At 65.6% G+C, this 57,671-nt stretch carries 41 protein-coding genes (1 of these 41 running past the window's edge); 20 read left to right on the top strand and 21 right to left on the bottom strand.

Translation table 11 applies throughout. The features are described from left to right. The 5 genes in view from ACEN2S_RS20120 to ACEN2S_RS20100 are tightly spaced (at most 5 nt apart) and all read left to right on the top strand, a layout consistent with a single transcriptional unit that may run on beyond the window. Positions 1–790, top strand: partial view of an FAD-dependent oxidoreductase gene (locus tag ACEN2S_RS20120; RefSeq protein ID WP_441869808.1) — the 3' portion only. Its footprint begins 176 nt before the window's first position; 790 of the gene's 966 nt are visible here — the last part of the coding sequence; its start codon lies beyond the left edge, outside the window; it ends in the stop codon at positions 788–790. Beyond that, on the top strand, positions 775–972 hold the full coding sequence (gene thiS, locus ACEN2S_RS20115; RefSeq protein WP_441869805.1) for a sulfur carrier protein ThiS: 198 nt from the start codon (positions 775–777) through the stop codon (positions 970–972). The genes ACEN2S_RS20120 and thiS overlap by 16 nt, the downstream gene beginning before the upstream one ends. Position 973: 1 nt before the next feature. Continuing rightward, positions 974–1,735 carry a thiazole synthase gene (locus ACEN2S_RS20110; protein ID WP_441869803.1) on the top strand — a complete coding sequence of 254 codons (762 nt, stop codon included), beginning with the start codon at positions 974–976 and terminating at the stop codon, positions 1,733–1,735. A 5-nt stretch (positions 1,736–1,740) separates the two neighbouring features. Continuing rightward, entirely contained in the window at positions 1,741–2,331 is a 591-nt protein-coding gene (locus ACEN2S_RS20105; RefSeq protein WP_441869813.1) for a thiamine phosphate synthase, read from the top strand. Beyond that, positions 2,307–3,038, top strand: coding sequence for a hydroxymethylpyrimidine/phosphomethylpyrimidine kinase (locus ACEN2S_RS20100; protein WP_441869800.1), 732 nt, complete (start codon positions 2,307–2,309; stop codon positions 3,036–3,038). Before ACEN2S_RS20105 ends, ACEN2S_RS20100 begins: the two co-directional genes overlap by 25 nt. Here ACEN2S_RS20100 and ACEN2S_RS20095 read toward each other — a convergent pair. Then, a complete protein-coding gene (locus ACEN2S_RS20095) occupies positions 3,027–4,304 on the bottom strand; it encodes a replication initiation protein (RefSeq protein WP_441869798.1) in 1,278 nt (425 codons plus the stop codon). The genes ACEN2S_RS20100 and ACEN2S_RS20095 overlap by 12 nt on opposite strands. A gap of 609 nt (positions 4,305–4,913) precedes the next feature. Between ACEN2S_RS20095 and ACEN2S_RS20090 the strand changes: the two genes are divergently transcribed. Further along, complete coding sequence (locus ACEN2S_RS20090; RefSeq protein ID WP_441869795.1) at positions 4,914–6,302, top strand: AAA family ATPase; 1,389 nt, start codon at positions 4,914–4,916, stop codon at positions 6,300–6,302. A gap of 14 nt (positions 6,303–6,316) precedes the next feature. Then, positions 6,317–7,396 (top strand): ParB/RepB/Spo0J family partition protein, encoded by a 1,080-nt coding sequence (locus tag ACEN2S_RS20085; protein WP_441869793.1) that lies wholly within the window; start codon positions 6,317–6,319, stop codon positions 7,394–7,396. Between the two features lie 83 nt (positions 7,397–7,479). On the opposite strand, the gene ACEN2S_RS20080 is transcribed toward ACEN2S_RS20085, so the two are convergent. Continuing rightward, positions 7,480–8,046 carry a DUF4202 domain-containing protein gene (locus tag ACEN2S_RS20080; protein ID WP_441869791.1) on the bottom strand — a complete coding sequence of 189 codons (567 nt, stop codon included), beginning with the start codon at positions 8,044–8,046 and terminating at the stop codon, positions 7,480–7,482. 115 nt (positions 8,047–8,161) lie between these two features. On the opposite strand from ACEN2S_RS20080, the gene ACEN2S_RS20075 reads away from it, so the two are divergent. Both ACEN2S_RS20075 and ACEN2S_RS20070 read left to right on the top strand, forming a co-directional pair. Then, a complete protein-coding gene (locus ACEN2S_RS20075; RefSeq protein WP_441869788.1) occupies positions 8,162–8,830 on the top strand; it encodes an NnrU family protein in 669 nt (222 codons plus the stop codon). Between the two features lie 91 nt (positions 8,831–8,921). Continuing rightward, complete coding sequence (locus ACEN2S_RS20070) at positions 8,922–11,267, top strand: Tex family protein (RefSeq protein ID WP_441869785.1); 2,346 nt, start codon at positions 8,922–8,924, stop codon at positions 11,265–11,267. Between the two features lie 40 nt (positions 11,268–11,307). Here ACEN2S_RS20070 and ACEN2S_RS20065 read toward each other — a convergent pair whose 3' ends face one another. From ACEN2S_RS20065 to ACEN2S_RS20050, 4 genes are all read right to left on the bottom strand, one after another. Next, the gene (locus tag ACEN2S_RS20065; RefSeq protein ID WP_441869782.1) at positions 11,308–11,718 is read right to left on the bottom strand and encodes a hypothetical protein; all 411 of its coding nucleotides are present in this window, start codon (positions 11,716–11,718) and stop codon (positions 11,308–11,310) included. Between the two features lie 178 nt (positions 11,719–11,896). Next, entirely contained in the window at positions 11,897–14,362 is a 2,466-nt protein-coding gene (locus ACEN2S_RS20060; protein ID WP_441869779.1) for a methyl-accepting chemotaxis protein, read from the bottom strand. A gap of 102 nt (positions 14,363–14,464) precedes the next feature. Then, positions 14,465–16,090, bottom strand: coding sequence for a chemotaxis protein CheW (locus ACEN2S_RS20055; protein ID WP_441869776.1), 1,626 nt, complete (start codon positions 16,088–16,090; stop codon positions 14,465–14,467). A 29-nt stretch (positions 16,091–16,119) separates the two neighbouring features. After that, complete coding sequence (locus ACEN2S_RS20050) at positions 16,120–18,633, bottom strand: methyl-accepting chemotaxis protein (RefSeq protein ID WP_441869773.1); 2,514 nt, start codon at positions 18,631–18,633, stop codon at positions 16,120–16,122. Positions 18,634–18,909: 276 nt separating this feature from the next. Here ACEN2S_RS20050 and ACEN2S_RS20045 point away from each other — a divergent pair, with 276 nt between their 5' ends. Both ACEN2S_RS20045 and gndA read left to right on the top strand, forming a co-directional pair. Continuing rightward, positions 18,910–19,701 carry a 3-methyl-2-oxobutanoate hydroxymethyltransferase gene (locus ACEN2S_RS20045; RefSeq protein WP_441869770.1) on the top strand — a complete coding sequence of 264 codons (792 nt, stop codon included), beginning with the start codon at positions 18,910–18,912 and terminating at the stop codon, positions 19,699–19,701. 89 nt (positions 19,702–19,790) lie between these two features. Further along, entirely contained in the window at positions 19,791–21,206 is a 1,416-nt protein-coding gene (gndA, locus tag ACEN2S_RS20040) for an NADP-dependent phosphogluconate dehydrogenase (RefSeq protein WP_441869768.1), read from the top strand. A gap of 100 nt (positions 21,207–21,306) precedes the next feature. Here the strand turns inward: gndA and tal are convergent, their stop codons facing one another. From tal to ACEN2S_RS20020, 4 genes are all read right to left on the bottom strand, one after another. Further along, entirely contained in the window at positions 21,307–22,251 is a 945-nt protein-coding gene (gene tal, locus ACEN2S_RS20035) for a transaldolase (RefSeq protein ID WP_441869765.1), read from the bottom strand. 160 nt (positions 22,252–22,411) lie between these two features. Further along, complete coding sequence (locus tag ACEN2S_RS20030) at positions 22,412–25,672, bottom strand: efflux RND transporter permease subunit (RefSeq protein ID WP_441869762.1); 3,261 nt, start codon at positions 25,670–25,672, stop codon at positions 22,412–22,414. An 11-nt stretch (positions 25,673–25,683) separates the two neighbouring features. Further along, positions 25,684–26,937: an efflux RND transporter periplasmic adaptor subunit gene (locus tag ACEN2S_RS20025; protein WP_441869759.1), complete on the bottom strand. Its 1,254-nt coding sequence runs from the start codon at positions 26,935–26,937 to the stop codon at positions 25,684–25,686. After that, complete coding sequence (locus ACEN2S_RS20020; RefSeq protein ID WP_441869756.1) at positions 26,915–27,607, bottom strand: TetR/AcrR family transcriptional regulator; 693 nt, start codon at positions 27,605–27,607, stop codon at positions 26,915–26,917. The genes ACEN2S_RS20025 and ACEN2S_RS20020 overlap by 23 nt, the downstream gene beginning before the upstream one ends. A gap of 133 nt (positions 27,608–27,740) precedes the next feature. Between ACEN2S_RS20020 and ACEN2S_RS20015 the strand changes: the two genes are divergently transcribed. After that, the gene (locus tag ACEN2S_RS20015; RefSeq protein ID WP_441869753.1) at positions 27,741–28,979 is read left to right on the top strand and encodes an AGE family epimerase/isomerase; all 1,239 of its coding nucleotides are present in this window, start codon (positions 27,741–27,743) and stop codon (positions 28,977–28,979) included. 37 nt (positions 28,980–29,016) lie between these two features. Here ACEN2S_RS20015 and ACEN2S_RS20010 read toward each other — a convergent pair whose 3' ends face one another. Further along, on the bottom strand, positions 29,017–32,367 hold the full coding sequence (locus ACEN2S_RS20010) for a glycosyltransferase family 2 protein (protein WP_441869750.1): 3,351 nt from the start codon (positions 32,365–32,367) through the stop codon (positions 29,017–29,019). Positions 32,368–32,467: 100 nt separating this feature from the next. Then, positions 32,468–33,469, bottom strand: a complete 1,002-nt coding sequence (locus ACEN2S_RS20005; protein WP_441869747.1) for a hypothetical protein — start codon at positions 33,467–33,469, stop codon at positions 32,468–32,470. Between the two features lie 178 nt (positions 33,470–33,647). Between ACEN2S_RS20005 and ACEN2S_RS20000 the strand changes: the two genes are divergently transcribed. Beyond that, the gene (locus tag ACEN2S_RS20000; protein ID WP_441869744.1) at positions 33,648–34,733 is read left to right on the top strand and encodes a phosphoadenosine phosphosulfate reductase; all 1,086 of its coding nucleotides are present in this window, start codon (positions 33,648–33,650) and stop codon (positions 34,731–34,733) included. Between the two features lie 87 nt (positions 34,734–34,820). Here ACEN2S_RS20000 and ACEN2S_RS19995 read toward each other — a convergent pair whose 3' ends face one another. From ACEN2S_RS19995 to ACEN2S_RS19970, 6 genes are all read right to left on the bottom strand, one after another. Further along, on the bottom strand, positions 34,821–37,598 hold the full coding sequence (locus ACEN2S_RS19995; RefSeq protein ID WP_441869742.1) for a methyl-accepting chemotaxis protein: 2,778 nt from the start codon (positions 37,596–37,598) through the stop codon (positions 34,821–34,823). 74 nt (positions 37,599–37,672) lie between these two features. Further along, positions 37,673–38,848 (bottom strand): ABC transporter substrate-binding protein, encoded by a 1,176-nt coding sequence (locus tag ACEN2S_RS19990; RefSeq protein ID WP_441869739.1) that lies wholly within the window; start codon positions 38,846–38,848, stop codon positions 37,673–37,675. A gap of 170 nt (positions 38,849–39,018) precedes the next feature. Further along, positions 39,019–41,151: a GumC family protein gene (locus ACEN2S_RS19985; RefSeq protein ID WP_441869736.1), complete on the bottom strand. Its 2,133-nt coding sequence runs from the start codon at positions 41,149–41,151 to the stop codon at positions 39,019–39,021. Positions 41,152–41,212: 61 nt separating this feature from the next. Then, positions 41,213–42,091, bottom strand: coding sequence for a metallophosphoesterase (locus tag ACEN2S_RS19980; RefSeq protein WP_441869733.1), 879 nt, complete (start codon positions 42,089–42,091; stop codon positions 41,213–41,215). Continuing rightward, positions 42,088–43,557, bottom strand: a complete 1,470-nt coding sequence (locus tag ACEN2S_RS19975) for an O-antigen ligase family protein (RefSeq protein WP_441869730.1) — start codon at positions 43,555–43,557, stop codon at positions 42,088–42,090. The genes ACEN2S_RS19980 and ACEN2S_RS19975 overlap by 4 nt, the downstream gene beginning before the upstream one ends. Positions 43,558–43,712: 155 nt before the next feature. Continuing rightward, positions 43,713–44,393: a hypothetical protein gene (locus tag ACEN2S_RS19970; protein WP_441869727.1), complete on the bottom strand. Its 681-nt coding sequence runs from the start codon at positions 44,391–44,393 to the stop codon at positions 43,713–43,715. Positions 44,394–45,082: 689 nt separating this feature from the next. Between ACEN2S_RS19970 and ACEN2S_RS19965 the strand changes: the two genes are divergently transcribed. Beyond that, the gene (locus tag ACEN2S_RS19965; protein WP_441869725.1) at positions 45,083–45,502 is read left to right on the top strand and encodes a hypothetical protein; all 420 of its coding nucleotides are present in this window, start codon (positions 45,083–45,085) and stop codon (positions 45,500–45,502) included. A gap of 215 nt (positions 45,503–45,717) precedes the next feature. Here the strand turns inward: ACEN2S_RS19965 and ACEN2S_RS19960 are convergent, their stop codons facing one another. Next, positions 45,718–46,191: a hypothetical protein gene (locus ACEN2S_RS19960; protein WP_441869721.1), complete on the bottom strand. Its 474-nt coding sequence runs from the start codon at positions 46,189–46,191 to the stop codon at positions 45,718–45,720. A 537-nt stretch (positions 46,192–46,728) separates the two neighbouring features. Between ACEN2S_RS19960 and ACEN2S_RS19955 the strand changes: the two genes are divergently transcribed. From ACEN2S_RS19955 to ACEN2S_RS19940, 4 genes are all read left to right on the top strand, one after another. Continuing rightward, complete coding sequence (locus ACEN2S_RS19955; protein WP_441869718.1) at positions 46,729–47,817, top strand: DUF4432 family protein; 1,089 nt, start codon at positions 46,729–46,731, stop codon at positions 47,815–47,817. Between the two features lie 181 nt (positions 47,818–47,998). Further along, positions 47,999–49,096: a branched-chain amino acid aminotransferase gene (locus ACEN2S_RS19950; RefSeq protein WP_441869716.1), complete on the top strand. Its 1,098-nt coding sequence runs from the start codon at positions 47,999–48,001 to the stop codon at positions 49,094–49,096. Positions 49,097–49,299: 203 nt separating this feature from the next. Continuing rightward, entirely contained in the window at positions 49,300–50,667 is a 1,368-nt protein-coding gene (locus ACEN2S_RS19945; protein WP_441869713.1) for a phospholipase D-like domain-containing protein, read from the top strand. Beyond that, positions 50,667–51,395 (top strand): endonuclease/exonuclease/phosphatase family protein, encoded by a 729-nt coding sequence (locus ACEN2S_RS19940; protein ID WP_441869710.1) that lies wholly within the window; start codon positions 50,667–50,669, stop codon positions 51,393–51,395. The genes ACEN2S_RS19945 and ACEN2S_RS19940 overlap by 1 nt, the downstream gene beginning before the upstream one ends. A 54-nt stretch (positions 51,396–51,449) precedes the next feature. On the opposite strand, the gene ACEN2S_RS19935 is transcribed toward ACEN2S_RS19940, so the two are convergent. Continuing rightward, a complete protein-coding gene (locus ACEN2S_RS19935; RefSeq protein ID WP_441869707.1) occupies positions 51,450–53,396 on the bottom strand; it encodes an OmpA family protein in 1,947 nt (648 codons plus the stop codon). A 167-nt stretch (positions 53,397–53,563) separates the two neighbouring features. Between ACEN2S_RS19935 and ACEN2S_RS19930 the strand changes: the two genes are divergently transcribed. Together ACEN2S_RS19930 and ACEN2S_RS19925 are read left to right on the top strand one after the other, a co-directional pair. Next, on the top strand, positions 53,564–54,250 hold the full coding sequence (locus ACEN2S_RS19930) for a flavin reductase family protein (protein WP_441869704.1): 687 nt from the start codon (positions 53,564–53,566) through the stop codon (positions 54,248–54,250). Between the two features lie 228 nt (positions 54,251–54,478). After that, positions 54,479–55,234 (top strand): siderophore-interacting protein, encoded by a 756-nt coding sequence (locus ACEN2S_RS19925; protein WP_441869701.1) that lies wholly within the window; start codon positions 54,479–54,481, stop codon positions 55,232–55,234. A gap of 81 nt (positions 55,235–55,315) precedes the next feature. Here the strand turns inward: ACEN2S_RS19925 and ACEN2S_RS19920 are convergent, their stop codons facing one another. Continuing rightward, positions 55,316–56,959 (bottom strand): BCCT family transporter, encoded by a 1,644-nt coding sequence (locus ACEN2S_RS19920; RefSeq protein ID WP_441869698.1) that lies wholly within the window; start codon positions 56,957–56,959, stop codon positions 55,316–55,318. Between the last annotated feature and the right edge of the window lie 712 nt (positions 56,960–57,671).

Below are 57,671 nucleotides of genomic sequence, written 5' to 3'. Positions count from 1 at the left end.
CATCGCCCGGGCGGCGGGCTGCACCGACTGGTGGGCCGCCCGCGTCCCGGGCGTCGAACGCCGCGGCACCATCGCCCTCGCCGCCCCGCGCGACCGCGCCGAGCTCAGCCGTTTCGCCGCCCGCACCACCGGCCACGAAACCCTCACCGCCCCCGATATCGCCGCGCTTGAGCCCGACCTTGCCGGGCGCTTCACCACCGCGCTCTACTATAGAGACGAGGCGCATCTCTGCCCGCGCACCGCACTCGCCGCCCTCACCACCCGCATCCGCGACATGGGCGGCCGCTTTCGCTTTGGCTGCACCGAAACACCCCAGGGCGCGGTGATCGACTGTCGCGGCATCACCGCACAGGACCGTATCCCCAACCTCCGCGCCGTGCGCGGCGAAATGGCGATCCTGCGCAGCCCCGACCTCGCGATCAGCCGCACCATCCGCCTGCTGCACCCCCGTTTTCCACTATATATAGTGGCACGAGGCAGCGGATTATACATGATAGGCGCTTCGATGGTCGAAAGCAGCGACCCGCGCCCGATCACCGCCCGCACGCTGATGGAGCTTCTCTCCGCCGCCTATACCCTGCACCCGGCCTTTGCCGAGGCCTCGGTGATCGAGACCGGCACCGGCCTGCGCCCCGCCTATGCCGACAACCGCCCCCGCGTCACGCGGGCAGGCGACACGCTGCAGATCAACGGCCTCTACCGTCACGGCTTCCTCCTCGCCCCGGCCCTGGCCGCCGAGGCGCTCGCCCTCTTCACCGAATCGAAAGCCACCCCATGCGCATTGACCTGAACGGCCGCCCGGCCGAGACCACGGCCACCACCCTCGCCGAAGCCCTCATTGAACTCGGCTTCGCAGACCGCCCCGTTGCCACCGCCCTCAATGGTGATTTCATCGCCGCCGGGTTTCGCCGCGAAACCCCCCTGCGCGATGGCGACCGGATCGAGGTTCTGACCCCGATGCAGGGGGGCTGACATGCAGTTCTATGGCACCACCCTCCCCTCGCGCCTGATGCTCGGCACCGCAGGCTATCCCTCGCCCGAGGTGCTCACCCAGGCCATCGCCGCCTCCGGCGCGGGCGTCATCACCGTTTCCCTGCGCCGCGAAGGCCCCGGCGGCGCCGGTCTCTGGCCGATCCTGCAATCCAGCGGCGCGCGGCTTTTGCCCAACACCGCCGGATGTCACACGGTCAAAGAAGCCGTCACCACCGCCCATATGGCGCGTGAACTGCTCGGCACGCCCTGGATCAAACTGGAGGTCATCGGCCATGCCGACACGCTCCAGCCCGATCCTTTCGCCCTGGTCGAGGCCGCCCGCATCCTCTCCGAGGATGGCTTTCAGGTCTTCCCCTACACCACCGAAGATCTGATCGTCGGCGAGCATCTCCTCGCCGCCGGCTGCGAGGTTCTCATGCCCTGGGGTGCGCCCATCGGCTCCGGTCAGGGCCTCCGCCACGCCGAGGCCCTCGCCTCCATGCGCGCGCATTTCCCCGGCGTGCCGCTGGTGATCGACGCGGGCCTCGGCGCCCCCTCGCAGGCCGCCCGCGCGATGGAAATGGGCTATGACGCCGTGCTCCTCAACACCGCCGTCGCCAAGGCGGGTGACCCGGTGGCGATGGCCCGCGCCTTCGCGCAAGCGATCGAGGCCGGGCACACCGCCCATATGGCGGGCCTGATGCCGCCCCGCGACATGGCGCAACCCTCCACCCCGCTCCTCGGCATGGCGGTGCTGGCATGACCCCCCTGCCCCGCTTCTACCCCGTCCTGCCCGATGCCGATTGGATCGCCCGCATCGTGCCGCAAGGCGCCCGCCTCGTGCAGCTCCGCTTCAAAGGTGCGGCACACGAGGTCCCCGCCCAGATCCGCGCCGCGCAAGCCACCTGCCGTGCCCATCACGCCACCCTTGTGGTCAATGACCATTGGCAGGAGGCACTGGAGGCGGGCGCCGATTTCATACACCTCGGTCAGGAGGACCTCGACACCGCCGATCTCCCCGCCCTCACCCGCGCGGGCATCCGCCTCGGCCTCTCCACCCATGACCGCGCCGAACTCACGCGGGCACAGGCGCTGAACCCCGCCTATATCGCCCTCGGCCCCGTCTATGCGACGCTGCTGAAAAAGATGAAATGGCAACCGCAGGGCCTCGAGAAACTCACCCGCTGGAAATCCCGCCTCGGCAGCACCCCCCTCGTCGCCATCGGCGGCCTGACTCCCGAGCGTCTGCCCGGTGTGTTCACCGCCGGAGCCGACAGCGCCGCCGTGGTCACCGACCTGATCACCGCCCCCGATCCGGAGGCCCGCGCGCGTCTATGGGTATCCGTTTGCGGGTTCTGATCGCCGCCGGATTCGACGGCACCGGCGCCGCAGGCCTGCTGCGTGACCTCGCCACCGCCCGTGATCACGGGGTGGAAACCCATGCCGTGATCACCGCCGTCACCGCCCAAAGCGACCGCGAAATGCGGGATATTTACCCGCTCCCTTCCCGCTCGCTGGCACAGCAGATCGCCGGAATCGGGCCGCTGGCGGCGATCAAACTCGGGATGCTGAAAACCGCCGAAACAGTCTCTGTTCTGGCTGAAACGCTGCCAAATGCGCCGCTGGTGCTGGATCCGGTGCTGGCCTCCAGCTCGGGCGCGGCCCTCCTCGACCCCGAGGGCATCAAGACCATGCGCGCGCGGCTGTTTCCGCGCACCAGGCTGCTCACCCCGAACCTGCCCGAGGCCGCGCAGCTGACCGGGCGCCCCCTCGCCCGCAGCCCGGAGGAACGCGCCGAACAGGCCGCAATCCTCCTGCAAACGGGTACCTTAGCGGTGCTGCTGAAAGGCGGGCATGATGAGGGGCCGGGGGTAACAGACTGGCTGTTTCGCCGCGAAACCCCACCGCGCGCCTTCTCGGGGCCCCGCGCGCCGCGCGGACGCCGGGGTACGGGCTGCACGCTGGCCACGGCCATCGCCTGTCAATTGGCACAAGGCAAGGATCTGGAAACGGCCGTCGGCGAAGCTGTCCGCTACACGCGGGCCTGGATCGGCTCAGGCGGCTGAGCTGTCTTCATAAATTCCGGGGATCATCTCTTCCCAAAAGGCGAAAATAGCGCGGGAATTCAAGGCAGAGGTCCAGCCGTGGCGGCGGAACTCTTCACGCTCCAGCTCGCCCTCCAGCCGGGTCATGAACAGCCGTTTGTCGGCATCGCGCTGGGTGGGGTTTCGCCGCGAAACCGCCTGCTCCACCGCCGCGAAACGGGCCTTGCGCTGCAGCCGTTCCGCGTCACGGGCCGCCTCCTCCGAGGCGGCGCGCTTGGCGGCCTCCGCGCGGGCGGCGGCCAAGGCCAGTGCTTCTGCCGACGGTGCCGGTGCTTCCACCGCAGCGGGCGCGTTGAAATCCCCTGCCAAAGCCGCGCGCAAATACCCCACCGGGCTTTTCACCCCGTCCTGCCCGGCAACATAGGCGAGCTTTTCCGCCACCGCCGCCTCGCCATGTTCCGCCATCCATTGCCGCGCCAAACGGTCCGAAACCCCCAAAGCCAGCAACCGCTCATAGACCGGGCTGCCGCGCAGCGCCTCGCCATCATCGATGTCGAACATCGCCAGCTGCTTGTTCTCCCGGATCTTGAAGCGGATCTCGGTCACCGTGCGGCCTTTTTTGGCAAATTCCGGCGTGATTTCAATGTTCGAGGTGCGGTTCACCTCATCCACGGCGGGCTTGATGATCTTGGCATTCAGGTGTTTGAACGTCTCGTAATAGGCGCTGTCATCCACCCCCATCAGCCGCCGGAAAGTCTCCAACGGCCACCAGCCGGTCGAACCGGTGCGCACGAAACGGTAGCAGTTTTCATAGAGCGCCAGCCCGTGGCCCGAGCTGAAACGACGCTGAATATTCAGATTGATCAGCGCGAAGACCTTGGGATCATGCAACTTTTCCGCCAAAGCCGGTGAATAGGCATATTCACAGATGCCGCCCCGCAGCTTGGCATAAGAGAGCAGGGACGAGACGCCCCATTCCTGCCGCCCCTTTTCATCGAGCATGTCCCACTCGGCCACCGTCTCGGCGAGACCGCGCAAGGCGTCGCGCAGGGTGGCGGTATCGTTGGAATTATAGCCGATCATCAGGGCGAGGGTGCGGGCGTCGATCTGATGTTTGGGCTGCGAAATCAGCGCGTCATAGGCATTGAGCAACAACACATTCGACAGCTTGCGCTGCAGCAGCGTCAGCTTGCCGGAGACATGGATCGCCGCCACATTCTTTTTGACCGCGCCGCGCTTCAGCGCACCGGTCAACATCTCCTGCGGGATCGGTTCCGCCTGCCGCATTTTGTCATCCTGCCCGCTGCCGGCCTGACGCCGAGTCTCTCTTGGAGGCTGAGAATGTCACAAAAGGCATCCGGCAACAATCCTGTTTGAGGTTCCTAGTTTTTGCGCCGATTCCGGGTTGCCGCCTCCCGTAGATGGGTACCTGAGGGCCATCTACGGCCATTCCTCGGTCTGCGAACCCGATTAATCCTCGTCCCAGGCGCCGAAACCGCGCAAAATCTTCGCTTTGGAGCCGGAAAACACCGCAAAAGACGCCCCCGGATTCGGGTACCCAGCCCCCCGGATTCGGGAACCTCGGCCCCCGGAGAAGGGTACCTATTCCCCCGCAGATGGGTTCCCCTGCCCCTGTTGATGGGTACCAGATGCGCCTTATCGCTTTGATTTAATTCTGGTTTGTCTTCTCAAAGCTCTTAAAGATCTGAAAAGAAGAAAAACCATTGTTGTGCTTTTCACTCTGGAAGAATTCTTCAGGTACCTGCGTTTCGCGGCGAAACCGTACCTCAGGCGAAATCAGGGGCTTTCATTTAGTGGGTTTGCGAATGCCACTCGATGTGCGATATTTTGGCGGATAACAGGCCAAAGGCCGAACATGAGGCGAAACAGGCGAACATGACACGCAAACCCGAGTCTCCGATTCCCCCGCATCTTGGCATGGATCCCGCCCGCGCGGCAGAGCGTTTGGGCGCCCCGGTGGATACCGCCCGCTTTGCCAAAGCCGCTGCCTTCTGTGGCCGCGGCCGTGACGACCTGGCCCGCCGGGGCTATGCGCCCGACGGCACCAAACGTCTGCGCCGCTTTTCGGTCTGGGAAATCACCCGCTACATGATCCCGGTGGCGCCTGCGCATCTGCGCCGCGTCATCAATCAGAACCCGGATCTGCCGCAGGGCGAGGCGGAGGGGGGCACCCGCTGGTACACGCTGGAGGAAGTGCTGGCGCTGCGCGACCATTTCGCGCGCGAAGGGTCCTCCACCAAACAATACCGCCCCTGGCGGCCCGAGGGGCTGCCCGCGAAAGTGGTGGCGGTGGCGAATTTCAAGGGCGGCTCCGGCAAGACCACCACCTGCGCGCATCTGGCAATGGCCGCCGCGCTGGACGGGTACAAGGTGCTCTGCATTGATCTGGACAGCCAGGGCTCGCTCACCTCGCTGTTTGGCGGCAAGATCGAGGATGAGTGGCAGACGGTTTTTCCGCTGATCGCGCAGGATTACGCGCAGGCGGTGCAGGCGGAGAACCTGGTGCGGGCGGCGCAGGGCGTGGCGGCATTGCCGCTGGATGAGACGCTGACCGAAGCGCTGAACGTTTCGCCGCGAAACCTGATCCAGAAAACCCATTGGCCCAATATTGATCTGATCGGCGCGCAGCTGAACCTCTATTGGGCGGAGTTCCAGATTCCGGTCTGGCGGATGGGGCTGCGGACCTGGCCGCTCTGGGATGCGTTGGGGAATTTCTTCAGCGGCTCGGGTGTGCTGGATGAGTATGACATCATCTTCCTCGATACGCCGCCCGCGCTCGGCTATTTGACGATTAATTCACTGTCGGCAGCGGATATTCTGCTGGTGCCGCTTGGCGCGTCTTTCCTGGAGTTTGACTCGACGGGGCGGTTCTTCGACATGCTCTATTCCACCTTTGCCAGCATCGAGGATGGTGAAAATGCCGGGCGCCGTATTGCGGGCCTGCCGGAGGTGAAGTTTGAATGGGATGTGGTCCGCGCCATCATCACCCGCTTTGACGCCAGCCAGCAGACCGATCTGGCCAATGTGATTCAGGCCTATTTCGGCGATTTCATGAATGCCTACCGGCAGGAATTCACCGCGCTGGTGGGGCAGGCGGGCGAACAGGTGAACGGCATCTACGAGGCCGATCCCCGGGATTTCAACCGCGACACCTATTTGCGCGGCCGCGAGGCCTTTGACCGGACCTATGCCGAGTTCAAGGAACTGCTGCTGGGCGCCTGGTGGCGTGATGCGCAGGAAGCGGCCGCAGAGTCGGCTGAATAACAGGAGGAAAGAGCATGGCCAAACGCAGAAGGCTCGACGCCCCCGATCCGATGGATCTTGAAGCGCTGGAGGCTGGTTTCGCGGCGAAACCGGCGATGGGGGCCGCCTTTGCCGCGCCCATCGCGCAGATCGCGGCCGAGACCGCCCAGGCGCGTGACCCTCTGCCGGTGGCGCAGCGGACGGAAGTGGCACGGGATTTCACCGCCGCCGAAGCCTATCGCTGCGCCCAGGAGGAGGGGCGGCTGATCCTTGATCTGCCGCTGGAGCGGATCCAGACCGACCATATCACCCGTGACCGGATGATCGTTTCCGCCGATGATATGGACGAGCTGAAATCCTCGCTGCGGATGAGCGGTCAGCGGCTGCCGATCGAAGTGGTGGCGCTGCCGGATGGCAAATACGGGCTGATCTCCGGCTGGCGCCGGGTGACGGCTTTGCAGGCGCTGCAGCATGAGAATCCGGCTCGATTCAGCCATGTTAGAGCCTTGGTGCGGGTGGATGCGCTGCCGGGCGGTGCCTATGCGGCGATGGTGGAAGAGAACGAAATCCGCGAGCAGCTGACCCCCTATGAGCGGGGCCGGATCGCGGTGGTGGCGGCGGAACGCGGGGCTTTTGCCAGCGCCGATCAGGCGGTGGATGTGATCTTTGCGACGGCGTCAAAGGCCAAGCGGTCCAAGATCCGTTCCTTTGCGGTGGTGCATGAAGAGCTGGGCGGGACGCTGAATTTCCCGACCGATCTCTCTGAGCGCAACGGGCTGCGGCTGGCGGCGGCGCTGCGGCTGGGCTTTGGGGCCAAGCTTCGGGCGGCGCTGAACGAAGGGCAGGGGGTGGATCCGCTGACCGAGATGCTGGTGATGGAGCCGGTGTTGAGCGAAGCCGAAGCGGTGACGCGCGAGCCCGCGCGGGGCGGCCGTCCGAAGGCGAAAGCGAAGGCGGCACCGGCGCAGGAACGGGTCGCATTGGCGAATGGCATCACCATGGAGCGGGTGGCGCATGAGGATGGTTATTCGATCCGGCTGCGCGGCAAAGTGGTGGATGCGGGCCTGTTGGAAGTGGTGATGGCTGAGATCACCCGCCTGCTGGAGCCGATTTGAGGTTTCGCAGCGAAACCAGCCGCAGGGCATCGAAAAACCCCGGAGATTCCGGGGTTTTCTATATATATCAATTAGATAACCGTTCAGTCGCGGAAGGCGAGGGCGAAAACCTCGGGCAGCGCGAATTCGGCGAGCACCCGGGCACGGCCGGTGGGAGACATCTTGCGGGCGGTCTTTTCCACGATGCGCTGCAACTCTTCCGGCGGATGTTTCGCCGCGAAATCGCGGAAATAGAACCGCAGGAAGACGAAGCAGATCACATCCTCCAGCGACTGCACCAGCGGATCCCGTTTCAGGCCCTCCTTGCGCAGCATGCGGGCGACGGCTTCCTGCTCTTCGGTGGTAAAGCCCGCCTCGGCCATGATGCCCATCACCCGTTCGCCATGCCGGCGGCCCTGATCGCGGCGCCAGGTCAGATAGCCTTCGCGCCCCTCGGGATAGGCGCTGCGGGGCAGCAGCCAGCGTTCGATATGCTGGCCGCGGGCGGCAATTTGCAGGGCGGGCCCGGCTTCGGGGAAGAGATGGGCCAGTTCCGCGCTCATCCGCTCGCCATAGAGCAGGGCGGCGGGGCGGCCGTCTTCCAGCGTCGGGTCGGCGGCATTGGCGCTGTCGATGGCGGCCAAGGCCCGGGTCAGGCGCGGATCGGTCATGGGAGCCTCCTCAGGTTGCGTGCAATGTTCCACATTCGCGCGAAAGGGTGCAAGGGGCGGCGGCCATCGGGGCGCCAAATGGGTCTGAGGGTGAGGCGCGGGCGAGGAGGGGATGATGCACGACTGGGTGGAATTTGGCGGGGCCGCAGTGGCGTTTTTGGCCCTGCATGCGGTGCCGTCTCTGTCGGGACTTAAGGCGGCGTTGCGCCGCATTCTGGGGCGTCGCGGCTATGGCGCGGTTTTTGGGCTGGGGTCGCTGGCGCTGTTCTACTGGCTGCTGATGGCGGCGGGGCGGGCGCCCTTTGTGGAGATATGGGCGCCGCAGCCCTGGATGCGCTGGCTGGTCAATCTGGCGATGCCATTCGTCTCTGTTCTGGCGGTTTCGGGCATTTATGCGCCCAATCCCTTTGCCTTTGAGGGGCGCAGCACGGGCTTTGATCCGGCGCGGCCGGGGATTGTGGCGATCACCCGCCAGCCTTTGCTGGTGGCGCTGGCGATCTGGGGCGCGATGCATCTTTTGGTGAATGCGGATGTCGCGCATGTGGCTCAATTCGGTGGAATAGTGACGTTTTCGTTGCTGGGCATAGGCCCGATGGAGGCGCGGCGGCGGGCGGTGGCACCGGCGGTCTGGGATGCGCAGGTGGCGGGGACGCGGATCCTGCCCTTTGCTGCCGGGCGCTGGCCGCGGGGCTGGCCGCTGTGGCGGATCGGGGCGGGGCTGATGCTCTGGGTGGTGCTGTGGCATCTGCATCCGATCGTCATCGGGGTTTCGCCCGCGCCGTGAGCGGCGGGCCGCCGGATGTATGCTCGACTCTTTCCGGGGGCGGGCCGATTGTGTAGCCCTGTCGCTCCAGACCAGAATCAAGAGGCCGAAGATGACCCCGAAACTTGACCCCGTCCGCCGGATCCCCGCCCTGATTGCCGCCGAGATCGGCGCGCGGCCCGAGCAGGTGGTGGCGGCGGTCGAGCTGCTGGACGGCGGCGCCACCGTGCCGTTTGTGGCGCGCTACCGCAAAGAGGTGACGGGTGGCCTTGATGACACCCAGTTGCGCAATCTGGCCGAGCGGCTGGCCTATCTGCGCGAGCTGGAGGCGCGGCGGGCGGTGATCCTGGGTTCGATCAAGGATCAGGGCAAGCTGACCGAGGATCTGGAGGCGAAGGTTTCCGGGGCGCTGACCAAGGCCGAGCTGGAGGATATCTATCTGCCCTATAAGCCGAAACGGCGCACAAGGGCGATGATCGCGCGGGAGAACGGCCTCGGGCCGCTGGCCGAGGCGATCCTGGCCGACCGGACGCAGGTGCCGGCGAAGCTGGCCGAGGCCTATGTGACCGAGGCGGTGGCGGATGTGAAAGCGGCGCTGGAGGGGGCGCGGGACATTGTGGCCGAGGGGCTGGCCGAGAATGCCGACCTTCTGGCGCGGGCGCGGCAGCATCTGCGCGCCAATGCCTTTGTCGCGGCGAAAGTGGTCGAGGGGAAAGAGGCCGAAGGCGCGAAGTTTTCCGATTACTTCGACCATGCGGAGGCATTTGGCAAAATCGCCGGACACCGGGCCCTGGCGATTTTCCGCGGCCGGAACGAGGGGTTCCTGACGCTGGATCTGGCGGCGGAGGCAGAGCCTTTGGAGGCGATGGCGCGGGGCGTGTTGGGCGCGCAGGGGCAGGCCCCGGGGAATCTCTGGCTGGCGGAGGTGGCGGGCTGGTGCTGGCGGGTGAAACTGCGCAGCTCGCTCTCCATCGATCTGCTGGGCGAGTTGCGCGAGCGGGCCGAGGCGGAGGCCATTCATGTTTTTGCCCGCAATCTCAAAGACTTGCTGCTTGCCGCACCGGCGGGCGGGCGGGCGACGCTCGGGCTTGATCCGGGCATCCGCACCGGCTGCAAAGTGGCGGTGATTGATGGCACCGGCAAGGTGCTGGACACGGCGACGATCTATCCGTTCCAGCCGAAAAACGATCTGCGCGGGGCGCAGGCGGTGCTGGGGGCGTTGATTCAAAAGCATAAAGTGGACCTGATCGCCATTGGCAACGGCACCGCGAGCCGCGAGAGCGAGAAGCTGGTGGCGGATTTGCTGGCGATGATGCCCGCGACGGTGAAAAAGCCGACCAAGGTGATCGTTTCGGAGGCGGGGGCCTCGGTCTATTCCGCCTCGGCGCTGGCGGCGGCGGAATTCCCGGACCTCGATGTCTCGATCCGGGGGGCGGTGTCGATTGCGCGGCGGCTGCAGGACCCGTTGGCCGAGCTGGTGAAGATCGAGCCGAAGTCGATTGGCGTCGGGCAATATCAGCATGATGTGGACCAGTACCGGCTGAGCCGCTCGCTGGATGGGGTGGTTGAGGATGCGGTGAACGCGGTGGGCGTGGATCTGAACACCGCCTCGGCACCGCTTTTGGCGCGGGTGGCGGGGATTGGCGCCGGGCTCGCCGATGCGATCGTGGCGCACCGCGATGCGAACGGTGCCTTTGCCACCCGGAAAGATCTGCTGAAGGTCGCGCGGCTGGGGCCGAAAGCCTTTGAGCAATGCGCGGGTTTTCTGCGGATCCGCGATGGTAAGGAGCCGCTGGATGGCTCTTCCGTGCACCCGGAGGCCTATGAGGTGGCGCGGCGGATCGTGAAGGCCTGTGGCCGCGATCTGCGCAGCGTGATGGCCGATCCGAGCGTGGTGCGGCGGCTGGAGCCGCGCGATTTCGTCGATGAACGCTTCGGCCTGCCGACGGTGAAGGACATCCTGGCCGAGTTGGAGAAGCCGGGACGCGACCCGCGGCCGGAGTTCAAGACCGCGACCTTTGCCGAGGGGGTTGAGGACATCAAGGACCTGAAACCGGGGATGCTGCTGGAAGGAACCGTGACGAACGTGGCGGCTTTCGGGGCTTTTGTGGACATTGGCGTGCATCAGGACGGGCTGGTGCATGTGAGCCAGCTGGCCGACCGTTTCGTCAAGGATCCGCATGAGGTGGTGAAAGCCGGCGATGTGGTGAAGGTGCGGGTGGTCGAGGTGGACGCGCCGCGCAAGCGGATCGGGCTGTCCATGCGCTCGGATGCGGCGGCGGTGCAGGCCGAGCGGGCGCAGATGGAGGGGCCGAAGGGCAAGTTCGTCGGGAGCAAGCCCGGGCAGGGCCGCAAGCCTGCGCCGAAGGGCGGCAGCTATTCCGCCGCCCCGCAGGGCAAGGCGAGCGACACCGGCAGCTTTGGCGCCGCGCTGATGGATGCGTTCAAGAAACGCTGAAAACCGCCAGCACAGAGACTGTTTTGACCCGGAATCCGGGTCAGAACTTGACGTTGGTCAGCGTGTTGCGCGTGCTCGCCTCGGTCTCGGCCGGGGAGAGATTCGGGTCCACATGCGAGGGGTAATAGGGCGGGATCAGCGGGCTGACCGGCTGAAACCGCACCGCCCGCTCGGGCAGCGGCGTGGTGATCGAGGTGGCCTGGGCATTGTCGGCGGCAAGCGCCGCCGCCATGCTGACGCCGAGCTGGACGGAATGGCTGCTCGCGGCGGAGATCTCGGCCACGGGGACAGGCTCGGGCTCGGAGGGCATCGCAAAAGCGGGCAGGGCCGCCGACAGGGTGCCGGCGGCTTTGGCAGCGGAAGGCGCCGTCGCAACCGAGCCGCTGCCCGAACTGATGGCGGGCAGATGGCTGACTGCTGAGGCGTCAGAGATCGGTTGGATCGCGGACATGGCAGCAACTTTCGTCAGATGAATATCTGACCTGAGTCTATACCACGAATTTGACCCAATTTTCCTGTGAAACTGAAGACTTGGTTAAGGGGGCGCAGGGCCCCCAAACCGTTTGCGTGCGCCGCCCCCTCTGCTGTGTCAGCCGATGGGGCGGCGTTTCTTCATGGGCGGGTGCGGCTCAGGCGGCCCGGTCCGACCAGCTGCCCGCCCGGCTGGCGCCCGCCGCGCCGATGCTGAAATGCTGCACCATCTCGGCCAGCACCTCGGCTTGACCGCGCAGCGATTGGCTGGCGGCCGAGGTTTCCTCGAACATCGCGGCGTTTTGCTGAGTGTTCTGATCGAGCTGGTTCACCGCGATGTTGATCTCGGCCAGACCGGCGCTCTGCTCGGTGGAGGAGGCGGCGATTTCGTTGACCGAGCCAAAGATCTGCCGGACGTAGTCTTCGATCGAGCCGATGGCCTGACCGGCTTCGCCCACCAGATTGACGCCGCGGCGGATCTGGGCGGAGGAGGAGGAGATCAGATCGGCGATTTCCCGGGCCGCATCCGAGGAGCGTTGCGCCAGCGCGCGGACCTCGGAGGCAACAACCGCAAAGCCGCGCCCGGCTTCGCCCGCCCGCGCCGCCTCGACGCCTGCGTTCAGCGCCAAGAGGTTGGTCTGGAAGGCGATTTCGTCGATCACACTGGTGATTTTCGAGATCTTGTCCGAGCTTTCGGCGATGGCGCCCATCGCATCCACAGCCTGCCGCACGACCTGGCCCGAGCTTTCGGCGCGGTCGCGGGCCTCGCTCACCAGCTTGCGGGCCTGACCGGCGACTTCGGAGGCGGAGGTGACCGAGGAGGTCAGCTCATCCAGCGCGGCGGCGGTTTCCTCCAGCGTGGCGGCCTGCTGTTCGGTGCGGCGCGACAGATCGTCGGAGGCCGAAGAAATCTCGGCCACTTCGGAATTGATCGCCGTGGCGCTTTCAACGACCGCGCGCAGCGCCTCAAGCAATTTGCCGATGGCCTGATTGAAATTGGCGCGGAGCCCTTCGTATTCGTCGGCAAAGCGCTCGTTCAGCGAGACGGTCAGATCGCCGTCCGACAGCGCATTCAGGGCGGAAGAGAGACCTTCCACGACACGTTTTTGTGCCGCTTCCGTGGCGCTGCGGGCCTGTTCAACGGCCCGTTCCGCGGTGCGGCGGGCGGTGACATCGGCGGCGAGCAGCACATAGCTTTGCACCTTGCCCGAGCGGTCGGTGATCGCGCTGAAGCCGCCGTCGATCAGCAAGGGATCGGCACCCGGGCGGGTCAGGGTCAGTGTGCCATGCACCGGCTCATTCGCCTTCAGGCGGGCGAAGACGGGTTTGCCTGCGGCCGATTCGTGCTGGAACCGAGCCGAAAAGTCCTGATCGGCGACCTGGTCTGGCGTCATGCCCAGCAGCTTGCAGAAGGTGGCATTGGCCAGCTCCAGCTTGCCCTCGGGCGAGAATTCGGCGCGCAGCTGATCGTGGTCGATGGCGGTGATGATCGCGGCATTGCGCTGCTCGGCCGTGACATCCTTCCATTCGACGACAAAGCCGTCATGCTCGCCCTTCTGGTTGTAGACAGCGCTGACCTCGATGGTCAGGTTGGTGCGGCCAAAGCGCAGACCGGTGAGGAAGGGCAGGTTTTTCGGGTCCGACAGCCGGGCGCGGGCGCGCTCGATCCCGTCGTGGAAGATGTCCATGTTCGAGCCGACGACCTTTTTCGGGTCGTAATGGGGCACCCGGGCCTTGATCGCTGCGGCGTGGTGATCGAGGATCTCGCGCGCGGCGGGGTTGGTGTAGAGAATGTTGAAGTCGCGGTCGGCGAGCATCAGCGAGGCCGAGGTGCCCTCGACGGCCGAGGCCTTGAAGGCGGCTTCGCGGGCATATTCGGCCGAACGGGCGAGCGTGTCGCGGAGGTTTTCCAGCGCGCGGGCCAGATCGCCGATTTCGTCGCGGCGGTGGGTCGCGCCAAAGCTGGTGGCAAAATCACCGCGCTGCAGGCGGTCGGTCAGCGCGGTCAGCTGCGCGACGGGGCGGGCGATGCGGCGGCTCATGCCAAAGGCAGAGAGGGCAAGCACCAGCACCAACCCGATCAGGGTCAGCCCGGCATTGACGGCGGTGTCATGCGCATGCGCCGCGATCAGCGGCTCGGGTGTCCAGGAGGTGGCGAGATAGCCCAGCGTCGGGCCGTTCCCCTCCGGCGTTTCAAGATGGACGGGCAGGGCGCCATTGCGGCCATCGGCGCTGAGGACCGCGGCGTTGCTGCTGCGCGCCTGATCGATGAGGGGCTGCAACAGTGCCGTGTCGGCGGTGGCGCCGAGGGTCAGGAACGGCGTGCCGTCGAGGCGGGTGATATAGGCTGCGGTCACCAGACCGTCGGAGTGATCCAGCGTGCTTTGCAGCAGCTGCCGGGCCATGTCGGGCGCGTCACTGCTCAGGCTCTGCGCGGCGATATAGCCCAGAACCGGGTTGAAATCTTCGATCTGGTTGCTGAGATGCGCCTGGGTCAGTTTCAGCTCGGAGCGGATGTCCAGAGCACCAAGGGTGAGGCAGAGCAAGACCAGGCCGACACAAGACACGAGGGTCGCGCGCCAGTACAGGGACTTGGCATTGAAGCGGAGGGCGGGCTTGGACATTGGATGTCTCCTGAAACGGGGGTGCCGCGACATGCGGAATACTGGTTAACGGGGTCAGATCGCAAAAAGCGGCGCTCCGGCCGGGGCCGGGGCGCCGCGGGATTACCAGGCTTCGTTGAAGAAGGCGTCTTCGAGGGCGGCCTTTTCGGCGGCAGCCTGCGCGAGGGCGGGATCAAGCCCGCCGCCGCCGCTGGCAGCCGCGCCGCCAAAGCCGCCGCCCAGAGTCCGGGCGATGGCCGTGAGATCAATCACCGGCACGCAGGGGCGACGGTCGCCCTCTTGCAGCAGGATCGTGTCGAGCGCCTCCATCGTGCGGGGGATGCCATGCGCCCCCTTGCCACGCGAGAACAGGCTGGCGCGGCGGATGGAATGCAACTCATTCACCGCGAAACCGACGGTGACCTGCCCCATCCGCACCAGAAGCACGGCGGCGCGGGTGGTGTCGCGGCTGGGTTCGGCCCACATCAGCCGGGCCAGTGAATAGATCGGCACCACGCGGTTGCGGTGGTTGATGGCGCAGAGAAAGCCATCGCCGCCGGGATTGGCATGATGCGCCGCCTCGGGCAGGCCGATGACCTCGGAGACCGCATCGACGAGGGTGGCGAATTGCAGCCCGCAATTGGCCAGCAGGTAATGCTGCGGCGCGCCGTCTTCGACGCTCTGGGCCGGGCCTTCGGTGGCGGAAATTTTCGCGGCGGTGGCGGATTTCAGCGCGGCACCGATGGGTTTGGTCAGGCTGGCCAGCTGCAGGAAATCCGGCTCGGCGCGGCAGGCTTCGGCATCGAGCACCAGCACCCGCTCATTGGCCTTGTTCACATAGATGCCGCGGTAGAGATCCCCGCGCGAGATCAGGCCGGGCGGCATTGAGAGGATGTCGTTTTCATCCTGACGGGCGATGTCGACCACCTCGTCGATGCGCAGCGCGAGGAGGCCGTCATCGGGAAAACGCAGGATGATGGCGGCGGCCCGGCGGGGCCGAGGCGGCGGATGACCGATGCCAAAGGCCGAAACAGTGTCGATCAGCGGCACTTCCTGGCCGTGATAGTGCAAGATCCCCTCGCAATCGCCGACCATCAGCGGGCTGGAGATGATCGGGCTTTCGGGGACGGTGGCGTCCACCTCATGCGCGGGCACCGAGAGGCAGATGCCGCCCGAGCGGAACACCACATTCGGGCGCACGATGCGGCCCGCCAGGGCGGAATTGTCATGGTTGGCGGCGCCGACATGCGGCACCCCCGGCAGCGCCAGAATGGCGGAAGGGTCGATCACATTGACCAGTTGCCCGGCCAGCATGAAGGTGCCGGTGACGAGGAGGTTGCCGCCCATGCTGGCATGGCGCAGCGGGCGCAGGTCCTGCGGACGGATGGTGGCAATGTCAGAGACACCATCCGCCATCAGCCCCACCAGCTGCTCCTCATGCCAGAGGATCACCACCAGCGGGTTGCCCTCGCCGCAGGGCTCCTGGCCACAGTAGCGGGCCACATCCACCACCGGGATCGCCTCGGCGCGCAGTTCAATCGCGCCGCGCAGACAATCCGACGGGGTGGCCAGCGCCGAGAGTTCCGCCGGGCAGGGCACCACTTCGCGGATCGCGGCGGCGGGCAGGGCGACCAGCGCCCGCCCGAGCCGCATGATGCCGAAGATCAGACTTTTCGGCGCCTCGCCCGCCGCCACAATGCCTGTGGCGGTGGTCAGGAGCGAGGGCGAGGGCGGCGGGGTGTGGATCATCGGCGGGCTCCTTGGCAAGACGCGGGCGTTCAGGCGGCCTTGCTTTTGGTGGTGACGCGGGCCGCTTCGGCCAACTCATTGATCAGGGTGACGACATTCTCGGACACATCGCGCTGGGTATCGGCGGAATGCGAGATCCGCTCGATCGAGCTGCCGGTCATCGTCACGCTTTGCACGATGCGCTGGAAGGCGGCGCGGGCCAGTTGCGAGCGCTCGGTCCCCTGGGTCACGCGCGAAACGGATTCCGAAATCAGCTTGGTGATCTCCTGCGCCGCCCCGGACGAGCGTTCGGCCAGTTTGCGCACCTCATCGGCCACCACCGAGAAGCCGACGCCATGTTCCCCGGCGCGGGCCGCCTCAATCGCGGCGTTGAAGGCGAGAAGGTTGGTCTGATTGGCGATTTCGGCAATAACCTTGACGATTTCCGAGATCTCGGCCGAGGACCGCTGGATCAGGTCAATCGCCTCGATGGCGTTGTTCAGCGCCTCGGCACCTTCATTGGCATTGGCTTCGGTCTGATTGGCCTGGCCGAGCGCGGTCGAGGTCGAGCCGGTGATATCGGCGATCGAGCCCGAGAGCAGGCTGACGGTTTCGATCATTGCGCCTGCCTTGGCGCGGATGGCATTTTCCAGATTGACCTGTTCAGTGACATCCTGGGCGTATTTCACCACGCGGATCGGCTGGCCCTTGGTGTCGAAGATCGGCGAATAGGTGGCCTGAATATAGACATCGCGGCCGAATTTGCCGATGCGGTGATAGCGCCCGGTGCGGAATTCGCCCTTGTTCAGCGCCAGCCAGAAATCGCGGTATTCCTGCGATTTGATATGCTCATCCGAGCAGAACATCGAATGGTGCTGATTGAGGATCTCGCGCTCGGAATAGCCCATGACGCGCAGGAAATTCTCATTCACCGCCACCACGCGCCCGTCGAGATCAAATTCGATGACGGCCTGCCCCCGGCTGATCGCGGCGACACGGCTTTCAAACTCGGTGTTGCGCAGCTTGTCGGCGGTGATGTCGGTGGCATATTTGACCACTTTCACCGGCTTGCCGGAGATGTCGAAGATCGGGTTGTAGGTGGCGTTCAGCCAGACCTCGCGGCCGCCGCGGGCAAGGCGCAGATATTCGCCATGTTCAAACTCGCCCCGGGCCAGACGATGCCAGAAGGCACGGTATTCATGCGAATTGGCATGGGCCGGTTCGCAGAACATGCTGTGGTGATGGCCCTGAACGTCTTTCAGCGCATAGCCGAAGGTTTCGAGGAAATTCTCGTTGGCGGTGAGCACATTGCCGTCGAGGTCAAACTCGATCACCGCCTGGCTGCGGCTGATGGCGTTGACCTTGCTCTCAAACTCCGCCGCGCGCAGTTTGTCGGCGGTGATGTCGGTGGCGAATTTGACGAATTTGATCGGCGTGCCATCCGGGCTGAGCACCGAATTATAGGTGGCGTTGATCCATTTTTCGACCCCACCCCGGCCCAGACGCCTGAACTCGCCCGAGATGAATTCACCCCGGCGCAGGCGATCCCAGAACTCGGCATAGTCGGATGAATTGGTGTATTGGGCGTCGCAGAACATCCGGTGATGGTGGCCCACCACCTCTTCCAGCGTGTAGCCGGTGAGTTTCAGGAAATTCTCGTTGGCGGTCAGCACATTGCCTTTGAGGTCAAATTCGATCACCGCCTGGCTGCGCAGGGCGGAATTCACCAAAGCATTGGCGGTGGCCTGTTGCTCATGCAGGGCGGTGACATCGCGGCCCACGATCATGACGATCGGACCCTGCTCGGGGTCGGCAAAGGCCTGTTTGCGGGCCGACATATAGATGATTTTGCCGTCCTGCGCGATCAGCTCAAGCATGGTGTCTTCGGGATGGCCGTTCAGCACCCGGCGCCAGATCAGATCGCGCTGCGTGCCGCGTGCGGGCGTGCGCAGCGTGGAAAAATTCAGGCCCAGCAGGTCGCTTTCGGCATAATGCAGCGCCTCGCAGAAGGCGGTGTTGGCGGAGATGATCTCGCCTTCCGGGGTCAGCTCAACCTTCAGCGCGCCGTCCGACATCGCCTCGGCACGGTTCAGCACCGCGCGGGCCCGGGCGACGTAATCCGAGACGTTCAGGCCCTGCATGCGCAGACCGCCCTGACCGTCGGTGTAGAAAATGGCCTCAAGCACGATGTTCTTCGAGCCCGCACCGATCATATCCAGCCGCAGTACCTGCTCTTCGCCGACCAGTGCGGCGTTCCACAGCGAATCGAGCCGGCTCGGGTCATCGCGGCACATGGTGCAGATCAGGTCGCGCGATTTGCCGATCAGCTGTTCGGCCGTGTATCCCAGCGCCTGTTCGGCCGCCTTGTTGACGCTTTCGATCATGCCGGCCTGCGAAAAGCCGATTTCGATCATCGCATGCGGCCGGATGTCTGCGGCGGTCTCGGGCGCCGTCTGCGCGGTGGCGGGTTTCGCTTTGCGCGCTTTGGCGGTGCCGGGCTCAACCATGGCGGGCAGGTCCGATTCGGGGGTCGACGGCAGGGTGTGTTCGGATTCGTCGGTCATGGAAGTTCTCCGCAAGCAGGGGCTGTCCGGACCGAATCGCATTAACCCTGTCCGGGCTGACGCAAGAAATACGGGCGGGCGCTGAACGGGCCGTTAACGGCGGCAAAATTCAGGCGCGATTGTGGCGCCGCGCCGCGATGTTGCGGGGTTTTCATCAAGCCCGCGGTTTACCGCGGGGCGCCGGGCGCCTTTGCTGCGCGCAACCGGTTGCCCGCCGGGGGCGCCGCGGTGGCGGCCCGGGGCGGGTGCTGTCATCCGAAGCTGAAAGGACATTCCATGGCTGCCCGCCCCACCATTGCCGATCTGCGCGCCCTGAAGGGCAAGCGCCAACTGTCGATGCTCTATGTCGAGACGCCGGAGGAGGCGCGGGCGGCGGCGGCGGCGGGTATCGACATGCTGTCGATCATCGACCCGCTCTGGACGCCCGCGATGCGGGAGGCGGCGGGGCGGTGTTTCGTGCAGGTCGGGCTCTTGTATGGCACGCTCTGCACCTATGAGGAGTATCTGCGCGCGGCTCATCGGGCGATGCAGACCGGCGGCGATTGCGTCTATTGCGCGGCCAGTCTGAGCATCGTCAAAGGTCTGGCCGATGAGGGAATTCCGGTGGTGGGGCATGTCGGCCTCGTGCCGTCCAAGGCCACCTGGACCGGGGGATTCAAGGCGGTGGGCAAGACCGCTGAGAGCGCCGAGGCGGTCTGGCGCGCGGTGCAGGCGCTGGAGGCGGCGGGGGCCTTTGCCGCCGAACTGGAGGTGGTGCCGGACCGCGTCGCGGCCGAGATCACCCGGCGCACCGGTCTCATTCTTCTGGGGATGGGCGCGGGGGCAGGGGCCGATGCGCAATATCTCTTTGCCGAGGATGTCTTGGGCTGCACCCGGGGGCACCGGCCGCGCCACGCCAAACGCTACCGCGATTTTGCCGCCGAATATGCCAGGTTGCAGGCGGAACGCATCGCCGCCTTTGCCGAATTTCGTACCGATGTCGCCTCGGGTGCCTATCCCGCCCCCGAACATGTGGTGCCAATCCCGGATGCGGAGTTTGAGGCGTTTCTGGCCCGGCTCGACCGTTAGCGCTGACGCTTCGGGGTTGCAGGCCGGAGCGAGCGGGCTAGAAAGGGGGAAAGGGGCCAACCGGCCCGGTCGCAACGGAGGGTTTGCCCGTGACCTCAAGCAGCATTGGCCTGATCGGCCTGGGAACCATGGGCGCGATGCTCGCGCTGAACATCGCGGAAAAGGGGTTCCCGATCGCGGTCTGGAACCGCACCACCGCGGTGACGCGCGATTTTCACGCGCAGGCGGGCGACCTCGCGCCGATGATCACCCCGACCGAGTCGCTGGAGGCTCTGGTGGCGGCCATGACCCCGCCGCGGGCGATCATCCTGATGGTGCCGGCAGGCCCGGCGGTGGATGAGCAGATCGCGGCGCTGCGGCCGCTGCTGGGCAAGGATGATCTGATCATCGACGCGGGCAATGCCAATTTCCACGACACCAACCGCCGCGCCGAAGCCGCCGCTGCCAAGGGCGAGCTGTTCCTCGGCATCGGGGTCTCGGGCGGCGAAGAGGGCGCGCGGCATGGCCCCTCGATCATGGGTGGCGGGCCGAAACCGGCCTGGGACCGGGTCTCGGAAGTGCTGGAAGCGATTTCGGCGAAATATCAGGGCCTGCCCTGCGCCACCTGGATGGGCGAGGCCGGGGCCGGGCATTTCGTCAAGGCCGTGCATAATGGCATCGAATATGCCGACATGCAGATGATCGCCGAAATCTACGGCATCCTGCGCGACGGCATGGGCCTGGCCGCGCCCGAGATCGCCACGCAATTCGCGGACTGGAATGAGGGCGTGCTGCGCTCCTATCTGGTCGAAATCTCCGGCCAGGTGTCGGCGGCCACCGATCCGAAAACCGGCAAGCCGATGATCGACATGATCCTTGATCGCGCGGGGCAGAAGGGCACCGGCCGCTGGACGGTGATCGAGGCGCAGCATCTGGCCTCGGCGATCCCGGCGATCGAAGCGGCGGTGACCGCGCGCAACCTCTCCTCGCGTCTCGAGGCCCGCCGCGCGGGCGAGGCGATCTTTGGCGCCGCCCCGACGCGCCTGCCCGCTGATGCGCTCAGCCGCGCCGATCTGGAGGCCGCGCTGATCGCGGGCAAAATCCTGTGCTATGCGCAGGGCTTTGATCTCCTCAGCGCCGCGTCGGAGGCTTTCGCCTGGAACCTGCCGCTGCCCGCCGTGGCCGAGGTCTGGCGCGAGGGCTGCATCATCCGCTCGGACATGCTGAACGATATGGCGGCGGCGCTGACCGCGCATCCGGGGCAAAACCTGATGTTCGCCCCCCGCTTCACCGACTATCTCAAGGCCGGCCATGATGCCCTGCGCCGGGTGGTGGCACGCGCCGCCGAAGCCGGTCTGCCGGTGCCCGCCCTCGCCTCGGGTCTGGCCTATTTCGACATGATGCGCACCGGCCGCTCCACCGCCAACATGATCCAGGCGCAACGCGACTTCTTCGGCGCGCATGGGTTCGAGCGGGTGGACACCGGCGAGGCCGGTCAACACGGCCCCTGGGGCAGCCACGGCTAAACAAAAAGGCCCGGGATAAACACCCCGGGCCTTATCATTTCTTCTTGGCGAAAATTCCTTCGGGGGTCCGGGGGCAGACAGCCCCCGGCGCCGGAATATCTCAGGCCGCCAAAGCCTTCTCGATCATCGCATAGAGCTTCTCGGTGTCGATGTTGAAGTTGCGGATGCCTTCCGCCAGCTTCTCGGTCGCCATCGGATCTTCGTTCATCGCCCAGCGGAACTCGGCCTCGCCCATCGGGATCGGCGCCATGCCGGTGGCCTTGTCTGCCGAGAGGAGCCGCGGCAGATCGCCCGAGGCTTCGTGCAGTTCCGTCAAAAGGTTCGGGCTGATCGTGAGCCGGTCACAGCCCGCCAAAGCCTCGATCTGGCCGGTGTTGCGGAAGCTCGCACCCATGACCACGGTGTTGATGCCGTTCGATTTGTAATAATCATAGATGCGGCGCACCGAGGCCACGCCCGGATCGGTTTCCGGCGTGTAGGTCTGGCCGGTGGCCTTGCCGTACCAATCGGTGATCCGGCCGACGAAGGGCGAGATCAGGAAGGCTCCGGCATTGGCGCAGGCCACCGCTTGCGCCAGCGAGAAGATCAGCGTCAGGTTGCATTCGATGCCTTCGGCTTCCAGCACGCGGGCGGCCTCGATGCCTTCCCAGGTGGCGGCGAGTTTGATCAGCACGCGGGATTTGTCGATGCCACGCTCGGCATAGGCGGCGATCAGCGCGCGGGCCTTGGCAATCGAGGCTTCGGTGTCAAAGGACAGACGCGCATCGACCTCGGTCGAGACCTTGCCCGGCACGAGGCCGGCCAATTCGGCGCCGACGGTGACGGTCAGATCATCGGCGATCACGCGGACCGCATTGTCCTTGCCTTTGCCGGCGGCCACCGCACGGGCGAAGTGATCGGCGAAGGCGGCGCTTTGCACGGCTTTCAGCACGATCGAGGGGTTGGTGGTGCAATCTTGCGGCTTCAGCGTGCGCACGGCGTCAATATCGCCGGTGTCGGCCACAACGACGGACAGGTCGCGCAGCTGGTCGAGTTTATTGGTCATGACGGGGCCCCCTCTGGCAATTTCGGCGGGGGCACGAGACCCCCGTTCGGCTGGTTCCGGGAATAGTCCTCCTGTCCGACAGTGTCACGACAAAACCGCGTTTTTGCGCCAAAAACCGCCTGTGACGATGAAAAAAGGGCGGTTCACACCGCCCGTTTTCCTATTCGGCCACATGCAGCGTTTTATGCGGCGGTGGCGGCAACCGCCCCTCAACCCCGCTGACGCGCCGCTCCAGCGCTGCGATATCGGCGGCGAGAACCTCCGGCGGCGGCGCCTCGGGTTCCGCCTCTTTCGGGCCGATGAATCGCGAGAAAAGCCGGGCGAGCAGGCCCGAGAGGTCATCCATGATCAGGAAGAACGAGGGGACCACCACGAGGCTGAGCACGGTCGAGACGATGATGCCGCCGATCACCGCCGTCGCCATCGGCGCGCGGAAACTGCCGCCTTCGCCCACCCCCATTGCCGAGGGCAGCATGCCCGCCGACATGGCGATCGAGGTCATCACGATGGGGCGGGCGCGTTTGTGTCCGGCCTCGAGCACCGCCTTGAACCGCTCCATCCCCTGCGCGCGCATCTCGATGGCGAAATCGATCAGCAGGATGGCGTTTTTGGTGACGATCCCCATCAGCATCAGGATGCCGATCAGCACCGGCATCGACACCGCCGAATTGGTGACGATCAGCGCCGCCGCGACGCCGCCGATGGCGAGAGGCAGCGAGAAGAGGATGGTGAAGGGCTGAATGACCGAGCGGAACAGCAGGATCAGCACCGAGAGGACCAGCATCAGCCCCATCAGCATGGCATTGCCAAAGCTCTGCACCATTTCCGCCTGCACCTCGGCATCGCCGGATTCGGTGACGCGGACGGAGGGGGGCAGCTCGGTCGCTTCGGTGATTTCCTTGAACCGCGCGGTGGCGGTGCCAAGGGCCACCCCCACGGGCAGGTTGGCACCGATGGTGGCGCGCCGCTCGCGGTTGAGGCGGTTGACCATGCTCGGGCCTTCGGAAATCGTGATGTCGGCCACGGCGTTCAGCGGCACGGTGCCGCCGCTCGCGGTGAGCACCTTCAGCGCGCCGAGGCGGCCGATGTCGCCGCGCGCATCATCGGTCAACCGCACCCGCACCGGGATCAGCCGGTCGCCGATGCTGAGTTTGGCCAGCGCCGCATCGCCATCCCCCAAAGTCGCCACCCGCAGCGTTTGCGCGATCTGCGCGGTGGTGATGCCAAGTCGGGCCGCCACATCGGCGCGCGGCGTCACCTGCACCTCGGGGCGCGGCAGCGCGCCTTCGGAGGCCACGGCGGCGAGCAACGGTTCGGCGCGCAAGGCGCCCTCGAGCCGGGCGACGGCGGTGTTCAGATCGGCCTCATTGCTGGAGAGGATCGAGAAGGACATGTCCCGCTCGCCCCGGTCGTTCAGCTTGAAGGCGCGCAGATCGGGGATCGGGGCCAGACGGTCAAAGATTTCGGCCTCGATCTCGCTTTGCGGCCGGGTGCGGCCCTCGGTTTCGGGCGCGGGGATGTAGCGGCCGAGGAGCGGCAGTTTCTGACCAATCTCGGAGAATTTGCGCAAGAGCGAATGGTCGAGTTTGTCCAGGATGACCGTCACCGAGGCGCGGCGCACGTCGAGATCGCCGGTGGGCGAGGAGCCGCCGAGCACGAAGACATCCTTGACGCCCGCCACCTCCCTGATCTGGGCATACATGGCCTGGGTGGTGGCATCGGTCTGCGCCAGAGTGGTGCCGGGCGGCAGCTCGACGCTGATCGGGATGCGGCTGACATCCTCGGGCGGGATGAAGCTGCCGGGAATGCGGACCATGAAAAAGACCGAGATCGCCAGCACGCCAATGGCCCCGAGCAGGGTGACATAGCGCCAGCGCAGGGTGGTGCCGACAAAGCGCAGATAGTTGCGCATGACAAAGCCGTCGCCCTGATGCTCGGCCTCGCCATCCTTGTCGCGCATCAGATAGGCGGCCATCATTGGCGTGATCAATCGCGCGACGATGAGCGAGAAGAGAACGGCAATCGCGACGGTCAGGCCGAATTGCCGGAAATACTGCCCCGGAATCCCCGGCATGAAGCTGACGGGCACGAAAACCGCGACGATGGTGAAGGTGGTGGCGATGACGGCAAGGCCGATCTCATCCGCCGCATCGATCGCGGCGCGGTAGGGGGATTTGCCCATCTTGATGTGGCGGGCGATGTTCTCGACCTCGACAATCGCGTCATCGACGAGGATGCCGGTGGCGAGCGTGATGGCGAGGAAAGAGACGAGGTTGAGCGAGAAGCCCAGCAGATCCATCACATAGAAGGTGGGGATCGCCGAAAGCGGCAGCGCCATCGCGGAAATCAGCGTGGCCCGCCAGTTGCGCAGGAAGAGGAGCACGACGAGCACGGCCAGCGCCGCCCCCTCGATCAGCGTGTCGAGCGCCGCCTGATAGTTGCCATAGGTGTAATAGACCGTGTCATCGACGGGGGTGATCGCCACTTCGGGGTGCTGCTGGCGCAGGCCAGACAGTGTCTCATCCACCACTTTTGCCACGGAAACCTCGGACGCCCCCTTGGCGCGGAAGACCGAGAAGGTCACCACCTGTTCGCCGTTGAAGCGCGAGAAGCTGCGCAACTCCTCATGCGTGTCGCTGACCTGACCGAGGTCGCCCAGCCGCACGAAGCGCCCCGAGGGCAGCGCGATGGTGGTGGCCGCGAGGCGCGCGGCGGTGTCGGCATCGCCAAGCGTGCGGATCGCCTGCTCGCCGCTGCCAAGCTCGGCGCGGCCGGCGCCCAGGTCGGTGTTGGTCAGGCCGATCTGAGACGAGACGGCGGCGGCGGTGGTGCCGTAGCTGTCGAGTTTGACGGGATCGAGTTCGATGCGGATCTCGCGGTCGGCGCCGCCGTAGCGGTCGACGCGGCCGATGCCGGGGCGGCCCTGCAGCGCGCGGGTGATCGTGTCATCGACATACCAGCTGAGCTCTTCGATGGAGAGGGCGGGGGCAGAGACCGCGAAGGTCATGATCGCCTGGCCCTCGACATCAATGCGGGTGACAATGGGCGCCTCAATATCGCCGGGCAGATCGCCGCGGATACGGTCGATGGCGTCTTTGGTGTCCTGCACCGCCTTGTCGGTCGGCACCTCCATGCGGAATTCAATCGCGGTGGTCGAGACGCCGTCGGTGACGGTGGAGGTGACGTTCTTGACCCCGGTGATGCCCGCCACGGCATCCTCGATCTCTTTGGTCACTTGTGTCTCTAACTCGGCCGGGGCGGCACCCGATTGGGCGACGGTGACGGCGACGATGGGCACGTCGATGTTCGGAAACCGGGTGATCGGCAGCGTGTTGAAACTCTGCCAGCCGAGCACGGTCAGCATGAAGAAGATCAGGATCGGCGCGATGGGATTGCGGATGGACCAGGCGGAAAAGTTCATCGCATGTCCCCTCAGTTGCTCGGCGGCGCGTCTTGCGCCTCGACCGGGGTGATGCGGTCACCGTCGCGCACGAAGGCGGCGGCGCGGGCGACCACCTTATCCCCCTGAAACAGTCCCGAAACCACCTCAATCCGGGCACCGTCGCGGATGCCGGTCACCACTTTGGTGCGGGTGACCTTGCCATCGGAGACGCGCATCACCGTGGCGCCGCCGTCCGAGGCGCCCACCGCCGTCACCGGCACCGCGAGGGCCTCGCGCTCGGCCACCAGAATGGTTGCGTCGAGGAACATGCCGGTCACCACAGTGCCGTTCACCGCGCCGTCGGGCGCGTCGATGCTGATGCGCGCGCGGCCCATCCGGCTCGTGGCATCAATCAGCGGCTCGACCAGCCGCACCGTGCCGGTGAGGCTGTCGCCCCCCACGGCGGTCATCTCGACCTTCTGGCCGGGGGCGAGTTTCATCACATCCTGCTCGGCCAGTTCGGCGCGCAGTTCCAGCGCATCATCGCGGATCAGCACGAACATCGGCGCGCCCGAGGTGCTTGCAATACCGCCCAATTGTGCATTGCGAGAGACGATTTTGCCCGCAACCGTCGCCCGGATCTCGGTCCGGGCAAGTTGCAGCTCAATATCGGCAATCTGCGCCTCCACCAGCGCCTGCTGCGCCTTGGCCGCGATCAGCCCCTGCTCGGCGGCGGTGACCCGCGCGGCGGCGGCGGCGGCGTTGGAGGTGGCGGTTTCGGCATTGGCCTGCGACACCGCGCCTTGCGTGCGCAGCGCGCTGGTGCGGGCGGTCACCCGGTTCGCCTCATCGGCGCTGGCCTGCGCCTCGATCACCGAGGCCTGCGATTGCGCGATGGCGGCGGCGGCGCTGGCACGGCTGGCGGTCAGCTGGCTTTTCTGCAGCTCCAGCGCGGAGGCGGAGAGACGGGCGAGCACCTGCCCCGCGGTCACCTGATCGCCGACATCGGCCAGCAGCGCTTCGATCTGCTGCCCCTGAATTTGTGGCTGCACCTGCACCTCTTCCACCGCCGCGACGAAGCCGGAGGCGCGCACGGTGTCGCGCAGCAGCTGGCGGGTGACCGGTGTCACCACAATGGCGGGCAGAGTTGGGGCGGTCTGGGCGGGGGTGGCCTGAGCGGGGGCAGCCTGAACAGGCGCTGTCTGCGCGGGCGGGGTCGCAGGTGTCTCGGCCCGCGCCGCCGCAACGGGCAGCATCCCCAACGCGATCAGGGCCGCGAAGTCAGTCCAGCGGGGCAGGGTCATTCGGCAATTCCTTACTCAATACCAGAATTTCGTTCAAAATGCAGTCAATGGTGCGCAGGACCAGCGCCTGCAGCGCCGCCTGTGCCTTCGGGTCACCGGGCATCATCATCATGCAGCCCTTGAAGAGCATGATGATCAGCGTTCCGTGTGCGGTGAATTGCGCGGCGGCCACGGCGGGCGTTACCCCGGCAATCTTGGCAAAAATCTGCGCCAGATAGTCGATGATCTGATGATCCATCTGCCGCACCAGCGCCGCCACGTCGGGTTTGCGGACGGCCGCGGCGGTGATCTCGGCCCAGAGCGCGCCTTCCTGGTCGCATTGCTCTTCTTGCATGTGGCGCCGGATGGTCTGGCGCAGGGCGGCGACCGTGTCCGGGGCCTGCAGGATCATCGCGAATTCCGCCGACAGCTCCTGCATGTCGATGGCGATCATCTGCGCGATGATGTCAGCCTTGGAGGGGAAGTAGCGGTAGAAATTCCCGACGCTCATCCCCACCGCGCGCGCCAGATCCTGCATCGAGGCACCGTCAAAGCCCTTTTCGGCAAAGGCCTGCCGCACGGCATGCAGGATCTCGGCGCTGCGCGAATCCGGAACGGAGCTTTCTGGCCGCAAGGGCCCGGCGCCGTCCGTTTCCGGCTCGGATGAGGGGGCGGCAGAGTCGTAGGACATCACGGGCCTCGGGATGAATGAACGCTCATTCACATAGCATTCTTTCGGCATGGGTCAAGAGGGAGGCGCTTTTGCGGGCTTCATCCGGCGCCCGCGCTGACATAGGTTGGGCGCAACGCGAGGAGGATCAGAGATGGGGTGGATGGGTGTTGAGGTGACGGGGCCGGATTTTACCGCACGGCCCGTGCATCGGCAGTGGCTCTTGGGGCAGGCGTTGGACCTGTTCCGGTTTTTTGGCCGCGCGACCGATCCGTCGGGGGGCTTTTACACGCTGGATGCCGGGGGACAGCCGCGGGCGGAGGGGCTGCGGCAGATCCATGAGACGACGCGGATGGTGCATTGTCAGGCGATCGGGCTGCAACTGGGCCTGCCGGGGGCGGCGGAGATGGTCGATCACGGCATGCACTATCTTTGGGCGCGGCACCGCGATGCCGCGCGCGGCGGCTATCATTGGGGGGTGCAGGGCGATGCGGTGGCCGATGGCCGCAAACAGGCCTATGGGCATGCGTTTGTCCTGCTCGCCGCCTCCTCGGCGAAGGTGGTGGGGCATCCGGATGCCGACCGCCTGCTGGCAGATGTGAGCACGGTGATCCGGGAGCGTTTCTGGGATGAGGCGGCGGGGGCGAGCCGCGAGGAATTTGACGCGGATTGGCATGAGGTGCCGGGCTATCGCGGGCAAAACGCCAATATGCATCTGACCGAGGCGCTGATGGCGGCCTATGAGGCGACGGGCGCGGCCGAGTATCTGACGATGGCCGAGCGGATTGCCGCGCTGATCATTCAGCGCCACGCGCAGGCGCAGGGCTGGCGGGTGGCCGAGCATTTCCATGCCGACTGGACGCTTGACCGCGATTATGCGGGCGATCCGATGTTCCGCCCGGCGGGCACCACGCCCGGCCATGCGCTGGAATGGGCGCGTCTCCTCATCCAATTGTGGCATTTGGGCGGACATAGGCTCGATTGGCTGCGCCCGGCGGCGGAAGCCTTGTTTCGCCGCACGGTGGAAATTGGCTGGGACAGGACGCAGGGCGGGTTCTATTACACGCTGGATTGGGCGGATGTGCCCGCGCAGCGTGACCGCTACTGGTGGCCCTGTGCCGAAGGGATCGGCGCGGCTTCGGTGCTGCGCGCCTCGGGCGGGGCGGCGGAGTTTGAGGAATGGTACCGTCGCATCTGGGGCTTTACCGCGCAGCATCTGATCGATCCGGCGGGGGGCTGGCACCCGGAACTCGGGGCCGAGGATCTGCGCCCGGTCAGCCGGGTGTTTCAGGGCAAGCCCGACATCTATCACGCGCTGCAGGCCTGTCTGATCCCGCTGGTGCCGCCGACGGGCAGCCTGACGCGGGGGCTGCGCGAAGGTCTGGTTCTCTGAGGTCCAGCGCCGAGGCTGTGTGGCCCCGGCGCAAGGATCATTCGGCGGCGGCTTCGGCCTGCATCGGGGCCGTAATCGTCTCGAACACGGCCCGCCAGGTCGGGTCTTGCAGCAGGGCGGCGATGCGCTGGCGGTGCCAGGCGACCGCCTCGGCCTGCAGGCGGGCGAGGTCGGCATCGGCCAGCAGCGTGTCGAGGGCCGCGCGGGTTTGCGGCACATGGCGCAGAATGCGGTCATCGCGCTCTTGCACATAATTGCGGCTTTGCCAGTCATTCAGACCCTGTTCCGGCGCAATTCCCGCAGAAGCGAGCCGCACGAGATAGCTCTCGGCCGAGCGCAGCGGATATTGGTTCAGCGTCACCAAAGCATAACCCGCCGTTTCGCGTGAGGCGCGCCAGACATTGTCGGCCTGCTCTTCGGCGGGCCAGCAGAGGCCGGAGCCATTCACCCAGCGCAGGTCATCGATCTCGGCCGGATCCAGCTCCATCGGGCGGTTGACGCCAAGCTTGCCCGCCGGGGCCGAGCTGTGCACCATGCTGCGCAGCGTCCAGGCCTGCACCTGCGGATCGACCGGCAGATCGCCGTTTTCCGCGCGCAGCCCGTGGGCATTGTCCTCATCCCGCGCGACCTTGCCGACGACACCCGGGGCGCAGTCGAAAAAGCCTTCGGTGATCAGCCCGTCGTGATACTGCGCGGTGCCCGCATTGCCATGCACCCGGGTCAGGAGAGAGACGACATTGGGGTCGTTCATCTCGCGCAGCATGTCGGCGATGGTGCCGGATCCTGCATGAACAGTGACGAATTCGTCGACTTCCAGCGGCAACACCCAATCGGCGGATTCCACCAAAGGATGCCCGGCGGCGAGGTTCAGGGTCTGGCGCAGGGATTTCGGTTTCGCCGCGCCCTCGCCCTCGGCCTCCAGCCGGGTGACCAGCCCGTGACGCGCGAGCTGGGCCAGCATCGCCTCGGTCGGGTCATCGCAGGCGGGGGCATAGATCAGGAAATGCGTGACGCCGATGGCCTGATGATGCGCGATCCATTCGAGAAGGAAGGCACCCTCATTGCGCAGGCTGGTGATGATCAGCACTTCGTCATTGCTCTGCGGCTCGGCCAGAGGCGCGAGACGGCCGAGGAAATGCGCGGCGCGCGCCTCATTCGCCTCATACATCCGCTGGTTCAGCGCGCCGAGCGCGAAAACATCGCCATCGGCCCGGCGCACCAGATCGACATGGCCCGCCCGCATGAGTGCCGGGGCGCTGGGCGCTTTCGGGACTTTGCCGGTTTTCACTTTGGGGGCGGCAACGGCCACCGGGGCGGCGGGATCGCGCGCCACCGGGGCATCCTTGACCTGATGCGACATCGGGTCCTGCGCCAGCTTGGCGCGCAGATCGGCGAATTGTTCGCGCGCGCGCAATTCGGCGATTTTCGCGCGGTGCCAGTTGACGGCGCCCGCGTGCAGATCGCTCAGGCCGGGATGCGTCAGCTCCAGCACCTGGCGGACCGAGCGCATCCGGTCGAGCCATTGCTGGATGCTCGGGTCCTGCTCATCGTTGCGGTTGTGGATGTTCCAGTAGGACAGGCCCTGATCGCGGCTGACATGGTTGGTGCGGCCACGGTCGCGTTTCACCAGAAAGCCGTCGAGCGAGCGGACGGCATAATGGTTCAGCGTGCAGAGCTGATAGCCCCAGGTGTCGAGCGAGACGCGCCAGCCATTGTTCATGTAATGATCGCCGAACTGCTTGCCGGAGCCCGCGATCCAATGCGGCATCTCTTCGCGCCGCGCGCCGCCCGGACGGTGGACGCCGAGCTGGGTGAAGGTGGAGGGCTGACGGACCAGCGTCTTGAACCCCCAGCAATTATGCGGCTTGCGCACAAATTCCGGCGCACAATGGTGGAACTGCGCCGGGACCGGCTCATCCACAAACTCGAGCACGCCGCCGCAGCCAAAGAGCCGCCAGGTCATCGAGATCAGCTCGGGGTTGCCGGAAACGGCGAGGAGATCCTCAAGCCGCCCCTGACCGACGTGGATCGAGATATATTCATCGACGTCAAAGACCATATAGGCATCGGCCTCGGTCACCAGGGGATGCGCGCTGGCGAGTTTCAGGGCCACCCATTGCGGCCGCTCTCCCGCCGCCATATCGGCGGGGTTGTCGACGCGGGTGACGATGCCGTTCTGGCTGAGGCAATTCAGGATCTCATCAGTGCCGTCGTCGCAATTGTTTGTATAAACAAGGAAATTCGTGAAGCCGAGCGACATGTGATAGGCCACCCAATCGATGATATAGGGGCCTTCGTTCTTCATCGTGGTCACGGCAGTGACGCGGCGCAGGGGGGCGGGTTCCACACGCGGCAGATCGGTCACCGCAACGGCGGGGGTGGGAACGGTCTCGGTCTCGCCGCCCTTGTCGCGCAGGAGGGCGGCGGCCTTCTCCTCGTCGGAGATCTTGCGGGTCTTGTTGCCGCCGTCGCGGTAGGCGTCACCCGCCCCCAGCGCGATGGCGGGGTATTGCTTGCCGGCAATCGCCTCGCGGAAGGCGCGGGCATGGGGATGGTCGCGGTCGGGGTTCGGGCAATCGCGCAGCGGTGTTTCGCAGGGGTCGATGCCGTGGCGGATCAGGAGCTTGCCCAAGAGACCCTCGGGATGCGGCAGGCCGTGATAGGCTTCGGCCACATGTTTGCGCATGCGGCGGCCGTAGAGATGCACGGAAAAGGTATTTTCGGTCAGGTAAAGCGCGGTATCGACCTTTTTCTTCACCATCTTGCGGCGGTCGCGGAACGAGAACGGATAGAGCCCGTCTCGCGGCAGGGCAAAGCGCGCCTCGCCCGTTTGATGCAGGAAATAGGTGATCGCATGCGGACCCCAGACGCCCCAGGGCTGATCGCCCGCATGGACAGGCTCGCCCGCGGCCTTTTTCGCCTCCAGCTCCGCCTCATATTCCGGGCCGTACCAGCGCGGGATGGCGAATTCGTCGCGGGTATAGTCGAGCAGCGCGGCCAGCGTGGCGCTGTCTTTCGGCAGGCCAAGGACGCCGCCGTTGATGTGATGGCCGCTTTCCCAGCCATAAAAATGCCCGTTCGGCGTGGTGAAGGGGCGCATGCAATAGGCGTCGGTGTCCGCCCAGATCATGTTGTCGGTCTTTTCCAGCAGCTTGTAGCGGAAGAGATCGGAATGCAGCGCCGGACTGCCGGTGCGCTCATGCGTCAGAAAGCCGGTTTCGGGCAGGATCTCGCCCGCGTCGCGCAGCTCAACCCCGTCTGGCACGCCGCCGATGGGTTCATAGCTGTAGAGGATGGTCGGGTGACCGGCATCGACAAAGGATTTGACGCAGAGCTTCTCGAGAAAACTCAGCGAGCCACGCATCCACAACAAACCGATCTCATGCATCGTCAAAACCCTGTCATGCCCGATATGGGGCGGAAAATAGCACTGTCTTTGGCGCGGAGGCTAGCAGCCCGGTTTGGCGAAACCAAGGCAGAGCCGGGACTTATCCCCCGAGCGGGGCGTTTTCTGGTGCCGGTGATGCGGCGGTGCTCTGATTGCTGCTCAGGCGGGCACGGCGGGCCGCGCGCTGGGCGCTGCGCTGCGCCTGACGGCGGGCGGCGATTTTGGCATCGCGCAACGCCCGGCGTGCGGCTTTCAGCTTGGCATGCGGCGTCTCGGCCAGAAGGCGGTCGGCCAGGCGCAGGCCCAGCCCGAAATGCCCGCGCTTTTCGGCATTGCCGAGGAGTCCGGTGAGCCAGGGCACCGACTGCCGCCGCGCGCGGTGCAGTTGATGAAAGGCCGCCGGGGTCAATTTGCCCTCGATCGCCGGGATGATCACCGGCTTCAGAATGTTCATCCGCATCAGCGCTGGCGGGAGTTTATGCCCCGAATGCCGCATCGGCAGCAGGGTGACATTCGGCCCCGTCATCCGCGCGACATGGGCGGAATCGGTCGGCTCCATCGGGTCATAGAGGATATAGGCCCGCCCGGCGGCGCGGAGCCCCTCGGCGGCATCGGCATAGCGCCCGGTCCAGTCGGTCTGGCTGCGGGCATAGCGGTAGCGTTTCTCGAAGGGCGCGATCTCGGCGCTGAGCGAGCTTTGCGGCGCGAAGGCCACGACGGTGCAGCCCGGTGCCAGCCCGGCAAAGGTGGCGGCACCATAGCCCCCCATCGAGGCGCCGTAGAAGGTCACGGCGGGGAATTGCGCAAAGAACCCCGCATCGCGCAATTCCTCAAGCAGGTCGAAAAGGTCATCCTGACGGAACCAGTCGCTCTGCTTGACCATGACGCCCAGCACGTCCCAGCCCTGCGCGGCCAGAAAATCCTGCCCCCAGGGCATGCGGTTGCCGGGGGTTTTCGCCGAGATCAGATTGTCAAAGGTGACGACAAGCCGCCGCCCCGCGCCCGGCAGATAGGCCAGCACATGATTGGTCAGCTCCTGACAAAATCCCCCGCGGCTGTCGGCGAGCTGGCGCAGATGGGCAAAGGCGTCAAATTCGGGCATCGGCATCTCGGGATTCTGCATCTGCACAGGCTAGCGGCAGCGGCGGGACTTGGGAAGGCCCGGAGGCCCGCGTTCAGGAGATCCACGTCGACAAGAGGGCCCGGCAATGCTACCCAAATCGCAAGAGACCGCCGCATTCGCGTGACAGAGTCTCGCCCGGGCGACAGGAGAATGCGTGATGTCAGAAGAGGCTGCCTCGGATGAGGGAGACCGCGGGGCGCAAGAGGCTCTGGCCGCTGCGCCGGTACTGAGGGCCGCGCTGGGGCCGCAGGCAGATACGGAAGAGGATGCGGAGGGGCAGGCCGACGATACCCCCGCCGATCCGACGCTGGTCCCGGTGGTGTCGCCGGAAGCGGATCGGGAAGCCTGGCGGCGCGAATTGGCCGAGATCGGGGAAGAGAACGGCTTTTACCGCGAGTTGGGGGCCGATCACACAGCGCTTTATGTGCAGTCCAGCGACACATTGGTGGTGACCTTCGAGAACCTCGATCATGTGTTTTCGCATGGCACCACGCGCTTGCCCTGGGGGTTTCACTTCATCCAGTCGCATGGCTGGTCGATCCTTGGCATGATGGCGCATGACTGGACCTGGTACCGCGATGAGGCGGTTTTCGACTTTTTCGACGAATTGCGCGACGAGGGCTTTTTTGCCCAGTTCAAGCGGGTGATCTTTTACGGCGCCTCTATGGGCGGCTATGCGGCGGCGGCGTTTTCGGCGGCGGCCCCCGGCGCAACGGTGATCCTGATCAGCCCGCAGGCGACGCTCGATCCGGCGGTGACGCCTTGGGAGACGCGCTACGCCAAGGCGCGACACCGCGATTTCAACAGCCGCTATGGCTTTGGCCCGGCCTCGCTGGCCAGTGCGGCGCAGGTCTATCTGATGTGGGATCCGCTGGCGCGGCTGGATGACCGGCACGCCGCCTTGTTCGCGGAGCCGGGCATCATCCGGCTGAAATGCCGCCTGATGGGACACCGCATCGCCTCGGCGATGCAGGGGATGGGGATTTTGAAAAAGGTGGTGGAGGGCGCCATCGAGGGCCGGTTGACCGATCTCGAATTTTATCAGCTCCTGCGGGCGCGGCGCAGCTATTCGCGTTACCTGCGCGAGTTGCTGGCGCGGGTTGAGGCACGCGGCAAGACCTATCTGGTGGCGCTGCTGTGTTCGCATTACCTCGCCACCCGGCGGGGGCCGAAATTCCGCAAGGCCCTGCGCGCGGCGACGGCAAAGCTGGAGGCTGAGGGGCGGCGCCTGCCCGGTGGCTGAGCTGTTCTCGTGGGCCTATCGGCGCTGCAAGACACGAAAAAGCGCCGGAATCTTTCCCGGCGCTTTGCGTTTCAGGGGCTGTCTGCCTCAGGCGGCGTCGCGGCCGCTTTGGCCCAGTTCGACCGATTCCGCCTGCAGATCAATCGTGAAGTGATTGATGATCTGGTTCAGGCGTTCGGCCTCTTTGGTCAGGTCCTGGCTGGCGGCATTGGTCTCTTCCACCATCGCGGCGTTTTGCTGGGTGGTCTGGTCGAGCTGGCCAACGGCGAGGTTGATCTCGGAAATGCCGGTCGATTGTTCGCGCGCCGAAGCGGCAATGGTCGAGACATTGTCCGAAATGTTGGTGACCGATTTCACGATCACCGCCAGCGATTGCCCCACCTGATGCACGAGATCGACGCCCCGGCCGACCTGACGGCTGGAATCGGTGATCAGCCCGTTGATCTCGCGCGCGGCCTCGGAAGAGCGCTGGGCGAGGGCGCGGACTTCCGACGCCACCACCGCAAAGCCGCGGCCCGCTTCGCCCGCCCGTGCCGCCTCAACGCCCGCGTTCAGCGCGAGGAGGTTGGTCTGGAAGGCGATATCGTCGATCACATCAATGATTTTCGAGATCTTGCTCGAGCTTTGCTCGATCTCGCCCATCGCGGCCACGGCATCATTCACCACCGAATTGCTCTTTTCGGCGCTTTGACGTGCCTGCAGCACCACGCGGTCGGCCTCATCGGCGCTTTGCGCGGCCGAGCCCACCGAAGCGGTCAGCTCGGTCAGGGCCGCGGCGGATTCCTCCAGCGTGGCGGCCGTCTGTTCGGTGCGGCGGGCCAGATTTTCGGCCGCCGAAGAGATGTTGTCCGAACCGGCATGGATGGTCATCGCGCTGTCGCTGATGTCGCGGATGGCGCTGTTCAACCCGGTCACCGCCTCGTTGAAATCGAGGCGCAGCTGCTCATATCCCTCCGGGAAGGCTTCGGTGATGCGGGCGCGCAGATCGCCCACCGCGAGCGCGCGCAGGCCATCGGCCAGCGCGGTGACCACCCGCGATTGCGCGGCCTGATGCGCGGCCCGTTCGGCATCCGCCGCGGCGCGCAGCCGTTCGCGCTCGGCGGCTTCGGCGGCCTCGCGTTCATGCTCGGCCCGTTCCTGTGCCGCCACGCGGGCCATCTCGGCCTGTTCGCGCGCGCGCTCCTCTTCGGCCTGCCGTTTGGCGGCGGCCTCACGTTCCTGCCGCGCGGTGGCCTCCTCCGCCTCCAGACGCTGCTTTTCGATGATGCCATCGCGGAAGACGCGCAGGGCAGAGACCAGCTGACCGATCTCGCCGCTGGGACGGCCCAGTTTCTCGACCACGTCCAGATCCCCATTCGCCAGACGCGAGGTGGCATTGGTGGCGGCGCGCAGGGGCCGCACGATCAGCCACCAGACGGCGAGCAGCGCGACCGCAAACACCGCGGCGCTGATGGTGCTGACGATGTTCATCGCCGATTGCGATTTGGTGATCTCACCGAGGATGTCGCGGCTGTTGCTGCCGATGACGCTCAGCTGCATCGTTGCGATTTGCCCGGCGGCCTGCGCGATCTGATTGACCTGTGTTGCCGCCGTGCGCGCATTGTCCGCCGCGGTCACCTGCGCCTGCAGCTGCGCGCGGCGCTTGGCGACGATGCCCTCTTTCGGATCGATGAAGCTGCGCAGCCCGGAGAGACGGTTGATCATTTCCGGATCTTTGTCTTCGGAGGCCAGCCGTTCCATCGTTTGCGAGGCCCCCGACAGGCGGTCCTGCACCATCATCAGCGTCGAGTCGTCATTGGCGAGGGCTGCCTCCAGCGCGCTTGAATAAAAAGCGCGGACAGCGGTGTTGAGATCGGCAGTGTGGCGGATCTGGCTGACATGCTCATCCAGCAAACGACCCACGGTGGCCTTGTTCTCGGAGGTGGTGGCGCTGCTCGACATCACCAGATCCATGGTGATCGCCTGTTCGGCGGTGCTGAGCTGACGGTTGAGCGCGCTGACCGATGCCAGCACTTCATCCCGGCGGACAAGCGCGCGCACGCGGCCACCCTCCAGAACCTCGCTCAGCAGTTTGATGTTTTTCTCCAGCGGGTCCGCCAGCGACGCGGTGGTGCCCAGTTCGCGCATTTTCGCGGGCATGCGTTCCAGCCGGGCGATGGATTTCTTGCCCTGCTCGTTCAGCGTCGTCACCAGAGTCGTGTCGGTCGCGCTGGACAGCGCCACGGCGACACCCGAGATCATGTTCAGTTCCGCCTCGGCCTTGAGCACGATCTGCAGCGCGCCAAAATCGAGTTTCGAGAGTTTGGTGACGCCATCCCCCACCGATTTCATCGCCGCTTCGCCCGCGATCATCGCATCAAAGAAGCTGGTGTCGGCCTGCTCGGCCAGCATGTTCCCGACCGAATAGGCGACGTTGTTCAGTTCAAGCTCGGCATTGCGGATCACTTCGGCATTGGTGAATTCCGAGCGGCGCGCGGTATCCAGCGCATCCAGCGCCTGGCTCACCCATTCCAGCAACGGCGCCATGCTGGCCCGCTCCACATCCCCCAACTGGTCGATGCGGCCCTTGAGGCCGGTCAGATTGGCCTGCAGCGAATCGCGTGCCGCGTCGAGCGAGGTGGTGTCTTCGGCCAGAAGCACCTCGGTCAGACTGTTGCGCAAAAGGCTGGTGGCGTCAGAGATGTCGCTGCTGCTTTGCAGTGCCGGCAGCTTTTGTGCCGTCATGTCGGTCATATCGGTGGCGACTTTGGTGAACACCAGATGGCTGGTGACCACGGCTGTGCCGGTCAGGGCGGCCATGGCCAGCAAAATGACCACGATCTTTGCGGTGATGCTGCCAAAGATTTTGGCGAAGAGATTGCGCATGAATGTGCCTGTGCTTTTCATCATTGCTCGGATAGCGCCCCGGTCGGGACACCGTGCCCCGTAGGGCGCTCGGGTCAGCTTGCGTCGGCGGGCAGTGCGATGATTTGCCCCGTCGGGTCGATCTTGGTGAAATACACCGCGTCCAGCCCCTGATTGTCCCCGGCGCCAAAGGTCAGGGTGAGATCGTCGATCTTGACCTCCTTCAGGGCTGCCATCGCATCGAGGAATTTCTGCCGGGTCACGTCTTTGCCCACCGTGTCGAGGATGCTCAGGGCGAGGCGGCCGGACAGATAGCCCTCGAAACTGGTGTGGTCGGGCACGGCCTTGGGATCAAAGGCGTGCAGCGCAGCCTGATAGGCCGCCACCGAGGCGCGGCTGGTGTCATCGGGCGACGGCACCGCCTGGGTCATGATCAGGCCTGCGCCTTTGGCGCCCAGCGTTTTCGCCACCTGATCGGCGCCGAAAGAGACGTTGACGAAGGCGGGGGCGAAATTCAGCTTGGCGGCGGTTTCGAGGAAGGTGGCCACCGGTTTCGCCGTTGCCACCAGAACCACCGCCTGCGGCCGTTTGCGGCGAATGTCGATCAGCGCGGCTTTCACCGCTGTGGTGTTGCGGGTGTAGACGCCTGCGGCCACCACCTCAATTTCACGTTTGGCGAGTGCGGCTTTCAGCGCGGCGAGACCCGCGCGGCCGAAGCCGTCGTCCTGATAGAGAATCGCGATTTTGCGGTATTTGCGCTGATCGACCAGCAGCGCGGCCCAGGCCTCGCCCTCATCCATATAGCCGGGGCGCAGGTTGAGCACGTTGGAGGCGTCGGCCGCACGCAGGAACGAGGCGCCGGTGAAAGGGGCAATGACCGGCATTCCATGTTCTACGGTCATCGGGGCCATCGCCGCGGCGGTCGGCGTGCCGACATTGCCGATCAGCGCGAGAGCCGAATCAGCTGCGATCACGTCGCGCAGCGCGGTCAGGGCGCGGGGCGGCTCATAGCCGTCGTCATGCGATTCCAGCGAAACCTGCCGCCCCTGGATGCCGCCCTTGGCATTGGCTTCGGCAAAAGCCGCCTCGATCCCCAGTTTGACACCCGCCCCCATGTCGCCATTCGGGCCGGAGAGCACTGCAATCTGCGCAAAGGTCACGCGATCGGCGGTGACCGCCTTGGTGGATTGCGCAAAGGAATGGCCGGTCAGGGCGATGCCGGATGCGAGGCCCAGAATACTGGCGCGGAAAAGGCGTCTTGGGTCGAACATGTGAATCTCCTAGCGATCGCTTTGGAGCCATCTGTCCGCAAAACCTTTAAAAATGCGTATTGGATATGTCGGATACAGGATATTTCTTACGCATAACCCGTCAAATTGAAACGGCCGCCCCATCCTTCGCAGGGGCGAAGGGGGACGGCCGGAGAGCTGTGAAACCGCGGTCAGGCTTCGTAATAGCTGTTGTAGCGATAGCTGTTGCCCGATTTCGGCTGGTGGTTCAGCACGGTCTGCAGCTCAACTCCCGGGCGGATGACTTCGCTGAGGGTTTGCACCGAAGAGCGCAGATCGCTCTGGCCGGTCATGCCGAAGCGCACGACCATCACCACCGCATCGCCAAAGCCCGCCAGATAGCGGGTGTCGACCACCGGCAGCACTGGCGGCGTATCAATCACCACGATGTCAAAGCTTTGCCGGGCGACCCGCACCAGCTGTGCGAAGATGTCGGAGCCGAGCAGCTGGTCGGTTTCCTTATGTGCGCGGCCGGCACCCGGGATCAGCGACACCGCGGTCAGCGGATCGCGCAGCACGAGGGTTTCGCTCATCGCTTCGCTGTGCGGATCGCTGAGATAATCGATCAGCCCCTTGGCGGGCGACAGGCCCGTCAGCTTGTGCACCGTGGGTTTGCGCAGATCGGCGTCGATGATGATGACGCTGCGGTCCGACAGGCTGAAGGCGCGTGCCAGCGCCAGCGCGGTGGTGCTTTTGCCCTCGGCCGGGATCGAGGAGGTCACCACGACGGTTTGCCCCAGAACATGCCCCGCCTCATCCCGCTCGCGCGGGACTTTGCGCAATTCGATCTCCAGCGAGGCCCGCAGGCGCCGGATCGCCTCGGCATAGGGCGAGAGCGGTGCCGTCACCACGTTGTCGGCAATCGACAGTTCGGTCTCGGGCTTGAGCGCCAGAAGCGGCACGGCGGTGGCCACGCGGGCGCGCAGGATGTCGCGCAGCTGGCTTTCCGACGTGATGCCGCCGACGAAATAATCGTTCAGGAAGGCCAGACCCACCCCGAGACCCAGACCGCCGACCAGCGCCATCACCAGCACCAGTTTCTTGTTCGGGAACGAGGCAGCATTCGGCGGCAGGGCGGGGGAAACCACCCGCGCATCGGCCAGCTGCACCGCCGCCTGGGTCTCCAGCTCGCGCATGCGCGACAGGAGTTCCTGATATTGGTTGCGGGCGACACTGCCTTCTTGCTGCAACTGGTAGAGCTCGGTCACGAATTGCGACGAGATCTGACCGGTCAGCAGGGTGTCGCGGATCTGGCTGCGCAGATCGCGGGCATTGCCGTCGAGTGCCGAGGCCTGGCCGGTGACCGAGGCGATGGCGGCCTGCGCCTGCGCCTCTTGCTGATCCTGCAGCTTGGCCAGCGCCGTGCGCAGGTCTACCTCGTCGGCCGAGCCGCTGGCGGTACCGGCCAGACGCTTTTCCAGACTGTCGCGCTGCGATTGCAGCTCTGCCAGGCCCTGATCGCCCAGGCTCTGCGCGAGCGAGGCCCAGTCCTGCCGCTCCATCGCGCTGCGCGATTCTGCGGCTTTCACTTCGGCGCTCAGCTTTTCGGATTCAAGGCTTTCCAGCGATTTGCGCATTTCTGCAATGTCGGTGCGGCCGCTGTCTTTCTCGATCCGCTCCAGATTGCGGTCGATATAGGTGTCGATCGCATCTTCGGAATTGGAGAGCGCCTCTTTGGCCGCGGTGATCTGGGTTTGCAGCTTGTCGCGCGCGCCGAGGGTGCCGGCGATCTTGGAATCCACCTGCGCCTGAATATAGGCGGCGGTCAGCGCATTGGCCAACTCCGCCGCGCGGGTGGGCGACTGCGAGGCGACAGAGGCGGCGATCAGATAGGTCAGGCCGCGGCGGCGCACGGTGATGGCATTGCTGAAGCGGCCCAGCACGCCCTGCAGCACGGCATCGCCGTTGGTGTCATTGGCGGTTTCAAAGCCAAGCGCCTGCCGGATCTTGTCGGTCGTCGACAGCTTCGGGCCGAATTCCGGATCGCTGATCAGATTGGCATCGCGGACCACGGCCAGCGCGACGGTGGGCGATTTGAGGATCTCGACCTCGCTCTCGACCTTGGCGTTGTCTGTCGAGGCCGAACTGTTCTGGTTGTCGGCAAAGACCAATGATTTCTGCGCCGTGTCGACCATGACCAGAGCGGTCGCGGTGTACACCGGCTTAACAATGGCGAGATAGCCGATGGCCAATGCAAGCATCAAGGCGGTCGTCATCAAAATGAGACTGATCTGGCGCCGGAAGAGCGAAAGAATTGAGCGAAGGTCTAGGGTGTCAGTGTCCATGGGGCGCCTGGCTGCCTTTTTGATCCGAACGGAGCTTTGATAGACTAAAATATGCCTTTGACTACCAGTCCGGCGCTGGTGGTGCCACTTTAAAATGCGGCGACTGCACAGTGCGGCCTGGCTGCGCTGCAATAACATGGGGCATTTGCCCGGGAATGAGGCGCGCAGCGGACAGGGGGCCGCCAAAGCAGGCGCCTGTATCAAGATTAAGGCGCCAATCGCGCAGCACCGGTGAGGTCACAGGCATGTGACCATGCACCACAAGACGCTGACCGAGACCGTCGGGGGCGGCCAGATTGTCATCGGCAAAGCCGCGCGACCACATCAGCGTGCGTGGGCGCTGTTCGGTCAGGCCCAGATCGGGCTCGGGTCCGGCGTGACAGAAGTAATATTCCGGGGTCTGCACGAAATGGGGCAGCTGCGACAGGAAGGCGCGGTGATCTTCGGGCAGGTGCACATCGAGGCGCATCCGCATCTGGCGGGACGGCAGCCCGTAGCCCAGACGCTCGTCGGCGGCGAGGCCATAGGAGGCCAGGGTCTCGGCGCCGCCATGCTGCAGCCAGGCCGCATCGGGTGTCGGATTGTCGAGATAGCGCAGGGCCATGTCTTCGTGGTTGCCGCGCAGAACGATGCGGCGCAGGCCGCGGGGTGCGGGCGCCAGCAGATGATCGATCAACGCGGCGCTGTCGGGGCCCCGGTCGATCAGATCCCCGAGCAAGATCACCACCGCATCGGTAACCGCAGGGGCGCCGGGTGCCGCCTCCATGGCCATATCGGCGAGGATCATCTGCTCCAGCTGCCGGTAAAGCCGGGCTTCGCCGTGAATGTCGCCGACGGCGTAGATCCGGGCGGGCGTGCTGTCCAGAAGAATGCCCCGGGCCAGCGCTGCGGGGGCCTTTGGCCGGGCAAAACGCTGCAGGGCCGAGGACAGCAGCTTCATTCGGTGCGGCCGCCGGGCAGGGACAGCCCGCGTTGCGCGGTGTCATCCCCGGCGGCATCCTCGCTGTTGATGCGGCGTTGCGGCACGTCGCGGCGCGAGATGCCGAGCGCCAGCATGGCCAGCAGCAGGAAGATATTGGCCTGCATTTCAAGGCTGAAATCCACCAGAGAATGCAGCGCGGCGAGGACAAATCCCGCGAAAGCGGCGATGGGCAGCGCCACATCATGTTTGCGCCGCCGCAGGAGCCGTGCCAGGCGCCACAGGATTCTGGCGCCCGCAATCATCGGCAGCGTGCCAAAGACAAGGCCAAGCTCGACCCAGAGCATCAGATAGCTGGAATGTGTGTAATCCCAGAACACGGCGCTTGAGACCGGCGCCTGATGATAAAGCTCATAGGCGGCGGGAAACGCGTCGAGGCCAAAGCCGGTGAGCGGCCGTTGGGCGATCATCTGAAGAACCTGCGCATAGAGCGACAACCGGTATTCGGCTGCGGCCTCGACGAACAGGGCGCGGTTCAGCGTGGCTTCGCCGATGGTGAACAGGGCGATGATGAACAGCGCAACGATCCCGGCGCCGATGCCAAGCCGGCGCAGACCGTTTCCGGCCAGTGGCTTGCGCCGCTTCGGGCGGGATGCGGCCTGCGGCAGGCTTTCGGCGCGCGGCGACAGGAACCACACCAGAAACATGCCCAGCATGCAGACAGCAAGACCCATCCGCGATTGCGTCGAAAACACGGTGATCAGCACCAGCGCAAGGCTGACCCAGAGCGTTGCCAGGGTCAGGCTCTCGGGCGAGGTGAGGCGCACGCCGTCGGGGTGGCGCATGCGGGGCCGCCGCGCCAGCTCCATGATCAGCGCCATGCCGAGAACGGCCCCCATACCAAGGAAAGTCGCATAGGAATTGCGGTTGATGAAGGTGCCCGTCGCCGAGCCGATATAGGCGGATTTTGTGCCCCAGAAATAGGTATCCCCCATGAATTTCAGCGCAACAATCCCCCAAAGCGCATGGATCACCACGCCGAAATACAGGGCCCAGCCAATGGCCCGGGCGCGCTCCAGCCGGCCCGAAACCTCCAGCATCAGCATGAAGAACACCACCGAGCTGAAGATCCGCAGCAGGGCGATCAGCGTCGAACGGGGCGCAAGGCTGAGCGTGGCAGGATCGAGGACACCCCTGAGCGGTTGTGCCTGCAGGAAGCCGGGCAGATAGGCCGCGATCGGCAGGATCTGGAACAGGCCCCAGCCGAGCACGACGAGCACCGGCGTCACCAAGGGCAAAAAGCGCCACATGCGCAGGGGCTTGTCACCGCTCAGCCAGGTCATCGCGATCAGCGCGATGCCACCCGCGCCAAAGAGGATCATCGCCCAAAGCATCCAGGCCGCTGCCCGGTTGCTGCCCACGGGCAGCGGGGCCAGCAAGACAATGGCGGTCAGCAGTACCGCCAGAATGCCGTGCGCGCGCCGCAAGGGCCGGTTTGCCGGCGCCGAGCCTTTGTGCAGGCCATTCAAGGCGGGCTGCACGGCGAAGCTGATCGGCGATGCTCCTGTGGCGCCATCCGCCCGCGGGAGAGGAGAGGATGCGGGCGGCGCGGAGGCGGCAGAGGCAGAGGCGTCAGGTTTGTTCATTGGATCATCGGCCCTGTTTTCTTGACCTCATTGAGAAAGGCACGCTGGGCGACATCGGTCGCCTGCGACACCGCATCGGTAATCGCGGGCCGGAGGTTGGGGAGGCGGTTATAGGCGGTCGCCACCATCTTGCGCGTGTCGGGCGCTGCGAGCAGCACCTTGACGTCTTCGGTGAAGCTCGCCGTGATCGGGGGCGTGACGCTTTGCGGCGTATTGGCCAGGATTGCAAAGCGCCGCTCGCTGATCCAGCCCTCTGCCGGGGAGGCGCGCTGCGACAGGACATAGGCGCGCTCAAATTCCGCCGTTTGGTTCCGGGCGGCGGCAATCAGCGCGGTCACCGCCCAGGCCTGGCCGGAGGTGGGCGTGTCGGCCAGCGTTGTCGCCGCGTAGCCTGCGCAATCCTGATAGATTTTCTCCTGGAGAGAGGCGGGAAACAGCGACAGATAAATGCTGGGCAGCAGCGTGCTGCAATCGTCCAGCAGGGCCTTGCGGCTGCGGCCGCTGCCGGGCAGCGCCGGTGGCGCCGATTGCATTTGTTGCAGCTGCGCGCTTGGTTGCTTGCGGTCGAACAACACCAATGCATAGTCCGGCCCGAAAACCTGTGCCGCCCCAAAGGCCAGCACGAAGAGACCGATGCCCCCGATGGTCGCGGGGAGAAGAGCTGTCTTGGAACGCAAGGGGGTCTCCTGACTCGGGTCGTTTCGGCTGTGCTTTAGCGGGGTCTCGTGCAAAAGGTCCAGTCAAACCTAGGGCGTTTCAAGGGAGATCCTCCTAAATAATCGGCACAAACACCTACTGTGGCGTGAAGTTTTTGCGATTTCTGCAAAATTTTGCCAAAGCTGCAGCCGTTTGGCGACAGCGGCCATGTCCGGCGGTTGCCGCGGTGCCGGGGCGGTTGTGCGCGGGGGCAGGTGCGGCGGGCCGTGTCCGGTCATGGCCTCCCTCCGGCGGCTCAGCTACTTTGGCGAAGCCGGACGCTGCCGACGGATCCGGGACAGGCCGCATGGCATTGCGTATCCCCCGCCCGCCCTCACGTCGCGTCGCGCAAAGTGATTCACCGGGATGGCGATCTGTGGTGGCCGGAGCCGGGGTTTTCTTCGCCGCAAGCGCCCGGGCCCGCGATAGGGGCGCTGCAGCACCGGGTGATTCGCAGGGGCTGATCGCAACTATGTTCATGTTTGCAACAAATTAGGGCAGAAAGAAAACAAAGCGGCGCCGAAATTTTCCCAAGAGTACAGGCATTTAGGACAGGGGCGATTGTGCAGGCGCAGAAAAGTTAATTTGACAATACTTTCTGCCGTTTTGGTGCTTCTGGTGGCATGCGTTTTCTGCTAGTTTGAAAAAAATTGGTATCAGAGGTGTTCACATGTCCATTAAAAATCTGGTTTTGGCGACGGCAATGTCGGCAGCAATCGCGGTGCCGGGCGCAGTCTTCGCTCAAGCGGCGCCCACGGGTCCGGCTCTGGATATCGCGTCGCTGGTGGCAACCTGCTCCGCGTCGGATTGCACGGCAGTTATCGCAGCTGCGGTCGCTCGTGCAAAGCGTCTGGGCTTCACCGCCGCGCAGATCAACACGGCGCTGGGTGCTGTTTCCGCAGACCTGATCGCGGCTGCCGCCGTCAATCCGGCGCTTTCGTCGGTGGTGAGCGCCAGCCTGAGCGGTATCGCCGGCGCGTCGACCGATGCCGCCCAGCGTGCCTCGCTGCAGACCGCGGCAAACACGGTCGCCAATGGCGGCGCAGGCAGCATTGATGCCGGCACTGCAACGGCCGCCAGCAGCAGCTGAGTTACGGTTCAGAATTGCGCAAAGGGGCTGCTCGAAAGAGTGGCCCCTTTTCCGTTTGCTGAGCCGGTTTCTGTCTGGCGGCGGTGACCCTGGCGGGGCCGGAGCACAGGGCGCGTCAGCCTTCCTGCCGCGCCAGTGCCTTGGGCCCCGCTTGTCACCGTGCCGGATCAGCCTGATTGATCGGCCTCAGGACGCATCTCCCGCAGGGTATGGTCTTAGGTGCTGCATTCACGCACGCCCATCCTGATCAGATCCCGGCCCGAGAATTTCGTGAAACCAACGGTAATCATCCGCCCTTCGCGCAAGAACCAGCTGCGAATGGGCTCGGGATAATAGCTGGCCATCTGCTTTGACGAGCGCTCAAACTCGGCCGAGGGCAGTCCAATGCCATACATGGCCGAACTCGGCCCGTGAAAACCCAAGACCGCGGCACGCGTGACGCAGGTATTGGGCAGGCCCAGATACATCGTGCAGGAAGACCAGCAGCCACCGGCAATCTCGACACGCGCCCCCTGCGCGCGCAGGCGGTTGATCTCGGCCACCCGCTCGGCAACGCTGCCGCCGGGATCTTTTGAGACCCGAAAGACACCCTTCCCGGCGCGCTGAAGCTGCGCGGCCGAGGCCAGATCGGGCGTGACCATCCCCATGGCCAGTATCCCGGCCGCCAAAGCCAGGTTCATCAATAGCATATGGACGCCGCGCGCTGCCCTCCACAGGCGCGGTCCACGGTGCGAAAACCGTGTCATTTTGAATATTCCTTGAACAGGAGTGTGCCGCGCTTTTCTGCGCGGATGCCGCAAAGCCCCCACGACCTTGCTCCGATCAAAGAACCATTTCCGCGTAAAGAAAGCCTTTAGGTCTGGCGGAGACGCCGCAGATGCCCCCTATTTCCCGCGGCGATTTAGTTCAAAAGCCACCAGATGACGGCGGCCACCACCACGGCTCTGCCCCGGCGCGGTCTGGCCCTGCGTGTGGGGAGAGATCCTCTCTTGCGGCAACAGTTGTGGATTGCGAAATGGCGCGGCCGTGGTCAAAAGGGGGCAGGCGACGCCGCTGTGCCACCTTGGCATGCTCGCCCGGACTGGCCGTTTTGCCCGGCAATGCCGATGGGCTGGCCAAACCTCTGGCGCGCGGATCGCCCCTGTTGGGGGCCGCGGCCGGTGTGGCAATCGAGGCGCAGGGTGACGCCCTGGAGAACAGGGCGCGGCGGAGAAGGGGACGGCGGAATGATGAAGGTCAATCTCTCAGAGAGCATGTTCGGGACAGAGCCGTTTGTGCTCTTTGAACATCCGCGGATGTCCGCCGTGGCGTTCCGCTATCCCAGCGGCATCGCCGGGCTGCGGCTGATCACGCCGCGGGTTTCGCTGGTGGCGCTGCCGTTCCGGGGCCAGCAGATCTGGGAACCCGTTGTCGACGGGCTGGACATCGGCATGCAGGGCATGACCCGGCAACCGGTGCCGTCAGAGCGGCTGTTGGACGGGTTCGGCGCGTTCTTCTTTCACTGCGGGCTGACCGGCACCTCGGCGCCCGGCCCCGAGGATGACCATGCGCTGCATGGTGAATTGCCGATGGCGCCGATGCAGCAGGCCTGGCTGGAGATTGACCTTGCGGGTGACGCGCCGCAGATCACGCTGCGGTCGGCCACCTTGTTCCAGCGGGCCTATAAAGCGCATTACCGCGCCGAACCCTATGTGACGCTGACCGCCGGAGCGCCGGTTTTCGAGGTGGGGATGCGCGTCACCAATCTGGGCGGCGCGCCGATGCCCTTCATGTATCTCGCGCATCCGAATTTTCGCCCCGTTGATGGCGGACGTCTGGTCTATTCCGCGCCCTACACCCCCGAGGCGGTGCGGGTGCGGGCCGAGGTCCCCTCGCATCTGACGGTGAAGCCAGAGTTCAGCAGCCTGTTGAAAGAGATGCAGGAAGATCCGTCGGCGCATCACCTGCTGGAGGCGGGGCGCAGCTACGATCCCGAGGTGGTGTTCCAGATCGATTACCGCGCCGACAGCGCCGGTTGGGCGCATTCGATGCAGGTGCATCCGGATGGCAGCGCGGATTGGTTCGCGCACCGGCCCGAGCAATGCCCGAAGGCGCTGCGCTGGATCTCGCGCTCGCCGGATCTGCAGGCGCTGGCGATGGCCGAGCCGACCACCTCGGGCCAGCGCGGCTATCGTGCCGAGGCGGCAGCGGGCACGGTGCCGCTGCTGGACCCGGGGGCGACATGGGTGGCGAGCTTCCGCATGGGCCGGTTGGATGCGGCGGAGACCGCAGCGCAGCAGATGGCGGTGGATCAGATTTGCGGGCGCGGAGCCTGAGCGGCCCTGCGCGCCGGATCACGGACATGTTGCAGCGTGGAATTTTCATTGATGGCGGGGCGCATCCTCTTTAATCCGGGGCGGAATGGTGAAACCATCGCCGCCGGACGAACGGGGGCGGTGACGCCATCCGGTAGCCGCGCGCATGCGGCGGGCCCTGAGTGAGAGACGGAGCACGAGAATGACCCAGACGATGACTTTTGCCCTCAACCGGTCGGTTTCACCGGTATCGGAGGCGGATCGCGCCCAAGTGTTGGCTGATCCGGGTTTCGGGCGGGTCTTCACCGATCACATGGTCACGATCACCTGGACCAAGGAACTCGGCTGGCATGACGCGCAGGTGCGCGCCCGCGCGCCGTTCCAGATTGATCCGGCCTGTGCCGTGCTGCATTACGCGCAAGAAATCTTTGAAGGCATGAAGGCCTACCGGACCGAAAGCGATGACGGGGCCAAAGGTCTCGCGCTGTTCCGCCCCTATGAAAACGCCGCGCGTTTCAACAGCTCGGCCGAGCGGATGGCGATGCCCACCCTGCCCGAGGCCGATTTCGTGGCGGCGGTTGAGGCTTTGGTCGAGATCGACAAGGAATGGATCCCGCAGGGCGAAGGCAGCCTCTATCTGCGCCCCTTCATGTTCGCGGATGAGGCGTTTCTGGGCGTGCGCCCGGCGCATAAATACATCTTCTGCGTCATCGCTTCGCCGGTGGGGGCCTATTTCAAGGGCGGCGCCAAACCGGTGAAGGTTTGGGTTTCCAGCGACTATACCCGTGCGGCGCAGGGCGGGACCGGGGCTGCAAAATGCGGCGGCAACTATGCCGCCAGCCTGATCGCTCAGGCCGAGGCCAGCCGTCAGGACTGCGATCAGGTGCTGTTCCTCGATGCGGCCGAGCATAAATGGATCGAAGAGCTGGGCGGCATGAACATCTTTTTCGTGCTGGATGACGGCAGCCTGATGACGCCGCCGCTGGGCACGATCCTGCCGGGGATCACCCGCAAGTCGATCATGCAGCTGGCCCGGGACGAGGGCATCACCGTGACCGAGCGGAAATACAGCTTTGATGAGTTTGAGGCCGATGCCCGCTCGGGCCGCGTGCGCGAGGTCTTCGTCTGTGGCACGGCGGCGGTGATCGCCTCTGTCGGCGAGATGCGGCATGCGGGCGGCGCCTTTGCGATCGGTAATGGCGAGACCGGCGCGCTGACCGAAAGCCTGCGCAACCGGCTGGTCGGTCTGCAAAAGGGCAAGGGCAGCGATCCGCATGGCTGGCGCCACACGCTCGGCTGAATGCCGGAACCACTGAGAAATTTGACCCGTCGCAAGCAATTGCGGCGGGTTTTTTCTCATCTGCGGCACCAGCCCGCGGGTGGACTGATTTGTGTCGATATGCAGGTGGCTCTCGGGCGAGGGGCGACCTATGTTATGTGTAAGTCACGGGTATTTGGCGCAGCGCGTGGCGGTCTTGGCGCGAAGCAGAATAGGGCGGCGGTATGTTTTGGGCAGAAACCCATCTGGCGGTGGTCACCGGTACCTTTCTGGTGCTGATTGCCGCCGTGCTGATCCTGCAGCAGCGCCGCTCGCCGCAATCTTCGGTCGCCTGGCTGATGTTTCTGGTGATGCTGCCCTGGGTCGGCGTGCCGCTGTTTCTGGCGCTGGGGTTTCGCAAGCAGCGCTCAAGCTATGCCAAGATCCGCTATGATACCTTGCCTGTTGGCGCTGTTGCGGAGACCGCGCCGCCCTTGGCCGATCTTTTCGCGCGCTTTGGTCTGCCGGAGGCGCAGGCGGGGCATGAATTCACCCTGCTCTCCGACGGAACCGAGGCGCATCAGGCGCTGATGGAACTCGTGGGCCGGGCGGAGGCCCGGATTGACGCGCTGTTTTACATCGTGGCCGATGATGCGGTGGGGCGGCAGTTTGTTGAGGCGCTGACCGAGCGGGCGCGGGCAGGGGTGGCGGTACGCCTGATCCTCGACCGTCTGGGCAGCCTGCGGCACCCGGTCCGGGCGCTGCGCGATCTGAAAAAGGCGGGCGGGCAGGTGCATTACTTCTCGCCCTTTCTGCAATGGCCGGCGCGGGGGCATTTCAACCTGCGCAACCACCGCAAGATGGTGATTGCGGATGGCGCGGCGGTGTTTGCGGGCGGCCGCAACATCGGCGCCGACTATCTCGGCCCCGAGGCGGACCCGGCGCGCTGGAATGACCTGTCGTTCCTGCTGCGCGGCCCGGCGGTGCAATGCTTTGAGGATGTGTTCCTGTCGGATTGGCAGGTGCTGGATCCGCAGCCGCTCGCCGCGCCCTTGCCTTGCGCGCCGCAGGGGCCGGGGGGCGCGGTGGCGCAGCTGGTGCCTTCGGGCCCCGACAGCCGCGAGGATGCGCTGCATGACGCGCTGGTGCATGCGATCCACCGGGCCGAGACGCGGGTCTGGATCGCCACACCTTATTTCCTGCCGACCGAGATGCTGACCAATGCCCTGGCCACCGCCGCGCGGCGCGGGGTGGATGTGCGGCTGATGCTGCCCGACCGCTCCAATCAGCGGGTCGCGGATATCGCCCGCGGCGCATATCTGCGCGAGATGGGCCGGGTGGGCTGTCAGGTGCTGCGCTATCAGGGCGGGATGCTGCATGCCAAGATGGGGATATTGGACGATACGGCCTATCTCGGCTCGGCGAATTTCGATGTGCGCTCGATGCTGCTGAACTTTGAGGCGACGTTGTTTCTGTATGATCCCGCCTCGGTGTCCGGCTTGGTGCAATGGTTCACCACGCAAGAGGCGCGTTGCACGCAGGGCATTGCGCGCGCCGGACTGGTGCGGCGGTTGGGCGAAGGGGTGTTTCGTTTGGGGGCGCCGATCCTGTGATGACATCGATATTGCCCCCGCGCGCGCCCGGCACGTTGCGTTTTGTGAGCTACAATGTGCACAAGGCGGTCGGAACCGACCGCCGGGCCGATCCGGCGCGGATCTTGCGGGTGATTGCCGCGCTGGCGGCGGATGTGGTGATTTTGCAAGAGGCCGACCGCCGACTCGGATCGCGCCCCACGGCGCTGCCGCGCGGGCTGATCGCCGAGATCACCGGGCTGGTGCCGATTGCGGCGGGGCAAAGCGGGGTGAGTCTCGGCTGGCACGGCAATGCGATTCTGACCCGGACCGACATGCATCTCACGGGGCTTGAGCGGCTGGATCTGCCGGGGCTTGAGCCGCGCGGTGCGCTGATCGCCGATCTCGCGGCACCCGAGGGGGCGCTGCGGGTCTGTGGCCTGCATCTGGGATTGTTGCGCCCCTCGCGCCGCTCGCAACTGAGTGCGCTGACGGCGGCATTGAACCGGCATGCGCCGCCGCCGACGGTGATTGGCGGTGATTTCAACGAATGGTCGACCGAGGTGGGGCTGGGGCGGCTGGCCCGCGGCTTCACGCTGCTGACGCCGGGGAAATCCTTTCACGCCCGCCGCCCGATCGCGCATCTTGACCGTTTTGCGCATGATGCCGGGGTCTCGCTGCTGGAGGCGGGGGTGGCCGAGGGCGGGCAGGCGCGCGTCGCCTCGGATCATCTGCCGATCTGGATGGATGTGCGCCTCGCCACCACATGAAAACGGCCCGCCGTGGGGCGGGCCGTTGGGTCTTGGCGTCAGGTCACGGGCCGCTCAGTTCGAGGCCATCCGCAACAGATCGGTGATCCGGCGCACGCTGGCGCGACGGTTGCGGGCCTCTGCACCCTCGGTTTGCACCTTCAGATATTCCTCGCCATAGCCCTGAACCACGAGGTTCTCGGCGGGGACGTCGAAATATTCGGTCAGGGCGAGTGCCACCGATTCCGCGCGGCGGTCCGACAGGGCGAGGTTGAAGGCATCATTGCCAACGGCGTCAGTATGGCCTTCCACGAGGAAGATTTCACGCGGGTTGGCGGCGATGCGTTGTTGCAGGGCGCGGCCAAGATCCGCCAGCGAGCGTGCCTGATCCGGCGTGATCGCGGACGAACCGGTGGCGAAGGTGATGTCATTCACCGCGATCGCCGGGGCGAGTGCCCGAACCGCCGAGATCTGACGGACCTGCGCCAGGGTAAAGCGACGGCTGCCCTGCGTTTCGCGTGCCAAAGCCTCCTCCAGCGCGCCGTGGTCGTCATATTCGGCGTTCAGATCGGCTTTCGGCAGTTGCGACACCTCGACCGGATCGGCGCCTTTGGAATCGTCGACCAGCACGTAGCGGGTGCCATCGGCCTCAATCCGCGTCCGCTGCACGATGCGGCGCTGGGCGTCATACACCGTGACGATCTGCGCGCCGTCCTGTTTGGTGGCCACGGTGCGGGTCGAGCCATCGGCAAAGGTCTCGGTGCGGATGGTTGAGCCCGGCTGGCGCAGCAGCGCATTGTCATCTTTCAGCACGCTGTAGCTGCCATCGGGATTCTGCACCACGGCGCGGTCGCCCGAATTGGCGGCAACCTTGCTGCCATTGTTCAGGATGGCGCCCACGGCGAGGGCGCCGAGGCCGACGATCGCGGCTTTTTCCAGATCCGAGAGGCCTTTCTTCTTCGCGGGGGCGGCTTCGGTCGTGCTGGCGGCACCCGAGACGCTGGTGGCAAAATCCTCGGCCGAGGTGCGGGCATTGTCTTCCGTCACCACTTCTTCGGTCACGGTTGAGCCTTCGGCAGCGGCGGGTGCCGCGCCAGCGTCACCGCTGGTACCGGCAGCGCCATCTGCCTCTGCCGCGAGGGCGGAGTTCTCGACGGCGGCGCCGGATTCAGCGGCATCCGGTGCACCCAAAGCTGCGGCCAATGCGGCTGCCGCGGCGGCAGCGACCCCCGGATCTTCTGCGGATTCCGCAGCCGGAGCCGTGGTTTCTGCGTTGGAACCCGATTGCACATCGGCCTCGGCCCCCGTCGTCGCGTCAGCTGCGGCCGGGGCTTCCGGTGCGGGCGAACCCTCGGGTGCCTCGCTTGCCTCGGGTGCAGTGTCACCGGCGGCCGGGGCCTGTGCCGGATCGGCTTGGGCGTCAGTTTGCGGTGCCGCGTCGGGCGCCGCAGTGGCCGGAGCTTCCGCAGGGGCTGCTTCAGTGGGGGCCGCGTTTTCGGCGGGGGCTTCCGCAGGCGCGGCGGCTTCAGGGGCTTCCGCGGGGGCTGCCTCAGGCTCGGCAGGTGCCGCCTCGGGGGCCGCTTCGGGCGCTGCGGGGGGCACAACGGCCTCCGGCATCTCTGCTTCAGGCGCGGCCGCGTCAGCGGGGGCCTCTGCGTCGGGGGCAGCATCCTGTGCCGGGGCATCCGGTGCGGCGGCTTCGGGCGCCTCAGCGTTTGGTGCTGCCGCCTCCGGGGGTGTGTCGGCGGGTGCGGCGCTCTCTGGCGCAGGATCCGTTGCGGGTTCGGTTGCGGGGGCTGCGTCAGCCGCCGGGTCCGTTGCCGCCGCGGGCGGCGTCGCCTCAGCGTCGCCGGCGCCACAGGTGGCGCGGGCGTCTGCTTCGCTGCTGCCTGCGGCAATGGCGTCGCTCACGCAAATCTCGGCCTCGACCGCCGCTTTCGTTGCCTGCTGCGCGGGCAGCACGGTGGGGATCAGTGCGGCCAGACCGGCCACAAGGGCGGTGGTGGTTCTCAGAGTTCTCATCATGCTCTCCCTGCAAGCGGTTTGCCTGCTAATCGGTCAGTTAACCCGCACGGGCCGTGTCGGGTTCCATCACCGGCGGATGTGCTCTGTTTTGCATACGAAAGATCGAATAATTGTATGCAATCTGACCCGCGCCTGCGCTGCAGCCTGCTTTGATGAGGAAACTGATGCCGACCCCTGAACCGACTCCTGAACCGACCCCTGAACGGATGCCTGATGCCGGGGGCTTTCGCCGCTTCGATTTGGACGAGATGTCCGCCAAAGACCGGTACAAACTCCTGATCGGCAGCGTGGTGCCGCGGCCGATTGCCTGGATCACCACGGTGGATCCGCAGGGGCGGGTGAATGCAGCACCTTTCAGCTTTTTCAACGTCCTGTCCTCAGACCCGGCCATCGTCGGCATCGGGATCGAGAATCACGCTGACGGCAGCCCCAAGGACACCGGGCGCAACATCCGCGACATCGGAGAGTTCACGGTGAACATTGCGGGGACGGCCAATCTGGAGGCGATGAACGTGACGGCAGTTGCCTTTGGGCCCGAGGTGGATGAGCTGCAGGCCGCCGGGCTGACCGCGCTGCCGGGGCACCGGGTGAAAAGCCCCTTTATCGCGCAAGCGCCGGTGGCGCTGGAATGTCTGCGCCACATCACGCTGGAGATCAGCCCGACGCGGGCCATCGTGCTGGGGCGGGTGGTGGCGATGCATCTGCGCTCGGACATCGTGAATGAGCGGCTGCATGTTGATCCGGTGGCACTGGACGCGCTGGGCCGGATGGGGGGTGCGGGCTACTGCCGTACGGGCGACGTTTTCGATCTGCCGACGCCCTCGCTGGCCGAATGGCAGGGGCGCGGCTGAAACGGCGGCTGTGGCGGTGGACGCTTCCGGCGCAGGCTCATCAGGATGTGACGGTGCGCAGCAACATAACGGCTTGTCTCGCGTCTGGCCTGCTGTAATCTCGCGCCCGTAACCGGGAGCCAGCCTGGACATGCCGGTGGTGACACCGCGCGACCCCGGCGGGGATTGCCCCGCCCCTGTGTCCTGATGTCCGCAGCAGCCAGACCCATCGGCCTCGCAAGGACCATCATGACAGAGATACTGACCCCGCCGACGATTGAGCGGCTGCGCCACGAATTGCGCCGCCGGGAGCTGACGGTGACGGAGGTTCACCGGCTCACGCCCCATATGCTGCGGGTGACATTGAGCGGCCCGGATCTGGCCGATTTCGTCAGCGCCGCGCCGGATGACCACGTGAAGCTTTTTCTGGCGACCGATGGCGGTGAGCCGGAAAAGCGCGATTACACGCCGCGCCGCTTTGACAGGGCAAAGCAGGCGTTGACGCTGGATTTCGCGCTGCATGAGGCCGGGCCTGCAACCGAATGGGCGTTGCAGGCGGTGCCGGGCGGCCGGTTGACCGTTGCCGGGCCGCGCGGCTCGCAGCGGATCAGCGGGCCGATTGCCGAATGGCTGCTGATCGGGGATGAGACGGCTTTGCCCGCGATTGGCCGCCGGATCGAAGAGATGGCGGCGGGCACGAAGGTGACGGCGCTGATCGCCGTGCCCGGCGCGGCAGATGAGCAGGTCTTTGAGACGAAAGCGGCGCTGAGCTGCCATTGGCTGCACCGCCCGGTGGCGGCTGCGGCAGAGGCGGCGCCTTTCCTGGCGGCGCTGGCGCGGCTTGCGATCGCGCCCGGCACTTTCGTCTGGATTGCGGCAGAGGCTTCGGTTGCGCGCGCGGTCCGCAGCTACCTGCTGGAGGAGCGGGGGCACCCGCTGCCCTGGCTGAAGGCGGCGGGCTATTGGCGCCAGGGTCAGGCCGATGCACATGAAAAGATTGAGTGAAGAGGCCCGAAGCCGGGGGTGGCAAAGGGCCCGGCAGCAGTGAAAAGGCCCGGCACCGCAGGGTGCCGGGCCTTTCGCGCGTCAGCGGATGGCGCGCTCGGCCCGCAGGCCTTTGTAAATGGCGTAACACATCACCAACAGCACCACCGTGAACGGCAGCCCGGTCGAGATGACCATGGATTGCAGCGACTGCAGCCCCCCGGCCGAGAGCAGGAGCACAATCGCCACCGCCCCCTCAAACACGCACCAGAACACCCGCTGCGGCACCGGCGCATCCACCTTGCCGCCCGCGGTGATCGTGTCGATCACCAGCGAACCGGAATCCGAGGAGGTGACGAAGAACACGATCACCAGCACGATCCCGATCACCGAGGTGATCCCGGCCAGCGGCAGCGCATCCAGCATCAGGAACAGCTGGCGCGGCAGTTCCGCCTCTTGCGCGGCGGCATAGCCGTCCTGCACCACCTGCTGAATCGCCGCGCCACCAAAGACGCTCATCCACAGCACACAGACGAGGCTGGGGATCAGCAGAACGCAGGTGATGAATTCGCGCACCGTGCGGCCGCGGCTGACGCGGGCGATGAACATGCCGACGAAGGGAGACCAGCTGATCCACCAGGCCCAATAGAACGAGGTCCAGCCCTGGCTGAAGTTCACATCCTCACGCGCAAAGGGATTGGCCAGCGCGGGCAGGTATTCGGCATAGGCCACCAGCGAAGAGCCGAAGGTGGTCAGAATGGCCAATGTCGGCCCCACGAACAGCACGAAGGCCAGCAGCAGGAACGCCAGCCCCATGTTGATCTCGGACAGGATTTTCACCCCGCCATCAAGACCGCGCAGCACCGAGACCAGCGCGATCGAGGTGATGATGGTGATCAGCAGCACTTCGGTGGTCTCCCCGATGGGAATCCCGAACAGCTGGTTCAGGCCCGCATTCGCCTGCGTCGCCCCGAAGCCGAGCGAGGTTGCCAGACCAAAGAGCGTGGCAAAGACCGCCAGGATGTCGATGATATGGCCCGGCCAGCCCCAGATCCGCTCGCCCAGGATCGGGTAAAAGGCCGAGCGCACGGTGAGGGGCAAGCCCTTGTTGTAGCTGAACAGCGCCAGGGCCAGCCCGACCACCGCATAGATCGCCCAAGGGTGCAGACCCCAGTGGAAGATCGTGGCCGCCATGCCCAGACGGGCCGCCTCGGCCTCATTGCCCGCCATGCCGCCGAGCGGTGCCCAATCGGTGCGGATGCCGTTTTCGCCGAGTGTGACGCCACCCAGCGAGGTTGAGAAATGCGTCAAGGGTTCGGAAACGCCGTAGAACATCAGGCCGATGCCCATGCCCGCGGCAAAGAGCATCGAGAACCAGGCGACATAGTTGTAATCCGGTGTCGCCTCTGCGCCGCCGAGGCGGACATTGCCGAGGGGCGTTACGATCAGCATCAGGCAAAACAGCACAAAGATGTTCGCCGCGCCGAGAAAGAACCAGTCGAAGCTGTGGGTGACGGTGGAAAACAGCCAGCTGAAGACCGCTCCCGCCTGTTCCGGCAATGCCAGCGTGTAAAAAACAAACGCAATGATACTCAGACCCGAAATCTGAAAAACCGGGTTGTGGATGTCAAAACCAAAAGGGCCGAGGCTGCCTTCCAGATTGTCTTGGCCGATGGTGTAATCCGTGTCGATCACGTCCGCCGCACCGTCCGGGGTTGGAATCCCCGGAGTTGTCACATCTGTCATCAGATGTCCTCCGTGTTGCTTCCAGTGCAGTAAAGCTAGCGCGTCATGGCCGGGGGGACCACCAATCGGGACGATTTTTCTGCTAAAAGTTGTGCTGCGGCCCGTCACGGCCCCCCCTGTACGGCGCCGCGACCGCCTGCTTCACCCGACGAGCGCCTCCGCCAAGGGGGGGGGCGGCGCCTTTGCCGCGGCCAGAACCAGCCGGGCCCCGGGCGCCGCCGCAAGGCCGGTCCTCGTGCCGCATCGGCGCCCGAGGGGAGAGAGGCGGGCGGCGTGCTGCGCCGCAGCGGCATCGCTGTACCACCCAACACCCACGGTCTCTGGATCGCCCGTTTCCGACGGGGCGATTCCCGGCCGCGGCGAGGGCGATTCCCCGATTCCGCGCCTTCGATCCCGCCGATTCCCCGGCAAATGACCACTACAGCTGGGGTAACCACCCCCTCAAAAGCCGCATCTGGTGTCCTCGCCGGGGCGAAGCACCGATTTTCTTTCGCGCGACAAATGGGCGGCGCTGACCCCGGCCATGCTGTGGCAGGACCAAGGAAAACAGGGGATTTTGCCGCGCTCTCTGCCGCGGCCGGGGTCGCATTTTGGGGCCGGGCCGCGCGGGAGGAGGCGCCATTTCGCATTTCTGTCAGAATTCTTGAAAAAGGGCCTTGCGGAGGTTTGAGTGTGGCCGTAGAACCCCCCTCACCGAAGCGGCACAGACTGC

Origin of the sequence: Phaeovulum sp. W22_SRMD_FR3 (assembly GCF_052113705.1) — a bacterium.
Lineage (GTDB): Bacteria > Pseudomonadota > Alphaproteobacteria > Rhodobacterales > Rhodobacteraceae > JBGQOG01.
The sequence above is the reverse complement of the archived record's forward strand: the minus strand, read 5'-3'. Positions and strand labels throughout refer to the sequence as shown.

Coding starts and splice junctions, on each gene's coding strand:
- thiS (WP_441869805.1), top strand. CDS start 775: ATGCGCATTGACCTGAACGGCCGCCCGGCCGAGACCACGGCCACCACC.
- ACEN2S_RS20110 (WP_441869803.1), top strand. CDS start 974: ATGCAGTTCTATGGCACCACCCTCCCCTCGCGCCTGATGCTCGGCACC.
- ACEN2S_RS20100 (WP_441869800.1), top strand. CDS start 2,307: ATGGGTATCCGTTTGCGGGTTCTGATCGCCGCCGGATTCGACGGCACC.
- ACEN2S_RS20095 (WP_441869798.1), bottom strand. CDS start 4,304: ATGCGGCAGGCGGAACCGATCCCGCAGGAGATGTTGACCGGTGCGCTG.
- ACEN2S_RS20090 (WP_441869795.1), top strand. CDS start 4,914: ATGACACGCAAACCCGAGTCTCCGATTCCCCCGCATCTTGGCATGGAT.
- ACEN2S_RS20085 (WP_441869793.1), top strand. CDS start 6,317: ATGGCCAAACGCAGAAGGCTCGACGCCCCCGATCCGATGGATCTTGAA.
- ACEN2S_RS20080 (WP_441869791.1), bottom strand. CDS start 8,046: ATGACCGATCCGCGCCTGACCCGGGCCTTGGCCGCCATCGACAGCGCC.
- ACEN2S_RS20075 (WP_441869788.1), top strand. CDS start 8,162: ATGCACGACTGGGTGGAATTTGGCGGGGCCGCAGTGGCGTTTTTGGCC.
- ACEN2S_RS20070 (WP_441869785.1), top strand. CDS start 8,922: ATGACCCCGAAACTTGACCCCGTCCGCCGGATCCCCGCCCTGATTGCC.
- ACEN2S_RS20065 (WP_441869782.1), bottom strand. CDS start 11,718: ATGTCCGCGATCCAACCGATCTCTGACGCCTCAGCAGTCAGCCATCTG.
- ACEN2S_RS20060 (WP_441869779.1), bottom strand. CDS start 14,362: ATGTCCAAGCCCGCCCTCCGCTTCAATGCCAAGTCCCTGTACTGGCGC.
- ACEN2S_RS20055 (WP_441869776.1), bottom strand. CDS start 16,090: ATGATCCACACCCCGCCGCCCTCGCCCTCGCTCCTGACCACCGCCACA.
- ACEN2S_RS20050 (WP_441869773.1), bottom strand. CDS start 18,633: ATGACCGACGAATCCGAACACACCCTGCCGTCGACCCCCGAATCGGAC.
- ACEN2S_RS20045 (WP_441869770.1), top strand. CDS start 18,910: ATGGCTGCCCGCCCCACCATTGCCGATCTGCGCGCCCTGAAGGGCAAG.
- tal (WP_441869765.1), bottom strand. CDS start 22,251: ATGACCAATAAACTCGACCAGCTGCGCGACCTGTCCGTCGTTGTGGCC.
- ACEN2S_RS20030 (WP_441869762.1), bottom strand. CDS start 25,672: ATGAACTTTTCCGCCTGGTCCATCCGCAATCCCATCGCGCCGATCCTG.
- ACEN2S_RS20025 (WP_441869759.1), bottom strand. CDS start 26,937: ATGACCCTGCCCCGCTGGACTGACTTCGCGGCCCTGATCGCGTTGGGG.
- ACEN2S_RS20020 (WP_441869756.1), bottom strand. CDS start 27,607: ATGTCCTACGACTCTGCCGCCCCCTCATCCGAGCCGGAAACGGACGGC.
- ACEN2S_RS20015 (WP_441869753.1), top strand. CDS start 27,741: ATGGGGTGGATGGGTGTTGAGGTGACGGGGCCGGATTTTACCGCACGG.
- ACEN2S_RS20010 (WP_441869750.1), bottom strand. CDS start 32,367: ATGCATGAGATCGGTTTGTTGTGGATGCGTGGCTCGCTGAGTTTTCTC.
- ACEN2S_RS20005 (WP_441869747.1), bottom strand. CDS start 33,469: ATGCCCGAATTTGACGCCTTTGCCCATCTGCGCCAGCTCGCCGACAGC.
- ACEN2S_RS20000 (WP_441869744.1), top strand. CDS start 33,648: ATGTCAGAAGAGGCTGCCTCGGATGAGGGAGACCGCGGGGCGCAAGAG.
- ACEN2S_RS19995 (WP_441869742.1), bottom strand. CDS start 37,598: ATGCGCAATCTCTTCGCCAAAATCTTTGGCAGCATCACCGCAAAGATC.
- ACEN2S_RS19990 (WP_441869739.1), bottom strand. CDS start 38,848: ATGTTCGACCCAAGACGCCTTTTCCGCGCCAGTATTCTGGGCCTCGCA.
- ACEN2S_RS19985 (WP_441869736.1), bottom strand. CDS start 41,151: ATGGACACTGACACCCTAGACCTTCGCTCAATTCTTTCGCTCTTCCGG.
- ACEN2S_RS19980 (WP_441869733.1), bottom strand. CDS start 42,091: ATGAAGCTGCTGTCCTCGGCCCTGCAGCGTTTTGCCCGGCCAAAGGCC.
- ACEN2S_RS19965 (WP_441869725.1), top strand. CDS start 45,083: ATGTCCATTAAAAATCTGGTTTTGGCGACGGCAATGTCGGCAGCAATC.
- ACEN2S_RS19960 (WP_441869721.1), bottom strand. CDS start 46,191: ATGCTATTGATGAACCTGGCTTTGGCGGCCGGGATACTGGCCATGGGG.
- ACEN2S_RS19955 (WP_441869718.1), top strand. CDS start 46,729: ATGATGAAGGTCAATCTCTCAGAGAGCATGTTCGGGACAGAGCCGTTT.
- ACEN2S_RS19950 (WP_441869716.1), top strand. CDS start 47,999: ATGACCCAGACGATGACTTTTGCCCTCAACCGGTCGGTTTCACCGGTA.
- ACEN2S_RS19945 (WP_441869713.1), top strand. CDS start 49,300: ATGTTTTGGGCAGAAACCCATCTGGCGGTGGTCACCGGTACCTTTCTG.
- ACEN2S_RS19940 (WP_441869710.1), top strand. CDS start 50,667: ATGACATCGATATTGCCCCCGCGCGCGCCCGGCACGTTGCGTTTTGTG.
- ACEN2S_RS19935 (WP_441869707.1), bottom strand. CDS start 53,396: ATGAGAACTCTGAGAACCACCACCGCCCTTGTGGCCGGTCTGGCCGCA.
- ACEN2S_RS19930 (WP_441869704.1), top strand. CDS start 53,564: ATGCCGACCCCTGAACCGACTCCTGAACCGACCCCTGAACGGATGCCT.
- ACEN2S_RS19925 (WP_441869701.1), top strand. CDS start 54,479: ATGACAGAGATACTGACCCCGCCGACGATTGAGCGGCTGCGCCACGAA.
- ACEN2S_RS19920 (WP_441869698.1), bottom strand. CDS start 56,959: ATGACAGATGTGACAACTCCGGGGATTCCAACCCCGGACGGTGCGGCG.